The organism is Planktothrix sp. PCC 11201 (assembly GCF_900009135.1).
Taxonomy (GTDB): Bacteria; Cyanobacteriota; Cyanobacteriia; order Cyanobacteriales; family Microcoleaceae; genus Planktothrix.
The window spans coordinates 289,559-347,229 of sequence record NZ_LT797710.1 but is presented as its reverse complement, the minus strand read 5'-3'; the positions used below and the strand labels follow the sequence as shown (position 1 = coordinate 347,229).

Annotated in this window: 51 protein-coding genes, 2 tRNA genes and 2 pseudogenes; 28 read left to right on the top strand and 27 right to left on the bottom strand. The window is 39.5% G+C overall.

The window, feature by feature from the left end:
• Positions 1–118: 118 nt before the first annotated feature.
• Positions 119–625: an Hsp20/alpha crystallin family protein gene (locus PL11201_RS20880; protein ID WP_079680783.1), complete on the bottom strand. Its 507-nt coding sequence runs from the start codon at positions 623–625 to the stop codon at positions 119–121.
• Between the two features lie 339 nt (positions 626–964).
• On the opposite strand from PL11201_RS20880, the gene clpP reads away from it, so the two are divergent.
• The 4 genes from clpP to PL11201_RS20860 all read left to right on the top strand — a co-directional run bounded on the left by clpP (position 965) and on the right by PL11201_RS20860 (position 5,048).
• Positions 965–1,675: an ATP-dependent Clp endopeptidase proteolytic subunit ClpP gene (gene clpP, locus PL11201_RS20875; protein ID WP_079680782.1), complete on the top strand. Its 711-nt coding sequence runs from the start codon at positions 965–967 to the stop codon at positions 1,673–1,675.
• Positions 1,676–1,687: 12 nt separating this feature from the next.
• Complete coding sequence (gene clpX / locus PL11201_RS20870; protein ID WP_079680781.1) at positions 1,688–3,037, top strand: ATP-dependent protease ATP-binding subunit ClpX; 1,350 nt, start codon at positions 1,688–1,690, stop codon at positions 3,035–3,037.
• A 96-nt stretch (positions 3,038–3,133) separates the two neighbouring features.
• Positions 3,134–4,483, top strand: coding sequence for a GH39 family glycosyl hydrolase (locus PL11201_RS20865; protein WP_079680780.1), 1,350 nt, complete (start codon positions 3,134–3,136; stop codon positions 4,481–4,483).
• 106 nt (positions 4,484–4,589) lie between these two features.
• Entirely contained in the window at positions 4,590–5,048 is a 459-nt protein-coding gene (locus PL11201_RS20860) for a Spy/CpxP family protein refolding chaperone (RefSeq protein WP_079680779.1), read from the top strand.
• A gap of 168 nt (positions 5,049–5,216) precedes the next feature.
• Here PL11201_RS20860 and PL11201_RS20855 read toward each other — a convergent pair whose 3' ends face one another.
• From PL11201_RS20855 to PL11201_RS20840, 4 genes are all read right to left on the bottom strand, one after another.
• Complete coding sequence (locus PL11201_RS20855) at positions 5,217–6,182, bottom strand: glycosyltransferase family 10 domain-containing protein (RefSeq protein ID WP_079680778.1); 966 nt, start codon at positions 6,180–6,182, stop codon at positions 5,217–5,219.
• Positions 6,183–6,210: 28 nt separating this feature from the next.
• Positions 6,211–8,217, bottom strand: a complete 2,007-nt coding sequence (locus PL11201_RS20850; protein ID WP_079680777.1) for an ABC transporter ATP-binding protein — start codon at positions 8,215–8,217, stop codon at positions 6,211–6,213.
• 86 nt (positions 8,218–8,303) lie between these two features.
• Entirely contained in the window at positions 8,304–9,470 is a 1,167-nt protein-coding gene (locus PL11201_RS20845) for a glycosyltransferase family 4 protein (RefSeq protein ID WP_079681053.1), read from the bottom strand.
• 141 nt (positions 9,471–9,611) lie between these two features.
• The gene (locus PL11201_RS20840) at positions 9,612–10,994 is read right to left on the bottom strand and encodes a glycosyltransferase (protein WP_079680776.1); all 1,383 of its coding nucleotides are present in this window, start codon (positions 10,992–10,994) and stop codon (positions 9,612–9,614) included.
• Between the two features lie 76 nt (positions 10,995–11,070).
• Between PL11201_RS20840 and PL11201_RS20835 the strand changes: the two genes are divergently transcribed.
• A complete protein-coding gene (locus tag PL11201_RS20835) occupies positions 11,071–12,768 on the top strand; it encodes a glycosyltransferase family 39 protein (protein WP_079680775.1) in 1,698 nt (565 codons plus the stop codon).
• 60 nt (positions 12,769–12,828) lie between these two features.
• The gene (locus PL11201_RS20830) at positions 12,829–14,046 is read left to right on the top strand and encodes an acyltransferase family protein (protein ID WP_079680774.1); all 1,218 of its coding nucleotides are present in this window, start codon (positions 12,829–12,831) and stop codon (positions 14,044–14,046) included.
• Positions 14,047–14,061: 15 nt separating this feature from the next.
• On the opposite strand, the gene PL11201_RS20825 is transcribed toward PL11201_RS20830, so the two are convergent.
• Both PL11201_RS20825 and PL11201_RS20820 read right to left on the bottom strand, forming a co-directional pair.
• Positions 14,062–15,267: a glycosyltransferase gene (locus PL11201_RS20825; RefSeq protein WP_079681052.1), complete on the bottom strand. Its 1,206-nt coding sequence runs from the start codon at positions 15,265–15,267 to the stop codon at positions 14,062–14,064.
• Between the two features lie 29 nt (positions 15,268–15,296).
• Positions 15,297–15,506 carry a hypothetical protein gene (locus PL11201_RS20820; RefSeq protein WP_079680773.1) on the bottom strand — a complete coding sequence of 70 codons (210 nt, stop codon included), beginning with the start codon at positions 15,504–15,506 and terminating at the stop codon, positions 15,297–15,299.
• 130 nt (positions 15,507–15,636) lie between these two features.
• On the opposite strand from PL11201_RS20820, the gene gloB reads away from it, so the two are divergent.
• A complete protein-coding gene (gene gloB / locus PL11201_RS20815; RefSeq protein ID WP_079680772.1) occupies positions 15,637–16,410 on the top strand; it encodes a hydroxyacylglutathione hydrolase in 774 nt (257 codons plus the stop codon).
• A 7-nt stretch (positions 16,411–16,417) separates the two neighbouring features.
• Here the strand turns inward: gloB and PL11201_RS20810 are convergent, their stop codons facing one another.
• Together PL11201_RS20810 and PL11201_RS20805 are read right to left on the bottom strand one after the other, a co-directional pair.
• On the bottom strand, positions 16,418–16,819 hold the full coding sequence (locus PL11201_RS20810; RefSeq protein WP_079680771.1) for a type II toxin-antitoxin system tRNA(fMet)-specific endonuclease VapC: 402 nt from the start codon (positions 16,817–16,819) through the stop codon (positions 16,418–16,420).
• The gene (locus PL11201_RS20805; protein ID WP_079680770.1) at positions 16,816–17,055 is read right to left on the bottom strand and encodes a hypothetical protein; all 240 of its coding nucleotides are present in this window, start codon (positions 17,053–17,055) and stop codon (positions 16,816–16,818) included. The genes PL11201_RS20810 and PL11201_RS20805 overlap by 4 nt, the downstream gene beginning before the upstream one ends.
• Before the next feature lie 156 nt (positions 17,056–17,211).
• On the opposite strand from PL11201_RS20805, the gene rplI reads away from it, so the two are divergent.
• Positions 17,212–17,670 carry a 50S ribosomal protein L9 gene (gene rplI, locus PL11201_RS20800; protein ID WP_079680769.1) on the top strand — a complete coding sequence of 153 codons (459 nt, stop codon included), beginning with the start codon at positions 17,212–17,214 and terminating at the stop codon, positions 17,668–17,670.
• A 52-nt stretch (positions 17,671–17,722) separates the two neighbouring features.
• Here the strand turns inward: rplI and PL11201_RS20795 are convergent, their stop codons facing one another.
• The gene (locus tag PL11201_RS20795; protein ID WP_079680768.1) at positions 17,723–18,934 is read right to left on the bottom strand and encodes a hypothetical protein; all 1,212 of its coding nucleotides are present in this window, start codon (positions 18,932–18,934) and stop codon (positions 17,723–17,725) included.
• A gap of 109 nt (positions 18,935–19,043) precedes the next feature.
• Between PL11201_RS20795 and PL11201_RS20790 the strand changes: the two genes are divergently transcribed.
• Positions 19,044–20,066 carry a hypothetical protein gene (locus PL11201_RS20790; RefSeq protein ID WP_144017839.1) on the top strand — a complete coding sequence of 341 codons (1,023 nt, stop codon included), beginning with the start codon at positions 19,044–19,046 and terminating at the stop codon, positions 20,064–20,066.
• 92 nt (positions 20,067–20,158) lie between these two features.
• Here PL11201_RS20790 and PL11201_RS20785 read toward each other — a convergent pair whose 3' ends face one another.
• Both PL11201_RS20785 and PL11201_RS20780 read right to left on the bottom strand, forming a co-directional pair.
• The gene (locus PL11201_RS20785; protein WP_079680766.1) at positions 20,159–20,587 is read right to left on the bottom strand and encodes a type II toxin-antitoxin system VapC family toxin; all 429 of its coding nucleotides are present in this window, start codon (positions 20,585–20,587) and stop codon (positions 20,159–20,161) included.
• A complete protein-coding gene (locus tag PL11201_RS20780; protein WP_079681051.1) occupies positions 20,580–20,843 on the bottom strand; it encodes a hypothetical protein in 264 nt (87 codons plus the stop codon). Before PL11201_RS20780 ends, PL11201_RS20785 begins: the two co-directional genes overlap by 8 nt.
• Before the next feature lie 82 nt (positions 20,844–20,925).
• Here PL11201_RS20780 and dnaB point away from each other — a divergent pair, with 82 nt between their 5' ends.
• On the top strand, positions 20,926–23,820 hold the full coding sequence (gene dnaB, locus PL11201_RS20775; protein ID WP_079680765.1) for a replicative DNA helicase: 2,895 nt from the start codon (positions 20,926–20,928) through the stop codon (positions 23,818–23,820).
• A 91-nt stretch (positions 23,821–23,911) separates the two neighbouring features.
• Here the strand turns inward: dnaB and PL11201_RS20770 are convergent, their stop codons facing one another.
• From PL11201_RS20770 to PL11201_RS20760, 3 genes and pseudogenes are all read right to left on the bottom strand, one after another.
• Complete coding sequence (locus tag PL11201_RS20770) at positions 23,912–24,475, bottom strand: FKBP-type peptidyl-prolyl cis-trans isomerase (protein ID WP_079680764.1); 564 nt, start codon at positions 24,473–24,475, stop codon at positions 23,912–23,914.
• A gap of 90 nt (positions 24,476–24,565) precedes the next feature.
• On the bottom strand, positions 24,566–24,892 hold the full coding sequence (locus tag PL11201_RS20765) for a phasin family protein (protein WP_079680763.1): 327 nt from the start codon (positions 24,890–24,892) through the stop codon (positions 24,566–24,568).
• Between the two features lie 168 nt (positions 24,893–25,060).
• Positions 25,061–25,174 (bottom strand): annotated as a pseudogene (locus PL11201_RS20760) (transposase); the annotation flags it as partial.
• 69 nt (positions 25,175–25,243) lie between these two features.
• Between PL11201_RS20760 and PL11201_RS20755 the strand changes: the two are divergent.
• Positions 25,244–26,515, top strand: a complete 1,272-nt coding sequence (locus tag PL11201_RS20755; RefSeq protein ID WP_079680762.1) for an RNA-guided endonuclease InsQ/TnpB family protein — start codon at positions 25,244–25,246, stop codon at positions 26,513–26,515.
• A gap of 9 nt (positions 26,516–26,524) precedes the next feature.
• Positions 26,525–26,881, top strand: a complete 357-nt coding sequence (locus PL11201_RS20750) for a zinc ribbon domain-containing protein (RefSeq protein ID WP_079680761.1) — start codon at positions 26,525–26,527, stop codon at positions 26,879–26,881.
• 285 nt (positions 26,882–27,166) lie between these two features.
• Here PL11201_RS20750 and PL11201_RS20745 read toward each other — a convergent pair whose 3' ends face one another.
• Positions 27,167–27,700 (bottom strand): hypothetical protein, encoded by a 534-nt coding sequence (locus tag PL11201_RS20745; RefSeq protein ID WP_079680760.1) that lies wholly within the window; start codon positions 27,698–27,700, stop codon positions 27,167–27,169.
• Positions 27,701–28,443: 743 nt separating this feature from the next.
• On the opposite strand from PL11201_RS20745, the gene hemC reads away from it, so the two are divergent.
• The 5 genes from hemC to PL11201_RS20720 all read left to right on the top strand — a co-directional run bounded on the left by hemC (position 28,444) and on the right by PL11201_RS20720 (position 32,969).
• Positions 28,444–29,406, top strand: coding sequence for a hydroxymethylbilane synthase (gene hemC / locus PL11201_RS20740; RefSeq protein WP_079680759.1), 963 nt, complete (start codon positions 28,444–28,446; stop codon positions 29,404–29,406).
• A gap of 124 nt (positions 29,407–29,530) precedes the next feature.
• Complete coding sequence (locus tag PL11201_RS20735; RefSeq protein ID WP_079680758.1) at positions 29,531–30,178, top strand: glycoside hydrolase family 108 protein; 648 nt, start codon at positions 29,531–29,533, stop codon at positions 30,176–30,178.
• Positions 30,179–30,184: 6 nt separating this feature from the next.
• Positions 30,185–31,252 carry a glycosyltransferase family 4 protein gene (locus PL11201_RS20730; protein ID WP_079680757.1) on the top strand — a complete coding sequence of 356 codons (1,068 nt, stop codon included), beginning with the start codon at positions 30,185–30,187 and terminating at the stop codon, positions 31,250–31,252.
• A 49-nt stretch (positions 31,253–31,301) separates the two neighbouring features.
• Positions 31,302–32,201 (top strand): S66 peptidase family protein, encoded by a 900-nt coding sequence (locus PL11201_RS20725; RefSeq protein ID WP_079680756.1) that lies wholly within the window; start codon positions 31,302–31,304, stop codon positions 32,199–32,201.
• Positions 32,202–32,447: 246 nt separating this feature from the next.
• Positions 32,448–32,969: a phycobiliprotein lyase gene (locus PL11201_RS20720; RefSeq protein WP_079680755.1), complete on the top strand. Its 522-nt coding sequence runs from the start codon at positions 32,448–32,450 to the stop codon at positions 32,967–32,969.
• A gap of 135 nt (positions 32,970–33,104) precedes the next feature.
• Here the strand turns inward: PL11201_RS20720 and PL11201_RS20715 are convergent, their stop codons facing one another.
• Positions 33,105–36,284, bottom strand: a complete 3,180-nt coding sequence (locus tag PL11201_RS20715) for an alpha-mannosidase (RefSeq protein ID WP_079680754.1) — start codon at positions 36,282–36,284, stop codon at positions 33,105–33,107.
• A 49-nt stretch (positions 36,285–36,333) separates the two neighbouring features.
• Here PL11201_RS20715 and PL11201_RS20710 point away from each other — a divergent pair, with 49 nt between their 5' ends.
• The 5 genes from PL11201_RS20710 (at position 36,334) to PL11201_RS20695 (ending at position 40,920) form a co-directional block, all read left to right on the top strand.
• The gene (locus PL11201_RS20710) at positions 36,334–37,740 is read left to right on the top strand and encodes a hypothetical protein (protein ID WP_079680753.1); all 1,407 of its coding nucleotides are present in this window, start codon (positions 36,334–36,336) and stop codon (positions 37,738–37,740) included.
• Entirely contained in the window at positions 37,733–38,170 is a 438-nt protein-coding gene (locus tag PL11201_RS20705; RefSeq protein WP_079680752.1) for a hypothetical protein, read from the top strand. The genes PL11201_RS20710 and PL11201_RS20705 overlap by 8 nt, the downstream gene beginning before the upstream one ends.
• Positions 38,171–38,401: 231 nt before the next feature.
• The gene (locus PL11201_RS20700; RefSeq protein ID WP_071782591.1) at positions 38,402–38,518 is read left to right on the top strand and encodes a photosystem II reaction center protein I; all 117 of its coding nucleotides are present in this window, start codon (positions 38,402–38,404) and stop codon (positions 38,516–38,518) included.
• A 52-nt stretch (positions 38,519–38,570) separates the two neighbouring features.
• On the top strand, positions 38,571–38,750 hold the full coding sequence (locus PL11201_RS26230; RefSeq protein WP_144017838.1) for a hypothetical protein: 180 nt from the start codon (positions 38,571–38,573) through the stop codon (positions 38,748–38,750).
• Positions 38,728–40,920 (top strand): DUF3769 domain-containing protein, encoded by a 2,193-nt coding sequence (locus PL11201_RS20695; protein WP_079680751.1) that lies wholly within the window; start codon positions 38,728–38,730, stop codon positions 40,918–40,920. Before PL11201_RS26230 ends, PL11201_RS20695 begins: the two co-directional genes overlap by 23 nt.
• An 89-nt stretch (positions 40,921–41,009) precedes the next feature.
• Here PL11201_RS20695 and PL11201_RS20690 read toward each other — a convergent pair whose 3' ends face one another.
• The 4 genes from PL11201_RS20690 to PL11201_RS20675 all read right to left on the bottom strand — a co-directional run bounded on the left by PL11201_RS20690 (position 41,010) and on the right by PL11201_RS20675 (position 44,698).
• Complete coding sequence (locus PL11201_RS20690; protein WP_079680750.1) at positions 41,010–41,432, bottom strand: putative toxin-antitoxin system toxin component, PIN family; 423 nt, start codon at positions 41,430–41,432, stop codon at positions 41,010–41,012.
• Positions 41,429–41,713 (bottom strand): hypothetical protein, encoded by a 285-nt coding sequence (locus tag PL11201_RS20685; RefSeq protein ID WP_079680749.1) that lies wholly within the window; start codon positions 41,711–41,713, stop codon positions 41,429–41,431. The genes PL11201_RS20690 and PL11201_RS20685 overlap by 4 nt, the downstream gene beginning before the upstream one ends.
• A 97-nt stretch (positions 41,714–41,810) precedes the next feature.
• Positions 41,811–42,986 (bottom strand): M20 family metallopeptidase, encoded by a 1,176-nt coding sequence (locus PL11201_RS20680; RefSeq protein WP_079680748.1) that lies wholly within the window; start codon positions 42,984–42,986, stop codon positions 41,811–41,813.
• A 248-nt stretch (positions 42,987–43,234) separates the two neighbouring features.
• Positions 43,235–44,698 (bottom strand): glycoside hydrolase family 13 protein, encoded by a 1,464-nt coding sequence (locus PL11201_RS20675; RefSeq protein WP_079680747.1) that lies wholly within the window; start codon positions 44,696–44,698, stop codon positions 43,235–43,237.
• A 242-nt stretch (positions 44,699–44,940) separates the two neighbouring features.
• Between PL11201_RS20675 and PL11201_RS20670 the strand changes: the two genes are divergently transcribed.
• Complete coding sequence (locus PL11201_RS20670) at positions 44,941–46,914, top strand: S8 family serine peptidase (protein WP_079680746.1); 1,974 nt, start codon at positions 44,941–44,943, stop codon at positions 46,912–46,914.
• A gap of 8 nt (positions 46,915–46,922) precedes the next feature.
• On the opposite strand, the gene PL11201_RS20665 is transcribed toward PL11201_RS20670, so the two are convergent.
• A complete protein-coding gene (locus PL11201_RS20665) occupies positions 46,923–49,421 on the bottom strand; it encodes an NACHT domain-containing protein (RefSeq protein WP_079680745.1) in 2,499 nt (832 codons plus the stop codon).
• Positions 49,422–49,721: 300 nt separating this feature from the next.
• Between PL11201_RS20665 and PL11201_RS20660 the strand changes: the two genes are divergently transcribed.
• From PL11201_RS20660 to PL11201_RS20640, 5 genes are all read left to right on the top strand, one after another.
• Positions 49,722–51,011: a glucose-1-phosphate adenylyltransferase gene (locus PL11201_RS20660; RefSeq protein ID WP_079680744.1), complete on the top strand. Its 1,290-nt coding sequence runs from the start codon at positions 49,722–49,724 to the stop codon at positions 51,009–51,011.
• A 203-nt stretch (positions 51,012–51,214) separates the two neighbouring features.
• A complete protein-coding gene (locus PL11201_RS20655) occupies positions 51,215–51,652 on the top strand; it encodes a CBS domain-containing protein (protein ID WP_339394372.1) in 438 nt (145 codons plus the stop codon).
• A 69-nt stretch (positions 51,653–51,721) separates the two neighbouring features.
• A tRNA-Tyr gene (locus PL11201_RS20650) sits at positions 51,722–51,803 on the top strand.
• A gap of 68 nt (positions 51,804–51,871) precedes the next feature.
• Positions 51,872–51,943 (top strand) — tRNA-Thr (locus PL11201_RS20645).
• Positions 51,944–52,009: 66 nt separating this feature from the next.
• Positions 52,010–52,552, top strand: a complete 543-nt coding sequence (locus tag PL11201_RS20640) for a Uma2 family endonuclease (protein ID WP_079680743.1) — start codon at positions 52,010–52,012, stop codon at positions 52,550–52,552.
• A gap of 86 nt (positions 52,553–52,638) precedes the next feature.
• Here the strand turns inward: PL11201_RS20640 and PL11201_RS20635 are convergent, their stop codons facing one another.
• The 5 genes and pseudogenes from PL11201_RS20635 to mltG all read right to left on the bottom strand — a co-directional run bounded on the left by PL11201_RS20635 (position 52,639) and on the right by mltG (position 57,547).
• Positions 52,639–54,135, bottom strand: coding sequence for a hypothetical protein (locus tag PL11201_RS20635; RefSeq protein WP_234996791.1), 1,497 nt, complete (start codon positions 54,133–54,135; stop codon positions 52,639–52,641).
• Between the two features lie 229 nt (positions 54,136–54,364).
• A pseudogene (locus PL11201_RS20630) lies at positions 54,365–54,538 on the bottom strand (IS701 family transposase); the annotation flags it as partial.
• Between the two features lie 81 nt (positions 54,539–54,619).
• Positions 54,620–55,132, bottom strand: a complete 513-nt coding sequence (locus tag PL11201_RS20625; RefSeq protein WP_079680742.1) for a YqeG family HAD IIIA-type phosphatase — start codon at positions 55,130–55,132, stop codon at positions 54,620–54,622.
• A gap of 79 nt (positions 55,133–55,211) precedes the next feature.
• Entirely contained in the window at positions 55,212–56,459 is a 1,248-nt protein-coding gene (locus PL11201_RS20620) for a hypothetical protein (protein WP_234996790.1), read from the bottom strand.
• Between the two features lie 14 nt (positions 56,460–56,473).
• Positions 56,474–57,547 (bottom strand): endolytic transglycosylase MltG, encoded by a 1,074-nt coding sequence (gene mltG / locus PL11201_RS20615; protein WP_079681049.1) that lies wholly within the window; start codon positions 57,545–57,547, stop codon positions 56,474–56,476.
• Positions 57,548–57,671 lie beyond the last annotated feature (124 nt).

Sequence of the window (57,671 nt, the reverse complement as noted above, 5' to 3'; positions counted from 1 at the left end):
ACTTTAACAAAAAGATAACTTTTGACTAACGGTAGTAAGAGCAAATGGCAGTAGCAGAGGTTTATGTGGATAGGTTACCCCCTTGGTCACTAACTGGTAACCCTTTAAATACAAAAATTTACGAATTTTTAGAGTTAACTTCCCAGGCTTCGGATAGAGGCTGCAAATCGGACGCACACCGGACAATAATTCCCTGGGTTCGAGGGGAAATGGTTTTTTCTTTAGGCAATTTCAGCAGTAATAGATTTTGATCTAATTCTGCCGTTACGGTTTCAGGATGGACACAATGGGGTAGGGGAATCAAACATTGAAATTGTTGGGAGGGATAGGTAAAATCACAGTACCCTAGCACCTGTACCTGTTCAATTTTTTCCCCAGATAAAAACACGGTTTCTGAGGTCACACGAATTTCCAGATTCTCTGGTTTTAGACTAGGAATGGAGACTTTTAAAACAATATGATTCGAGGTTTCTTGCATTTGCACATCCCGAATCGGTGTGATCCCCTCCTGAGCCACCCATAGGGTTAAGGGGGGATCATTAGAGATGGATTGATCTTTAATAACTTGCATCCGTTGATACAAATTGTTCAGAAATTTCCAAGGGTTCAAATTCTCGAAAATCATAGCTTAATTTTGCTTGAGTTAGCTTAAAAGTTGGACATAAAGCCCTGGGTTTATATCTAGTATTCTTATAACCTAGCAAACAAATTTGAAGAATTTTTGAAGTTAGATATAGGTTTCTCAAGATTGGTGGGAATAGGTTAGAGGGAATAGGGAATTACGAATTACGAATTACGAATTACGAATTGAGAATAGGGACTAATGTATTTTTGATCACATCAATTTGCCGTTCCTCTCGAATTCTTTTATAATCTTGGGTTGGGGTTGGGAGTTTGGGGTTTTGAACTGTCCTATCGTTACGTTTCCTCCCCGGTTCTGATTCCACTGTTCTATGAGGTGTTTATGATGTTTTCCCAGTCTTTCGGATACCGAATCGATAACTATTCCCATTTTGAGGTCACAAGCGATAGCCGGATTGAAACCTGGTCTCCGAGTAATATTGTACCGATTGTGATTGAGCAGTCAGGCATGGGGGAACGGGCCTTTGACCTCTACTCCCGTCTGTTGAGAGAACGGATTATTTTCCTGGGAACTCCGATTGATGATGATGTGGCTAATGCCCTGAGTGCCCAACTGTTGTTCCTAGAAGCCGAAGACCCGGAAAAGGATATCCAAATCTACATTAATTCTCCGGGGGGGTCTGTGACCGCAGGCATGGCGATTCTGGACACCATGCAGCAAATTCGCCCGGATGTTGTCACCATCTGTTATGGAATGGCCGCTAGTATGGGGGCTTTTTTATTGGCCGCCGGCACCCCGGGAAAACGGATGTCTTTACCCAGTTCCCGAATTATGATTCACCAACCCCTCGGCGGCGCCCAGGGACAGGCCGTTGATATTGAAATCCAAGCCAAAGAAATCCTCTATCATAAACGGGTACTGAATGAGTTATTGGCGGAACACACTGGTCAACCCATCGAACGAATTGAGGAAGATACCGAACGCGACTTCTATATGTCCGCAGAAGACGCCAAAGAATATGGTCTAATAGATAAGGTGATCGACCGCACCCAAAATCTTCCGATTCCCGGAGAGTCCGTTCCCGTAACTTAAGATGAGGTAAATATGTCCAAGTACGACTCCCATCTGAAATGTTCTTTCTGTGGTAAGTCCCAGGAGCAAGTTCGCAAATTGATTGCAGGCCCAGGTGTCTATATCTGTGATGAATGTGTGGAACTGTGTAATGAAATTTTAGATGAGGAGTTATTCGACAGTAGTTCGGCCACGACTCCCCCCACTTCCCCTCGTCCCCAGCTTCCCCAACCCCCACAACGGCGACAACGGACTGGACGAGTGGGTTTAAATCAAATTCCTAAACCTAGAGAAATTAAATCCTATCTGGACTTGCACGTTATTGGCCAAGATGAGGCGAAAAAGGTGCTCTCGGTCGCAGTTTATAACCATTACAAACGGTTAGGGTTTCTCCAAACAAAAACCACCGGACGACCCGCCGAAGATAGTAATGTTGAGTTACAAAAATCTAATATTCTGTTGATTGGCCCGACTGGATGCGGGAAAACCCTCTTGGCGGAAACCTTAGCTAAAATGTTAGAGGTTCCCTTTGCGGTGGCTGACGCCACGACCCTCACGGAAGCCGGTTATGTCGGGGAGGATGTGGAAAATATTCTGCTGCGGTTATTACAGGTTGCTGATTTTGATGTGGAAGAAGCCCAACGGGGCATTGTTTATATTGATGAAATTGATAAAATTGCCCGCAAAAGTGAAAATCCCTCCATTACCCGGGATGTATCGGGGGAAGGGGTACAACAGGCTTTATTAAAAATGTTAGAGGGAACCGTTGCTAATGTTCCCCCCCAGGGCGGACGCAAACATCCCTATCAAGATTGTATTCAAATTGATACTAGTAATATTCTGTTTGTCTGTGGGGGGGCCTTTGTGGGCTTAGATAAATTGGTGGAGCAGAGGACGGGCAAAAAGTCCATGGGATTTGTCCAACAGGGAGACAGTCAACCGAAAGATAAACGCACCGTTGATGCCCTCAAACACATGGAACCCGATGATTTGGTCAAATTTGGTCTAATTCCTGAATTGATCGGTCGGATTCCGATGATAGCGGTCTTAGAACCCTTAGATGAAGCGACCTTAGTGGCTATTTTAACGGAACCTCGCAATGCTTTGGTCAAACAATATCAAAAACTATTGCGGATGGATAATGTTCAGTTAGAATTTGATGAAGATGCGATTCAAGCGATCGCTCAAGAAGCCTATCGTCGCAAAACCGGAGCCCGAGCATTACGGGGAATTGTAGAGGAATTAATGTTAGATGTCATGTATGAAATTCCCTCGCGTAAGGATGTCAAACGCTGTCGGGTCACGCGAGAAATGGTAGAAAAACGCTCCACAGCAGAATTACTATTACATCCATCTTCCTTACCCAAACCCGAATCAGCATAATCATTTGTAGGGGCGGGTTCTGTTAGATATTTGGTAATTACTTAAATCTGGGTGAACCCGCCCGTACATTATCGTTAACAAATTTATTATGATATTATGACATTAAATCTATTAAATTCGGTGCATCTAAGATTCAAAGAATCTCAATTCAAACTGAAAAAATTTATCCCTATTTTTGTCGGTTTAATTACCTTATTCAGTATTTTAGGGGTCGGACAATTTCAAGTTTTAGGACAACAACAAAACGATATTACGATTGATTTTGCCGCTCAAAGAACTGGCTTGAGTTCCGTCAGTGGCTTTTTGTATGGGAAAAATGCCACGCAACCTCCCGATACTATGATTAAACCCCTAGAACCTAAACTGTGGCGGACATCCCAACTGGACTTGTATCCGCGAGTGATTGGACTTGGGGCTCAATTTCAACTGATTTTAAGTGATACCTGGGGCTATGGCTCCCCCAGGGGATGGCCCTATGATAATTATGCCAAATGGGAAGAACACGTCCGACAAATCGCCCGCCAGCATAAAGATAAAGTCATATTATGGGATATTTGGAACGAACCCGACTTAAAAGATCCCTTTTGGAAAGGCACCCGAGAACAGTTTTTTGAAACCTATAAACGAGCCTATCAAGTATTACGTCAAGAATTAGGCCCAAATGTGATAATTGGTGGCCCGAGTCTTGCCCAATATGATCAAAACTTTTTCACCGCATTTTTAAATTATTCTAAAGCTAATAATTTAGAAGTTAATTTTTTATCTTGGCATGAACTCAATGATCAAGATATTACCTCAATTACGGCTAGGATTAATAATGCCCGTCGGAGTTTCCAACAAAATCCCAACTACCAAAGTTTAAAAATTCAGAAAATTTATGTCAACGAAATTATCGGCCCTACGGCTCAATATCGTCCGGCGGAAAATTTAGGCTTTTTGTATTACACCGAATTAGGACGGCCCGATGGTGCGGTTAGAGCCTGTTGGGATCCAATTAATAAAGGAAGTGGAACTAATAATTGCTTTAATAATAGTTTAGATGGTTTAGTTACCCCCGATCAATCCTTACCCAGAGCCGTGTGGTGGGTTTATAAAGCCTACACAGATGGGTTTAATTCCCGGGTTGCCAGTCAGTCTAGTAACCCTAAAATTGTTGCCTTAGCCAGTCGTGCCAATCGGGAAGGAAAGGCTCAAATTCTATTCGGTTATTTTGAACAAGCCTTTTCTACACCAACGGCGGGAGTCACCTTAATTCTGAAAAATTTACCGAATTCCACGGGAAATTCCACCGTCAAAGTCCAAAAGATTCCTGATTCTGGAGAACAAGTGATCAAGGAATTAGCTACAGTCCGACAGGAGAATATTACCGTAAATAATCAACAGTTAGTCCGGTTAACTATTCCTAATATCCAACTGCATGAAGCTTATCTTTTAACTATTGGCTAAGGTTTAGTTAGTAATCTCTAGCTGGAGATTGAACTTTTTTGCCGGAAGTTGGTCAATACCGAAAGAACCTATTACAATCAAAGATAACTGTTTCTGAGGTAAATTTATGCGGCTAACTTACCGGGCTATTGTAGCAATATTTGGACTGTCTATGGCGGCTCTGTTCACGAGTTCAACTCCAGTTATGGCGGAATCAATTGCCCAAGCTGCACCGAATCAACCCCAAATGAATGACCGTTCAGATAAAATGTTCAGTTCACTGAATTTAACCCCGGAACAACAACAGAAAATTCAAGGAATTCGCCAGGAATATCAGGGACAAATCCGCCAACAACAACAACAAATGCGTCAACTTCAGCAAGAATTAAATGAGTTAATGGCTAAAAATGCACCGGAAAGCGAACTTCGCCTAAAACATAATCAGTTTATGGCATTAAAACAACAGATGGGAGACATTCAGTTTAATATAATGTTAAAAACCCGAGAAATTTTAACCGCAGAACAACGCACTCAACTGGCTAATTTGATGCAAGAACGCCATCAAAGCCCTCGTCGTGATCGCTAATTTTTTTAGCCTTCCGATAAAATAAAATATACTGATCAAAGCTTAGAGAATGTTTTAGGCAAAATTTTGCAGGAAATTCAATTATTTCTAGGCTTTGAACCTCAGTAATTTTAAAGGTAAACCCTGATTTTAAAATTAAGCAATGCGTGGAGAAGATTTTTTACTCAGTTAGCTGCACTTTTCCACATATTCAGATAACCAATTCACCAAATTCAGTTTATGTAAAACAAGCTGTCGAGCTTCTGCGATCGCCTCTTTAGCTTGATGCCAAGCATCTGGTGTAGCAATAATTTCCTTAATATAAGCAATCCCTTTTTCATCTAAACTGGGTATTCTTAGGAAACTGCCTGGAGGTAAAACTTTATCGGCTGCCGTTCCACCGTAGTAAATGGGAAGACACCAAGCTAATAAAGCATCCCACATTTTTTCGCTTAAATACCAATCATTATCAGCGAAGTTTTCAATTGTTAAATTATAATAATAGGGGGCCATACCATACCATTTATTAGCTAAATAACCGGATGACTTAGACCAATCTGGCATATTACGACCATAGTAATCAATCTCTGACCCACTCGATTGAATTAAACGCAAAAATTCTAATCGTTTGAGATGATTTTCTGAACGAGATACCCCAGATGTAATCCAACTACAAAGTTTGATTTTTTCAGGGGGGGGTAACTCATTAAAATCACGAAATGTATTTAGATGATACCAAATTGCGGGCATATATTCAGAAATCGGAGCCACGTCATCGGCTGCCGAAACATATCCACAATATTCTTGCGCCCATTGATAACAAGTACGATTATAATTATTCAGATACTCTAAGGGAGGTTCACGCCAGATAAAAATGCGACGTTCCTTGGGAACTCCTCTAAATTTTTGCTCTAAATTTTGTTGGTATTCTTCTAATTTTTCAGAGTAGTTAATATTTTTAAATATCAATTTATTATGTTTACGAGGTGGAAGTTGAGCAAAGTTATAGAGAAGGAGAAAGTCAGGATCAGGGTGTTTAGCCATGACTTGAATATTATTCCAAACTCCAAAACTATTAGGGCTTTGATGCCAACTCCAATCGCATTGTTCAACGCCTGGATAGGACGTGATCATCCCAATAATTTTTCGAGCCATCTTTTGATTCTCCAATTTAATTTATGACTTAATAGTTTTTCAGTCTTAGCTTAACGCATTTTTCAATAAATTCCAAATTTTCTAGGATACTCGTTGCTGATTTGTAAGACTCCATAATTAGTTCCTCTTTTTCCTCTGGAGTATCGACCATTTCATCAAGTAATAATCGTAAAAATCCAATCATCGGATTGAGACGAGATCGGACTTCATAGGAACTTTTAATTAAAGCTGCATCGCGACTCACTTCATCGGCAAACTGCAAGGAATAAAGTTTTGCATACTGACCGCCTTTTGCTAATAATTCATTGTGGGTTCCCACTTCTACCACTTGTCCTTGGTCTAATACAGCAATTTGATGTGCTTTTTGAATCGTAGAAAGGCGGTGAGCAATGACTAAAGTGGTGCGGTTGTGGCTAAGTTGATCAATAGCCTCTTGAACTAACCGTTCTGATACGGTGTCCAAGGCACTGGTAGCCTCATCTAAAATTAAAATTTCTGGGTTTTGTAATAATGCTCTAGCAATCGAAAGTCGCTGACGCTGACCTCCTGATAATAAAACACCGCGATCACCAATTTGAGTATCAAAGCCTTGAGGTAATGTAATAATAAATTCATAAGCATTAGCACGTTTAGCGGCATTAAAAATTTCTTCATCCGTTGCATTAGGTTTGGCATAAGCGATATTATTTCGAACCGAGGTATTAAATAAAAAGGTGTCTTGACTGACAATTCCCATTGCTCGTCGGAGACTTTTAAAATCAAATTCTCGTAAATCATGATCATCAATTTTAATGGCTCCAGCCACGGGATCAAAAAATCGGGTTAATAAATCAGCTAAGGTTGATTTTCCGGCTCCTGAACCCCCAACCAAGGCTAAAGTCGTTCCACGAGGAAGGTGCAGATCAATATCTTTTAACACTAATTTATCATTACCCGGATAACCAAAAGAAAGATGATCAAAATGAATTTCTTGTTGTAACCCCGGATAAGGGAGGGAACCATTATTCATGAAAGGTTTATTGTCTCGGCGCAAGAATTCCTGGATTATTAGTACCGATGGCATATTTTGAGCTAAATTACTCCGTAAGTTATTTAAGGTAGAAATTAAGGGCAGGGTGCGGAATAATAAAAATAGATATGTTAGCAAAATAGTTGTTAAAGATTGAATTTCTTCAGAGGCTAAAAATCTTCGACCCAAAACTACCAGCAATAAAATCACTATCATATTAACTACTTCATTGATCGGGGCGATCGCCGATGAATTCATGAGAGATTGAAATTCCGCCTTTTCTCTTTTTTGACTTAATATTTTAAGGCTTTCATATTCTGCTTGTTCATGCCCCATCGCTTTAACCTGGCGCATTCCATTCAAGATTTCCATTAATTGAACAGAATAATTTCTCGAAGATTTTGATAATGCCGAACCATATTTTTTAGATCTACTAATAATGGACTGATTGATTCCAGTCACTACAGCTAAAACTAAAGTTGTTGCTAAAGTCAGTTGCCAAGAAATAGATACTAATAAGGTTAAGAATGTAAAAACCGTGATTCCCGTTGTAAACAGTCCTATATACAAACTAATCGCGCTTGAAGTTCGGCGTGTTTCTTCTCCTAAACGGTTAATTAAATCTCCAACTTTCGTTTTAGAGTAAAAATCTATATCAATGTCTAATAATAACTGAATCCCGGCTTCTCGAATATCACAGGTTAATCTTCGGCTCAAAGATGCTGCAATCAGGGTATTAAGATAGGTGGTAAGATTTTTTAAAACCAGGGTGAAAATAATAGCACCTGTCATTAATCCTAAGCGGTAAGATTCAGGAATATTGCCAAAGGGAGAAAGCAGTTTTTGAATAATTGGAGGTGCGCTTTGGAGTTCAATGGATTGTCCCAATAAATTTAAAATAACGGGTACAATTAAAGTTGTACCCACCCCACTAAAGATCGCGCCGGAAAATCCTAAAACAACGGTCAGAATCATTTTTACAGGATACCGTTTGGCATACTGAAAGAGAAATCGAGTTGCAGACATTTTGGAACTTGTATAATGAATATCAGAATAATATTGTGAGCCCGATCAGAGGCAATCGCTCAAAGTCCGTTGGTTCACCTTACTGTTTAGGATAACAGTAAAGGCTCCATTACCTCAGTCAGAATCGCTGCCATGGTCTTGACACTATAGTGTTCAATACATCGCTTTCTAGCTTCCTGACCTTTCTGATTAGCCCTTTCTAAATCATCAAATATAACAGGTAAAATTTGGGCAATTTGTTCAGGAGAACCCGGATCGACTAAATAACCCGCTTCACCCAAAATTTCTGGAATATCTCCGACCCGGGTAGATAAAATGGGTTTAGCCATTGCCATACCATCGGTTAACTTCAAAGGAAATTGAGCTTGGGCTGTCAGTGTATTTCGTTGAGGAACTATCACCACATGAGCCGCCGCCACAATTTCTGGCATGGCTTCGACAGGAGAGCGAGGGAGTTGAATAATCCAGCGACCCCATTTTTGCATCAGTTTTTGGTCATAATCATCATAGGGACTATCTCCCACCAGAACAAGCCGTAAATCAGGGGTATTCAACTGTTCAAGGGCGACGAGTACATCTTCTACACCTTTATGGGGTCGGGGCGCACCAGGAAACATTAAAATCCGATATCCATCTAAGCCATAACGTTCCCGACTAGTTTGCGGATCATATCGTTGAGGGTCAAATAGTTGGGTGTCTTTGCCATTGGGAAGATAAACTCCACCGAATCTTTGTTGCAAAAACTGAGTGTCAACCGTAACAGCATTTGCTCGGGTCACCAAAGGCTCCATCCATTTAAGATACTGGGGGTGATCGGAATATCTTAACTGACCGTTGGGTTTAAATAAATCTCGGTAAAACTGTTTAAGGGAGGGACGATACTGCCACTGGTCACCCCCATGCCAACTGAGTTCCCAGTCATCAATATCCAGGATCACAGGTTTTTGGTGAAAAAACCTTTTCAACAGGGCTATGCCAAAACTGGTAGGTTTGAGTTTAACGGCATAGATAATATCCCCATTAATTTTGTCTAAAAGCTGTTTGACATTGCCAAATAATTGAGGATAAATTCCCCCTGGTACTGACTCAACGTGCAATTTGGGAGGAGGGGCGGGGTAAATTTGATCACCTGGAAATAAAAATCCGAGAATTTCTACATCATAATTTAATGTTTGTAGAGCTTGAGCAATGACATAGGCACGATCAAGACCACCTTTGGATAGGGTTGGCGATAAGATAGAAATTCTTGGCATTTTGGCTTCGAGGTTAAGAGCAATAGTTGACACTTTCAGGTTTAAAGACACTAATATCCCGGTGACACAATTCAATTAATTGAATTGTCGCTGCGACTGCCATATATCATTAAACGATATGCCCACACTCGGGAATAGACTTTACAAAGTTGCTTTCCTGAATGATAGGGGATCAACACTTAGCTGATTCAGAATCTCTTGATACAAACCAGCCATTTCATCGGCAACATTTTGCATGGTTCTCACTGGTAAGATATTCTGATGGAATTGACGAATTAAATCGCGATGAGTCGCTAAATAGGCAATGGCTTCTGTCCAAGCCGAGACTTCCGTGGGTGTAGAGACAAGCCATCCATCAACACCGTGACGAACCAATTCTGCAATGCCCCCCAAATGGGAACCGATAACGGGTGTACCTACCGCATAGGCTTCGAGAACCACCAGTGGGCCTGTTTCTAACCATTGGGAAGGTACAGCTAGTATATCAAACCCAGCTAAATGTTGAGGAACTTCTTCCCTGGAAAGCTTTTGAGCAACTCGAATTCGAGAATCTTGTTCAGCTATAGCTAAGACTCGTTCCCGATTGTTTTTACCAGCCTCCCCATGCAACATTCCATGAATGGTCAGTTCCACGGGAATATCTGGATCTAAGCGGTGGATGGCTTCTACTAGAATTTGGATACCTTTCGTTTCTTGCCATCGTCCTAAAAATCCAATTTTGAGCGGAGATTGCTGCTGAAATTGTTTTTTTTCTGCACTGGAATAGCTCACACCCTGACGACATAATACTAATTTTTCGGGAGGAACACCATTGAGCAAAAAGGCATCATAAAGCCATTGACATACCGCCACGATTCTATCTGCTAAATTAGCCATTTCTAGGAGAGACTGTCGATGAATTTTAACGCTCAGAGGAATGGCTATTGTTCTGCCTAACTGTCGGATTCTGACATCGGGGGCAGAAGTGAGTTTGGCGGCAAGGGGCAGACCTATTGAGGCGGGGAGTTGACTGATTCCTTGGATGATGGGAGCGGGGACTCGTTTAGGAACACCATAACAGCGTCCACAACGCACAGGATCAATATAACCATCACAAGGATATTGTTCTTGGTGCATCATGGTTCCTCTGAGACACACTGCTTCTGGCATATGAATGGTGACGATGGTAGGTAGTCCCAATTGACGAGCCAGACGAAGATGATGCAAACCACAGCCATATCGCCAGGAATGTTGATGATAAATATCTACGCTTTGGCTAGATAACCAATCAGCGAACTGAGAAAAACCCAAAGGTGGAAGTTGTTGTTTTTCTTGAGAAAGGTTAGGACAAGGAGCTACGGGATAGCGATAAACATTAACTCCTTTATACTGATAGTTTCTTTCCTGGGTCTGCAAAAGATCGGACACAGCCACCTGAGTTTCAATACCATGGGGTTGTAGCCCTTGAATTAAGCCATCAAGGTAAACTTCAACTCCTCCAGAGGAATCAGGAAAATACCAACTTGTTGTGGAAATTAGTTTCATATTCTATAACTGGTTCATAGCTGCTCAAAACTCTTAATACAATAACGACTCTCTATTTTCGATTTCAGAATTATTTATGACTCAAAAGTTATCAATTTCCAGTTTACCTAAATTTTTATCATTAGAATTTCTCCTCCTGAGTGCAATTTTTCTAGGGATTTTCTTACGAATTCTTAATTTAGGAACCCGTGAATTTTGGTATGACGAGGTATTATCCCTCCTATTATCGACAGGACAAAAAAGTGCCTATGTTACTCCCCAAGATATTCCGGTAGTTTTAGCCCATTATACTCAACTTCTCAATTTGCCCACAGAGTCTCATCCCAGTGATATTCTGAAAACCCTAGTAAGTCTGCTGCGGGGAATTGTTGGTGGAGAACCTCATCCTCCTCTATTTTACCTCAGTCAGCATTTCTGGTTACGATTGTTTGGCAATAGCGAAATGGCGCAACGGAGTCTCAATACTTTACTGAGTCTATTCAGTATTTTTTGTAGCTATGGTTTAGGACGCAGATTATTAGGATATCGAGGCGGTTTATTATTCGCCGCCTTATTAGCAACCAATCCCTTCTTTTTATTTCACTCCTTAAATGTACGAATGTATGCCCCTCTAGTTCTCTGGACAATTTTAAGTGCTTGGGCTTTAATTCAGTTAATCGGTGTTGATAAAATTCAACCTCAAAGCTCTCAAATTGAAATAAAATCTTCTCTAAGTTTTAAACAAAAACTGTTTTGGACAGGAGTATTAATTCTGTCGGTAGCGGCGGGATGTTTAACGTTTTATTTATTTATTTATTGGTTAATTACTTTAGCCGTTTTGGTATTATATTTAGATCGGCGTCACTGGTGGCAACAAGCCTTACGCATCGGAACTGGGGTATTAATTACTGTTCCTTGGGTGTTATGGGGAACTCGTCAACAATTAAAAAATGCTGACTTAGGAAGGTTTAGCACTCCCCCCGGTTTTTTTGCGACAATGCTTCAGCATTTACAAGATTTTGCCTATCTTTTAGGTGTACAATTATTAGTAGGAGATTGGATTACCAGTATTCCAGTTTTTATTGCAGTTCTGGCTGGTATTTTCTGGATTATTGTTTTTATAGTTGGCAGTATTCGGCTTTGGAAATTGGGAGAACATCAACGGTTAGGAGTCGGATTAATTTTAGGAATATTCCCCCTGTTATTGGCTTTAATAGCAGATATTATCGGTAAAAAATTTACCATTGGGTTTGGCTGGGGCAGAAGTTTAATGATTATTCTTCCGGGTTGTCTATTGTTGATTACCCTATTCATTCAACGCCTAACAAAAGGACAATTATATCGTCTAACCGCAACGGGTTTAATTTTCATCTATTTAAGTATTGGTATCGCCGACTATAGTTTAAGAAATCGACAAATGTTTCATCAAATTTCTGATATTATTTCCACTCAACCGACCACTCCCACATTAATTGTCATGAATTCTAAAGCCTGGGGTCATGTTAACCGTTTAGCCTATTATATATCCCCTGAATATCCTGTATTTTTACTCGCGCAAGAATCAAATAAACTGGCTCCAGCTTTACAAAAATCTTTAACCGCTAAACCTTCAACCTATGGTAGAATTATATTGTTAGAAGCGGCTGAACCTGTTTGGTCTGAACCCACAACAGAAGCAGAACGAGAGAAAATTCAAGAAATTTTAAAACCTGAATATCAACTTAAAAAAAATCAGTTGCTGCAAGGGACAATGGATTTAGATGAATTTACTGTTAATGTTTATCAACGGTATTAATTTTGGGGATTAATTATTAATCGTGTAAAATAAGTAAATTAACTTTTGTCAGACATTTTTATGACAACAACTGCTCTCCCAAAACCCTATACTCGCATGAGTGAATTGTTACCTAGCCTAAAAGCGATCGCAATTCTCTGGATCGTAGTCTATCACATTTGGGCTTATACAAAAGGATATCTAAAATTTTCAGAAATCACGGATATTTTGACTGGAAATGGTGTTAAAGGGTTGGTGGAAGGATTTCTTAATTTATTCTGTTCCATGGGAGAACACGGAGTCCATATTTTCTTAATTGCTAGTGGGTTTGGACTCGCAACATCTTGGTGGAAAAGTTATCAAAAAACACCCGGTAATAATAACATTATAGCATTAATTCCCTTTTGGAAACGGCGATTATTACGGATTTTTCCCCTATATTGGATGGCTCATATTTTTGCCTTATTAATATACTTAATTAATCCCCAATGGGTTCCTTTTGGTCAAGAAATTTGGAGTCAAGGCGGGTTAACAATTGTGGCAGCTTTTTTCTCTAGTTTAACTACTTTGAGAAATTTTATGATGCCCTTTTATACCTTCTTAAATGGGGCTTGGTGGTATGTGGGATTAATCGTTCAACTTTATTTAATTTTTCCCTTTTTAATTCGTTGGGGGAAACGCTGGGGATGGCAAAATCTATTAATTAATTCTGTGGTTATTTCTTTATTATATCGAGGATTGATTGTGCTGCTTCCAGTTAGTGATACGATCACAGATCGATTATTGCGGGGGGCATTTTTTCCCTCTCGTTTATTTGAATTTGTCTTAGGTATTGTTTTAGCGATCGCATTATTAGAACAAAATTCTGGATCAGATAAATTATTAAACTGGAGTCAAAACTTACTATTTCAACGGCGATGGCTGGGGTTTTTAATAATATTTTGGGCTTTAGGATTAGCCTGTGATTGGGGATCGGAATCAGGATTAATGGCTTGGAGAATTCCGGCTGATTTATTCCTAGGAATTGGAGAATTTTTTGCCCTATTTCAAATTATCAATTATTTACCTAGTCTGAAACCTTGGTTAAATCCTGTTGGCGACACATCCTATGGTATTTATCTAATTCACATGAACTTAGAAACAGGTTTATGGATCGGAATGGGTTTTATTTCCTTTTATTGGTTGCGTTTATTTGTGGTAGTCGCGATCGCCTGTTTCTTAGGAGGACTATTTGATCTTGCTGGGAATTGGATCATTAAACAGGGGTTAAAAAATAATTCTTTTTCTTCTCCTAAATAACCCCAAAACCAATAATTACTTAACTTCCGTTACTCGCCAACTCAATTTTAAATTTAGCCAGAAATTCCAAAAAGTGACAATAGCGATCGCAATTATTTTTGCTAAATAGGCATTCATTCCAAACACATTAAATAGGAGATTCACCAATAGCACATTTAAAATTAACCCCGATAAACAAATTAAGTTAAACTTCAAAAATCGTTTAAATCGTTTTCCTGTGCCTTTTTGATGGCTAGAAATATCTCCAAATGTCCAAAGATCATTCCAGATAAAATTATTAATAATCGCTACTTCTGCCGAGAATATAGCACTACGGGTTAAAGCCAAACCAACAACGGTATAGAGGAGATAAAACACTCCCATATCCACAAAAACCCCACTAAAACCCACAACTCCAAACCGCAAAAACCGCGTTACCGGCCATCGAGCTAAACGCAATTTAACTAAATGTTGTAAATATTCAATATATTGTTTCCAAGTCACTTTGCTTTCCCCTTCTAAGCGTTCTTGGAATACATAACCCACTTCTCCTACCCAACGAATTTGACCCCGACCTAACACTTCAATTAAAATTTTATAACCAATGGGATCAAGAGTTCTTCCAGCAATTGCTTCCCTTTTAACCATAAAATAGCCACTCATTGGATCAGACACTCTACCAATAACACCGGGTAAAATAATTAATCCTAAAACCTGCGCCCCTCTCGATAAAAAGCGCCGAATCACACTCCAATCACTAACGCCACCGCCCTCAACATGGCGACTGCCAACGGCTAAATCTGCACCCCGTTCTATTTCTCCTAAAAGTTGCAATAAACTCTCTGGAGGATGTTGTAAATCCGCATCAATTACCCCTAAAATTTCCCCTCTCGCCGCTTGCCAACCCCTAATCACCGCCGTTGATAATCCCCGTTCTTCCTGACGTCGCATCACCCGCAATTGGGGAAATTCTGGGATTAACTCCGCCGCGACTTTCCAAGTCAAATCGGGGCTATCGTCATCAACAATAATTAACTCATATTCATTGGGAATTGCTTCCTCTAATAACTGAGTTAATTGTTGGACGATGGGTCTAACATTTTCACTTTCTTTATAAGTGGGAATGATCAAGGATAATCTAACAGCAAACTCGCTAATTTCCGTGGGAATAGTGGCTTGGGTAGGAATCTGTAATATCCCGGTTGGAACCGGAATTAAATGATTGACTTCGGGAAAATTCATATCGGGTTTGACCTCATTATTTTTACTGTTCACATATCATTAAATTTAACACGACCTGTCTGAACATAATCAAAGACTCGATTAATCTGGTTGCGTTCAGATTCGGTAATATCTTTATCAGATAAAATAGCAGACATTAATCTCAAATAATCAGCATGACCTAGTTGACCCGAATTGACAATCCGATCCGTCACTTGACTAATTGAGATTTTAGAGCGAGTGGGAAGTGTCCACAGCATTTTAACCGTAACCTCTCTAATTTAATTATTGACTAATTTTGCGATAAAATTTGCTAAACTAGCGAATTGCACCCACCAAAGTCTCAACTATTATAAACCCTGATCAACTAATCCCAGGAGATTGCTTTTAATGCAAATTCAACTAATTCCAGTCCTCTCTGATAACTATATCTTTTTACTGCATGATCCTGATCGGAAAATTGCCGCCGTTGTTGACCCCGCAGAAGCCTATCCTGTTTTACAACATTTACAGACATTAGATGCCGAATTAGTTGCAATTTTTAACACTCACCATCATAGCGATCATGTTGGGGGAAATACTCAACTGATTAAAGAATATCCCGATCTTACGGTTTATGGAGGTGAGGGCGATCGAGGTAGAATCCCCGGTCAAATGGTATTTTTAAAACCGGGTGATCAAGTTGAATTCGGCGATCAAATCGGGCAGGTTTTATTTGTTCCCGGTCATACAAAAGCCCATATTGCCTATTATTTCCCACCCATAAATCCCGATCAACCCGGGGATTTATTCTGTGGGGATACCCTATTTGCCGGGGGGTGTGGCCGTTTATTTGAAGGGACTCCCCAACAAATGTTGACATCTTTAAATCAATTTCGCAACCTCCCCGAAACTACTCGGGTTTGGTGTGCTCATGAATATACTCTTAATAACTTAAAATTTGCCTTAACGGTTGATGCTGATAATCAAGATTTACAGGATCGTTTTCAAGAAGTTACCGTAGCCCGCAGTCAAAATCAAGCCACAATTCCCTCAAATATTGGCTTAGAAAAACGCACTAATCCTTTTTTGCGTTGGGATATTCCCACTCTGCAAACGGCGACCAATAGCGATGATCCGATCCAAACCTTTGCCCGTTTGCGGGGAATGAAGGATCAATTTTAAGCGTAAATTAAAGTTCCCAATCTTCGATTTGCAAGTTGGGAACTCGGCTAAATTCTGTGGTATTGTGGGTCACTAGAACTAAATTGTTAGCTAAAGCGATCGCTGCAATTTGCAGATCATAGGGGCCAATCGGTGTTCCTAAAGCTGACAATTGGGCGCGAATTTGTCCAGCGATTGCGGCGGATTTTTCACTGAAATGTAAAATAGCAAATTGTTGAAAAAAACGTTTTAATATTGCTAAATTGCTCTCTATTTGGCTACTTCGATATGCACCATAATAAAGTTCAAACTGTACAACAGTACACAAATAAATCTCCCCTGGCTGTTGCAAAGCTAATCGGTGAGTTACGGCTAGATTACTATTATTCAGGAGTTTAATACAAACATTAGTATCGAGTAAGTAACTCAAAACAAATTCTCCCTAATTTCATATTGTCCTTGATTTTCTCGGACTAATGGTTCACCCACCCAGCCACCAATTACCTCCTCAAAAAACCCAGGTTGCCAATTTCCATGTTTCGGGGTTTCACTCTTAGCTTGAAAGATCACAATAGCTTCTAAATCTCTATCTTTAAATTCTGCTGGCATTTGTACCCGTAATATTCCATCCTCACCAATGTGTCCTTTGAACTGAATACTCTGCATTGCAGCCTCCGGGGTGAATCATGACCCAACTTAGTCTGTATTGTACTACGCGATTACGAATACCCTCAATAGGGACAAGTTGATTATGGACTTGCGATCGCACCCTAATCTTGTTAATATAGAGTGTTTGGGTTAAAAAAAATATAGGAACTGATCATGGCGAAGCGTACTCAAGTTGTTCTGACCAAAGATGTGATTAAACTGGGAAAAAATGGGGATCTCGTAGAAGTCGCCCCGGGTTATGCCCGTAACTATTTGCTCCCTCAGAGTATAGCAGTTCGGGCTACCCCCGGCATTCTCAGACAGGTAGAACGACGTCGGGAAGAAGAACGTCAACGGCAACTAGAACTGAAACAGCAAGCGGAAGCTCAGAAAAAAGCCCTGGAAGCGGTGGGTGTGTTCAAAATTGCCAAACAAGTTGGGGAAGAAAACGCAATTTTTGGAACCGTTACCGAAAAAGAATTAGCAGAATTGATTCAACAAGCAACGGGTCAAGAAGTTGATCGTCGGGAAATTACTCTCCCCAGTATCAGTAAATTAGGAACCTATAAAGCCAATATTAAGTTACATTCTGACGTGACGGCTGATGTAGAAGTTGAAGTGGTTTCTTTGTAAATTTCATCAATTTCAAAGGTTTTTTCCCTAAGCCCGAACTTGAGTTCAGGGCTTATTTTTGTTCTTGGGCTTTGAAATAATAATAAAGATTAGCAACCGTTAAATCAGGGACTTCTTGCCAGTTAGTCAGGGCAATTCCTTGAAAATTTATGGCGATCGCTCTTTGAGAAATATAGGATTCATACTCAAAGCGTAATTCCGGTTTAATTAAAAATTTGAGTTGATCTTTCAAAGCCACAAAATGGGATTGAGCTTTTAACTCTTGATAAAGTTCAAATGGCGATCGTTTTTGTAAAGCGTTAGATTCTTGCGATTGATTTAAACTAACAATATCAGTTACATCTAAATTGGCTAGTTTTTCTTGATCCTCAACCGATAAATTTTGTATAACTTTTAGATTATTCTTCCAGAAATCAATTAAAAGCATATCATGATTGATAATAGAGTTAATTCTGGGGAATATAAAGTCAATTTCTGCTTCCGATTGACAGGATTCTGTTAAGTATAGACAATCTTTGATAATTTTTTCTCTGAGGTGATTTAACTGAAAAATACAAGCCTCAAAATTATTTTGTAAAATATCAATTAAAGCCAAGGTTTGTTCAATCGCCCAAGCACATTCTAATCGCTTTAATTTTCCCGAAATCGAAGGACAAGAAATCAGTTCTTTATTGTTATAAATAGCTAAACAATTTTGTAAATCATTCCAAATAAAGTTTAATTTATCATTTCTATCTGTAGGATTTTTTATTATTAAAGCCGATGGCAGTCGATTATTATGCACGGATTGAAAGATGCCATAAGCATTTACAAACTGAACGCGGTGTATTTCTTGTTGGATTTCTTGACCCACTTGATTGATCGTTTTTAAAATTTCATCGCCTTGACTATTAATAATTAATTTTAAATCTGTGATCCCTTTTTCAAGTTCTAACTGAACTCGATCTAATTTTTGATCTAATTTGCGAGTTTGCTGCAAATTTTGTGCGGACAGTATTCCCAGTAAAGCAACACCAACTCCTAGGGTTGCTGTTGCCGACTCTAATATACTAGCTTTTTCCTGTAAGCTATCTACGCCCTTTTTCAGATAATCTAAGTCTCGATTAAGATTGTCAGATTCTACCTTACCTTGATAGGTTCTGACCCCAATTTTTGCGATAATTAATACCGTTCCGAGATAAGGAACAGCAGATGCAAAAGGAGTTGCTACATCTAAGGCAAAACCGACAGACTTTAACAAAGGCGCTAAATCTTGAGATTCCATAACTAAGTTAACCTGAGTGTCAGAAGTTAGTATAATTAATTATATCAGTGATATCTGTTCAAAGCTGTCTCTGATGGGAAAAAAAATATTGATCCAGGAATTAAATGTGATGAATGAATCTCTCAAAGCCTTTCTTGCTCTGAATCAAGCGGTTACACTAATCCATTCTAATGACAATCAATCCTTAGAGTTAAAACAGTCAGCAACCGATTTAAGCCAATCAATTCAACTCTGTACGGATGAAATGAGACGGTCTGCTGTTAAATTAGAACAATTACTAAAAAATTGTTATCGGGATTTAGATCAAGCTGAGGAAGTCTGGAATAGTAAAGCTGGAATTTTATCTATCCCTAAAGATGAAATTTGGGAACAGATCGCACAAATTAGTAATGTAGATATACGCATTCGTAATTTAAGAAAAAAATGCAAAACAGAAGTGATTAAAGAACTTAAAGAGTCATGGACGAATCGAGTTACAGAACTCAAAAGACAGTGGTTTACTGAAAAAAATACTGGTAAACCCAAACAAGAGGCAGGCTTATCAGATAAAGATGGTTTAATTAAGGATTTAGAACGAGAATTAGTTGATCAAAACCGTCAAATTATTCTGGCAATTCATCATAATTTAGAACTACTGGGTCAAGAATTTTCTATATTTAAAATTAATAAGTTAGACTCTCATGTTAGTTGTTTACCAAGCAAATACAAGAATAGTTTATTGTTTCAAATAAACTGCAATCATTATAGATTAAATTTATTTTTTAATTCTAAAGTGTCTATTTCTAATTCTTTGGCGAATTTAATAAAACCAAGTTGGGATTCTTTTTACAAAGATAGTTTTTTAGTTATTAAAAGAGATCGATTAGATGACTTTTCAAATACAGTTCTTTTATTTATAGAAAGTAGCTTTTTGCCACGGTTAGACGAGTGTTTCGATTTAGCTATATCAACTTTAATGTTTCATTTTACATTTTATGATGATTTATTAGAAAAACAAAATAGATATGAGCAAGAAATGCCTCAAAAATGGCAAGCTGAAAAACAATCTTTAGATCAACTTCGTTCACAAATTGATAAAGTTCAGACAGAAATTGATACGATTTTAAATTCTATTTCTACAAGTGAAAAATAACCGATAATTCCTAAATGTTGAAAATGAGTTTAGGGTCATATCGTGGATTGTGGCTCTGTCGATATTTGGTTTATTGATTACGAAATTATGGATTAGTTAGGCTGCATTAATCTGATAAATCCAGCTTGTATAAAATGACGATCTGATGTAAAAGCTGTTGTGATTTTTTCTTGCTGCATCACGGCAAAACTAATGCAGTCAGTTAACCCCCAATCTTTATCAGAATGTTGGTTATAAATTGCTAAACCTGCATCGAATAAACTTTGATTAACAGGAATAACTTTGATGGCTTGAGATTGTCTAATTGCTTTGAGTGTTGCATAAGTTTTTTGACGAATATTAATGCTAGATAAAGCATCAGCTACCTCTAATAAAATAAATTCTGTTGTCACTAAAAAAGTTTTATTTTGACGGAGCCTAGCCATTACTTCTTGTGCTTGTTCATGAAGATCATCCGTAGTATTAATTAATGCGATCCAAGCTGCACTATCCACAAAAACTTGATTAAATTTACTACTCATCTTGTTTTTGTTTTCCATACAAATAGTGATCATGCTGATGAGCTAAATCTCTGATACCCGTATCTACAGCATTTTCATTTAACGCCAACTCTAACGTATCCCAACCCGTTTCATACTCCTCCGAAGAAATATCAACTAATTGCTCCTGTTTTTCTGATTCCAAAAAAGTAATAATCACAGGATAGTTGTCAGGATAAGATATTGGTTGAATGGGATAAATTACCCCATTTCTGACAATTCCTTTAATAGATTGCATAAGCATTGTGTAAGATCAATAACTATTCTATAATAGAGTTTAACATAAAATGGTCTAATCGGCTTATTAACTAACTCATGCGATGAATGAACCTCAATTTTCCAATATTAGCGATCGCCTTCCCCCGCAAAATATAGAAGCAGAGGAAGCCATTTTAGGGGGCATTCTCCTTGATCCAGAAGCCATTAGTCGGGTAGCAGAATTATTACAACCAGAATCCTTTGTCCTCAAATCCCATCAAATTATTTATCGGGCAACTTTAACCCTACATTTTCAAGGAAAACCCACGGATTTAATGACTGTGGCTACTTGGTTAGCGGATCAAAATTTACTCGAACAAGTGGGGGGACAATTAAAATTAACTCAACTGGTAGATCGGACTGTTTCGGCGGTTAATATTGATCAATATGGCTTATTAATTTTAGATAAAAAAATCCGTCGTAGTCTGATTACCGGGGGACATAATATTATTGAATTAGCTTATGATACCAGCCAAGATTTAGAAACCGTTCTCGATAAAGCCGAACAACAAGTCTTTAATATTTCCCAAGTTCGACCCCAACAGGATTTAGTATCGATTGGAGAAACTTTAATTGATACCTTCCAAGAAATTGAAGACCGCAATGAAGGGATTTCTTTACCTGGTATTCCCTGCGGATTTTATGATTTAGATGCGATGACGGGAGGTTTTCAACGGTCTGATTTAATTATTATTGCGGGTCGGCCGTCCATGGGTAAATGTTTAAGTTTTGATAGTAAAATTGTTTTATCGGATGGGAGTGTTGTCACAATTGAAGATATTTATAATCGTCAAAAGGCTCAAGTTTTAACATTAGGAAATAATTGGAAATTTCAAATTACTGAACCTTCTGACTTTATTGATGATGGAATTAAACCCGTATTTAGAGTCACCACAAAACTAGGGCGTTTTGTAGAATCAACCCTCACCCATCCCTTTTTAACCATTCAAGGATGGCGACCGTTAGCAGAACTTCAACCTGGAGATAAAATTGCTGTTCCTCGTCAATTTAATAGTTTTGGAAATGAAAAATTACCTGAATATCAAGTTAAAATTTTAGGTTATTTACTAGGAGATGGAGGGTTGAAAAATAAAAATATTGTTTTAACCCATAATCATTACCAATGGTTAGAACAATTTGGACTATCAGCACCAGAATCTCATCAAAAAACCATTCCTGAAATTATCTTTAAATTAGAGCGATCGCAAATCGCCTTATTTCTAAATCGTCTATTTGCAACAGATGGTTGGGCAACAATATTAGCCAGTGGTCAATGTCAATTGGGTTATGCCAGTGTTAGTGAAGAATTAGCCCGACAAGTTCAACACTTATTATTACGATTTGGTGTTATTGCAACTTTGAAAAAGCGTTCTATTAAATATAAACAAACCAGACGAACAGCTTGGCAACTGGATATTACTGATGCTTTATCTATTAAAACCTTTATCTCAGAAATTGGGATTTTTAGTAAAGAAGAAACCCTTATAAAAATAGAAAAAGCGTTAATGAATAAACGCTATCAAACCAATCGAGATTTGATTCCCATAGAAATTTGGCAAGAAATCGCCACGGTTAAAGGCGATGAATCTTGGCAAAATTTAGCAAAAAGAGCCGGGATTCCGGGCTATAGTAATATTCATGTTGGTAAACGGCAATTATCACGGGAAAGGCTCTGGACTTTAGCTACTACTTTAGATCATTTACCCTTACAACAGTTAGCAACCAGTGAGATTTATTGGGATGAAATTGTCTCAATTGAATTTATGGGGGAAAAACAGGTTTATGACTTAACTATTCCTGAAACCCATAATTTTGTTGCAAATGATATCTGTGTTCATAATACCAGTTTTGCGGTCGGTTTAGGACATAATATTGCGAAGGGTCAAAAACTCCCCATTGCCGTGTTTAGTTTAGAAATGTCGAAAGGGCAATTAGTCCAAAGACTATTATCCAGTGAAGCAAAAATAGAAAGTAACCGTATTCGTTCCGGTAGAATTAGTCAATCGGAATGGGAACCTTTAACCATGGCAATTAGTTCCTTAGCAGAATTACCTATTTTTATTGATGATACCCCCAATATTACCGTCACCGAAATGCGTTCTAAAGCCCGAAGATTGCAAGCCGAAAATGGGGGGGTATTAGGCTTAATCTTAATCGATTATTTACAATTAATGGAAGGTGCTAGTGATAATCGAGTGCAGGAATTATCGAGAATTACCCGGTCATTAAAAGGATTAGCCAGAGAATTAAGTGTACCTGTAATTGCCCTATCCCAGTTAAGTCGTAGCGTTGAATCTCGAACCAATAAACGGCCGATGTTATCGGATTTAAGAGAATCTGGTTGTTTAACAGGTGATAGTCTAGTCACATTAGCAGATACTGGATTACAAGTACCTATTAAAGAATTAATCGGTAAATCTGGTTTTCCAGTTTGGGCATTAAATGAAAAAACAATGAAGCTAGAAATAGGAATTGTGAGTAATGCCTTTTCTACGGGTATAAAACCTGTATTTAGCTTAACAACTCGACTAGGAAGAAAAATTAGAGCCACAGCTAACCATAAATTCCTAACAATTCAGGGTTGGAAAAGACTGGATGAGTTCAATGGAGACTATCCTATTGCCTTACCTGGTTCTACGATAGAAAATAGTGATATTAACTGGGATGAAATAGTTTCAATTATACCTGATGGAGAAGAAGAAGTATTTGATTTAACAGTTCCTGGCTTGCATAATTTTGTAGCAAATAATATTATTGTTCACAATTCAATTGAACAAGATGCGGATTTAGTGATGATGATCTATCGAGATGACTATTATAATCCCGATACCCCAGACCGAGGAATTACCGAAATTATTATGGCTAAACATCGGAACGGCCCCACAGGAACCATTAAACTATTATTTGATCCTCAATTTACTAAATTCAGAAATCTAGCCAATCCTCGTTCGGGCTAAATTCATACACAGAAACCGGGTTTCTTCATATATATAATAACTAGAAACCCGGTTTATTGGAGCTTGTCTATAACTTTTAAGGATGAAATAATCAACCTGCTTTTAACAGTTCCACATCAAAAATTAATGTTGCATTCGGAGGAATGACACCCCCGGCACCGCGAGAACCATACCCTAATTCCGGTGGGATAATTAACTTGCGACGTCCGCCCACTTTCATACTCATAACGCCTTCATCCCAACCTTTAATTACTTGACCCATACCAATATTGAATTGAAAGGGTTGTCCGCGATCGCGAGAACTATCAAATTTTGCCCCATCGGTTAAAGTTCCCGTATAGTGAACCGTAACTTTTTGACCCTTGGTAGGAGAGTCACCGCTACCTACAGTTAAATCCACATACTGTAAACCGGAGTCCGTTGTAATTACTGTTTCTTCTGAATTTGTCATGTTTTGAGCAATAATAGTTTGAGCATTGGTAACAAGATCGGGTGCGAATAAAGGACTACTAGAAGTTGCTACCGTTTGTTGCACTGCAATCGGAGTATTTTGATTAACCGCTTGTGCCTGTTGTATTGATGTTGTAATTTGAGCTACAACTAACACGACCGTACAAACAATAATCACCCCTAAGCTAATTAGAATTTCTCGCAAAATTCATCCTCCTGCATCTAATGATGTACCTTTAGGATTGTTGTTTTAGGGAAAACCCAAGATTCAAGTTTGACATTATTTGGGAACTTTTTAACGCCAAAGACGATTTTCCAAGTCTCTGACCTGACGTTCCAGGCGGTCGAGGCGTCCGCGTAACTCATCAAGTTCCGACTGACGGGGAACCCCCACATCCTGCATTAAATTGCGGAATTGGCGCTGCATCAGGTCTTCTAAGCTAGTTTGATCGAGTTTGAGACCCTGCATCATGTCATCGACAAACTTTTTGGCTTGGTCTGTATTCATCGTCCCGTCTTTGACCCACTGATCGGTGGCTTCCTGTAATTTTTCCGCGACTAAGGAAGTTGTCCCGATCCCAATCATCAACAGTTGTCGGAGTAAATTATTTTGATTATCCATTGTTTCTAACCTGATTAGGCTGCTAAAGTGCAAATATAAAGCTAAGCTTTATGTTTAAACTGACTCACATTTTCTATCTTAACGTCGTGAGAGGACTCCCGCCACAGCGTTAGCTTGGCGGTGAGATGAATCACGACCAAAGAAAACATGAGCGATAGCGAATCCGATTTAATTTTCTGGAGTTGATTGTTGCTCAACATATTTTTTTAACTGTTCAACTGTAATACCACCACAACTAGCAACAAAATAAGAGCCTGTCCAAAAACAAGGTTTATTGTAGAAATACCTTGATGCCAACAAATTTGAGCGTTAAGTGTTATCTTATCAGAAGATGATTAAAATGTAGCAACAATGCTAAACGTTCTCAAGGTAAGATTATATCCAAATAAAGAACAAGAAGTAGCCTTAGCTAAAAACTTTGGCTGCTGTCGTTTTGTTTGGAATTATTACCTTGAGAAGACTAACAATCAGTATCAGGAAACAGGAAAAGGGTTGAATTATTGCGAGATGGCCAAAGATTTAACCCAACTTAAAAAGCTGCCTGATTACTTATTCCTACAAGAAGCTACTGCTGCTACATTACAGCAATCGTTAAAGAATTTAGAATCGGCTTTCAAGAACTTCTTTCAGAAAAGAGCCAAATTTCCTAAATTCAAAAGTAAGCATAAAAAACAATCAATTCGTTACCCAGAAAGTTGTTCAATCAAAGGAAACGGCGTAAAACTTCCCAAGTTAGGGATTATTAAAGCTAGAATCCCAAAAACAATTAGCAGTAAAATAAAATCTGTTACCGTTTCCAAAACAAGTACAGATAAATATTTTGCTGCTATTCTGTTTAAAACCGATGATTTAACCCTTGATAAAAACGGGAAAATCTCAGGGATTGATTTAGGGTTAACGAGTTTAGTAACAGTGTTTAATGGTGAAACTTACAGAAAAGTTGATCCAATTAAACCCACTAGAAAATACGCCAAGCGATTAAAAAGGAGGCAACAATTATTATCTCGAAAGACCAAAGGTTCTAATAACCGTAAAAAGCAAGTTAAAAGGGTTGCTAAGGTTCATGAAAAAATAGCAAATACTAGACAAGACTTTCTCCATAAAATCTCCAGAGAGTTAGTTGACGAGAACCAAGTCATTGTAGTGGAAAACCTTTGTATTAAAGGATTGGCTCGTACCAAATTGGCAAAATCCGTGTTGGATGCTGGATTTGGGATGTTGGTAAATTTCCTGGGCTACAAACTCGAAAGAGAAGGTGGAAAGTTAATTGAAGTTGACAGATTTTTCCCGAGCACAAAACTCTGTAATTGCTGCAAGTTTAAAAACAATTCATTAAATTTGAGTATTCGTGAATGGGTTTGTCCGAATTGCCAAATCTACCACGATAGAGATGAAAATGCAGCAAAAAACATCAGGGAAGAAGGCATGAGAATACTGTCAACAAATACTGTGGGACACACAGGAATCGAAGCTTGTGGAGAGGATGTAAGACTCGTTGGTGCTTGCACTAAAAAGCATTCTTCTGTGAAACAAGAATCCCCCGTCGAGCGCGTGAGCTTGACGGGGGAGTGTCAATTTGTGGTATTTTTCCCCAATTCGCCGATTCGATTTTTCTGGGTTTAAATCTTCAAAATGTCCCATTGTCCCCGTTGTCACCAACTTATTGACCCCCAGGCGCTGAGTTGTCCCCATTGTCAATATCAGCTTAAAGCCTTTGGACACCCCGGTATTCCCCTCTATCATTCGACGGGGAAGGAATATCTCTGTGAAACCTGTCTCTATCATGAAGATGATACCTGTAACTTTCCCCAACGTCCTTTGGCAAAGGAATGTACCCTTTATCAAAATCGTTCTGAACTGTTAATTTCTGATCCGATTAAATCTCAGCGAAGTATATCTGTTGCGTTCAGAAGTTGGCTTCAACGGAATATTATTTGGGTCGTTGTTTTAGGGTTATTAATTATTAGTTTTATTCTCACTATTTTATAACTCTTTTTGCATTAATTTTAAGCTCCTAATTTTTTATTACTGTAAATTTTCGCTAACAATCTAAACCCTGTAGGGGCGAGGCGCGCCTCGCCCCTACGTTGACGGTAAAATTTTACAGGGATGAATGTGATCGCATCTCCCAAATTTAAACCATTAAATCTTCAATGTCATCCTGAGGATAACGAAGTGAAGCCAGGGATCTCAAGGGTTATTTGCTGATAGCAGAAATCTCTATGAGATGCTTCACTACGCTGCGCTTTGTTCAGCATGACAAGGGGAAATCTATTAGGCTAATTTAGGAATAGGGATTCTTTTATCGGGATCGCAAATATTCCGAACTTCAGAAACAGGAATCAATAATCCTTCCTCTCCATTATTCATTGTTTTCAATTGAAATTGATGTTTTCGTGTTAATGCTAAAAGTTTTGAACGTTTGACTAATAGAATTTCTGAATCAGGAACAATAAATGCAAAATAATCAGCATTCGATTTATCACCCCAACCTGGATCACCTCGATGGTTTGTAATTTGAAAGAATAAATTCCCGTATTTTAGTGCTGAAGGCTGTTTTTTAACTTCAACTGAAATCGAACATTGATCAGGATCATAATATAATAGTATATCAATTTCTTGTTTTTGATAATCTGGACGATTAGAAACATCAACGATTAACGGATAATCTTGTCTTTTGAGTTGGTACTGATAGACATCTTCTGATTTAACTTGAGTAAAACCTAAGCAAATAAAAAATATAATCATTTGCCATTCTCCTTGTTTACCGATTGCAAGATTTTGAGAAAATTGGTCTAATTGAGACATAGAAGCTCCCGTCCAACATTGTTGGATTAATTTTTTTTTGCAACATGAATCATGAACGTTGAAATTAATTTCAGGCTACAGGCTGAAACCTTTAAACAGGTTGGAGTTAGCCGAATATTGCGATTTGCTTTTTCATCCCTGTAACAATTCAAAAATAGAATTTGGGAATGAACAAGCAAACCGCTTGACATTTGCCTAAAATTCAGATACGTTATTATCTGTTCTGTTTTTTGATAACTATCCAACAACATCCTAGAATCTGCACGAAATATAGGATGTTGGCTGTTTTTTTGTCATCGTTGTTCACTATAGCTTAAGTCTTTAATTTTCGCTAGTGTTTTTTCTATGCGATTTTGTTCTTGCGTAATTGTCTTTTGAATTTGCGTGAATAGCCTTGGTTTAGGGCGTTTAACTCTGTCAAGTGTCCAGTGTCAAGTTGGTTTAACATTTACGAGATGTTGAAGATATAACCTGAAAAATATTAGGTGGCAAGTTAACTTGACAAACAATATGAACGAATAAAAATTACGCAATTAATCAAATTCTGAATTATTGGGAGTTTACAAGACACCTGATGCCAAATTTCCACATTGTGTAACACGCATTGTAGTGTAATGTCACTTGACAATAATATAAAATAATAAAACTGATACCCCCCCCGTCACACACCTTAACAACCTTGACGTCCCTCCTTGCGGTAGGCTAGATCCAGTGACTTTATTAGCTTGTATTATCTCCTTAGTATGTCTGTATCTGCCCCGACTCGTACCGTCCGCATTGCATCGCGCAAAAGCCAACTCGCCCTAGTCCAAACCCATTGGGTACAGGGAGAACTTCAGAAACACTTCCCCGACATCACCTTTGAAGTGCAAACCATGTCCACCCAAGGGGATAACATCCTGGATGTCGCCCTGGCTAAAATTGGCGATAAGGGACTATTTACCAAAGAATTAGAAGTAGGAATGCTTGAGCGCAGCAGCGATATTGCAGTGCACTCCCTCAAGGACTTACCGACTCGACTTCCTGAAGGATTAATGTTAGGCTGTGTGAGCGAACGCGAAGATCCCGCCGATGCTTTAGTGGTTCATGAAAACCACAAAGATAAACAACTCGAAACCCTGCCACCGGGTGCTATTATTGGGACTTCTTCCCTGCGACGCCTCGCCCAACTTAGATATCATTATCCCCATTTAGAATTCAAAGATATTCGCGGCAACCTGAATACCCGGCTGCAAAAATTGGATAATGGAGAATATGATGCGATTATTCTGGCCGTTGCTGGGTTAATTCGTTTGGATATGAGTGATCGCATTCATCAAGTCATCGCCCCAGAAATTTCTCTCCACGCCGTCGGACAAGGCGCATTAGGAATAGAATGTCGAGAAGGAGATAGCGATATTCTGGATATTATTAAAGTCCTTGAACACACGCCCACCGCCCAAAGATGCTATGCTGAACGGGCATTTTTGCGCGAGTTAGAAGGGGGTTGTCAAGTTCCCATTGGGGTAAATACTGCTATTGAGGGCGACCAACTCACCTTAGTGGGAATGGTGGCTAGTCTTGATGGCAAGCGGTTAATTAAAGATACCGTAATTGGAAATACCACCGATGCGGAAGATTTAGGAATTCAACTCGCCCATAAACTCAAAGAACAAGGCGCCCAAGAAATTTTAAACGAAATCTTTGCTGAAATTCAGCGTAGTTAATTATTCTCCTTTTTGGGTGTTAATAGTTCTAAGAGGATTAAGCAGATTAACACAGATGAAAATCTGTGAAATCCGTGAAATCCTCTTAAATCCGTGATCCCATTACCTAACCCTAAATAAAATTATGTCTGAATATCCTGAAGCCTTTAAAACTGCTTTAAAATTCACCTTAAAATGGGAAGCTGGTGTCGGCGATACTAGAGATTTAGCAGGTACAGTTAATTATGGGATTTCTCAACCCACCTATGATACCTATTTACGGGTAAAAAACTTACCCTCTAAGTCGGTATTACAAATTACCCCAACCGAAGTAGAACAGGTTTATTATGAACAATATTGGAAACCCTGTTTAGCAGATTTCATGGTGTTACCCTTAGCCGTAGCCCATTTTGATACCGCCGTTAATTTTAGTGTCAAAGGCAGTTTAGAATTTCTCCAAGAAGCCATTGGCGGGTTAACAATTGATGGAAATTTTGGGGCTAAATCAAAAACCGCATTAGAAAAAGCCAATAATTTACAAACCGCCCAACGCTATTGTCAAAATCGAATTGACTATCGGTATCAACGGGTAAAAGCTAACCCCAGTCAAGAAGTTTTCTTGGCTGGATGGTTACGACGAGATCAGGATTTATTGCGCTATGTAAATGAATTAGGCGGATTAACAACACCCCAACCAACCGCAAAACCCGTCAGTCAAACGGAAATATTGAGTAAAGTAGAACAGGCTATTCAGTTATTACAAGAAGCTGTGGATTTACTCAAAAAACAATAACTATATATGAACAAACCTTTAAAATTATTATTCGTATCAACTTCCGTTTGGCCATTAGGGTCGGGGTTGGCAGGAGGTGTGGAATTAACGATATTAAATCTGGCAAAGATTTTGCGAAAACGGGGTCATAAAATTACAATTGTTGCCCCGGAAACCTCTAAATTAGAATCATTTTCAATAGTAGAAATTTCAGGAGAATTACAAACCTCAGCCCAAACCCAAAGTCGTCAAGATCCGGTAATTTTATCCAATAATTCCGTATTAGCTAATATGTGGAATTATACCATAAAAGTAGCGGATCAGTATGATATAATTATGAATTTTGCTTATGATTGGTTGCCTTTATTTCTGACTCCTTTTTTTCCAGGTAAATTAATCCATTTAATTACTATGGGATCTTTAACCGATATCATGGATAGGGCTGTTCAAGACGTGATCCAACAATGTCCTAATTCTATCGCATTTTATAGCCATAGTCAAGCCGAAACCTTTGGTTTAAAAGCGGGTTATTTTTGTTTAAGTAGTGCTATTGAATTATCTCAATATTGTTTTTGCAGTCAACCCCAAAATCAATTGGCTTGGGTCGGTAGAATTTCCCCAGAAAAAGGTTTAGAAGATGCGGTGGCTGCTTCAGTTAAAACCGGAATTCCCTTAATGATTATGGGTAAAATTCAAGACCCCGTTTATTGGCAAACTATTCTGAATAATTATATCGATGCTCCCATAGAATATTTAGGCTTTTTATCAACCGAAAAACTTCAAGAGAAACTGGGTCAATGTCGGGCTTTACTCATGACCCATCGCTGGATAGAAGCCTTTGGAAATGTGGCTATTGAAGCCTTAGCCTGTGGTGTTCCGGTGATCTCCTATCGTCGAGGGGGGCCAACAGAAATTATTCGAGATGGAGTTACAGGTTGGTTAGTGGAACCGGATAATATTAATCAGTTAGTTCATGCTATCCAAAATATAGATAAAATTGACCGTTCTGTGTGTCGTCAACAGGCGGAAACCGAATATTCTTTAAATAGGTTAGGCGATCGCATAGAACAATGGTTGTTGCAAATTCTTTCGTAGTAAGCCCTTCAGGGCTTTCATATTATTTTATATCAAAAAACAATCAATTATGAGCAATTTTCAAGGATTAAAACCCGGAGATAAATTAAGAGTAATTACCCCCAGTGGGGCACTAAGAGAATGGGAAAGGTTTGAAGCTGGGGTTGAAATTTGGCGATCGCACGGTTATAATATTCAATTAACATCGGGTTTTGATCAAGTTACAGGTTATTTAGCTGGAACCGATGAAAACCGCCGACAACAGCTAATAGAAGCCTTAAACGACCCCAATTGTCGCGGTATTTTATGCGCTAGGGGCGGGTTTGGATCAACTCGATTATTAGAAGGTTGGAAATGGGAAAATATCACCCCAATTTCCCCAAATCCTAAATTTTTAATCGGATTTTCTGATATCACCGGACTATTATGGGCGTTTGCCAATCACCCCCAAATTATCGGGATTCATGGCCCCGTTATTACCACCTTAGCCACTGAACCCGACTGGTCAATTCAACGTTTATTTAAAGGAATAGAAACGGGATTTTTTGATACTTTACAAGGAGAAGGTTGGGGAAAAAACAAGGTTTCTGGTCGATTATTTCCCGCGAATTTAACCGTAGCAACCCATTTATTAGGAACAACCTACCAACCGGATTTAACCGATACTATTCTTGCTTTTGAAGATGTGAATGAAGAACCCTATCGTTTGGATCGAATGTTAACCTATTGGCGCATGGTCGGAGGGTTTAAAGGCGTTAAAGGAATTGCCTTGGGACGATTTAGTAATTGTGATGTTAAAGGGAATAATCATAGTTTTACCCTAGAAGAAGTATTCCGCGATCGCTTAGGAGATTTAGGTATTCCCATTGTCTCTAATTTACCTTTTGGTCATCAAGGATCTAATCCTATTTTACCCGTTGGTAGGGTGGTTAATCTGGATGGAGAAAAAGGAACATTGAGTTGGAGTTAGAGCTAAGTCTAATTTAACCACAAAGACACAAAGAAGTTATTGTAAACATTATAAATCCCTGTAGGGGTTGGGTCTTCCAACCCTCTTTGCACCTGGGTTGAAAGACCCAACTCCTACGATAAAATGTTACAAACTCTCCTGATAATTTTTAATAGACTGTGCTAAAATAAAAACGACTTGAATCAAATTTCTGTATTCACTAAAACTCAGTGAAATCAGTGTTTCCCTTCTTTTGGTTGATTAAAGATGAATATTATTGAATTTTTTGAATTAAGTGCTGGGAAATGGTTTTCTCAACGCACTTTACACAATTTAAAATCAGGACAATTACAGGCGGGTAAGTCTAATCTGATTATTGAGAGTTTACCCCAAACCGATGCTAAAGTTGTTCAGCTTTGTCAACAACATGATATTGATCCAACGACTATTTCTGGGGGGTTTCGCTCCACTTGGGATGGCACAACAGAAGGCAACTCCAATCAACAAAAAGGCTCGGCTATTTTAGTTCCAATTATTAATCCTGACCATCCCCAAACCGGTCAATTACTCCAAGCCCAAGGCACTAACCCCAATCAATCTCTATCGGGACGCTATAATCTGGGAGAGGATGAAGTGTTAACCGTAATCACAGAAACTCCTAACTTGTATGTAGAAGAACGGTTATGGTATTTAATGCCCAATCTGAGATTAAGAACCAGCATTGTTAAAAATAATATGGGGTTAACTCAGGCTTCTTTTTGTTCAGAAATTCGCATGGGAGTCAAATAATATTAAGGCGAGTTCGTTTAACCTAAAATTCGTAAACTCGCCCCACTCAACAACAAAGGTGTTTACAACTTCTTCGTGTCTTTGTGGTTAAACTAATCTTAACCCCGATCAAGATAACAACACCAACTATTATTTCTAATTCTTCCTAGAAGCTAGAGCAAAACTAACTATTTTCCAAGGAGAGATAAAAGCAGTTGTTTCCTGGGGTTGTTCTAATAGATTGACCGAATAATCTATAGTTAATCCCAGATTATTCTGTAATTCTAACATAGTTGATTCTCCCTCACATTCATAACATCTTAAAATCCAGTGTTGGGAGTTAGTTTCTGACTGTTTAAATGCCATTAAAATTAAATGATCAGACCCTAACTCTAGGAAACTCTGGCCACCGAATGATTCTAAATTAGTGGTTGAAGGTCGGGGGGGATAGACTTTAACCTGTAAAGGACGATTGAATTCGTAACCTTTTTGGACGGTTTTTGCTTGTTTCCAATCTCCTCCATGGGGATAAATGGTATAACTAAATTGATGCCATCCTAAATCCGCTTCTGGGTCAGGCCAGGTTGAACCTCTTAATAATGTTAATCGCAGTTGATCGGGTTGAGCATCATAACCATATTTGCTATCATTTAATAGGCTAATTCCATAATCAGGTGTACTAATATCTGCCCAATGAATTGCCGGAACTTCCCATTTCGCTTTTTCTTGATCGGTTTGGGGGTTAGTAGGTCGTTGAATCACTCCACAGGGTATTTCATAACTGGCAAAATCCGCCGTAATTGTTAGGGGAAAAGCGACCTTAATTAAAGTATGACGTTCTTGCCAATTAACAGTGGTTTCTATTTTTAACAGGGGTGAATCTTGTTCTAAAATATAATCTTGGCAAAACTCTGATTGATTTAACCGTTTAACAATTCTCAATCGCCAAACTATCGGCCCCGATTCTATCCATTCAATTGATTGTAATTGCGGTAAATCTAAAGGATATTGTTGATAATTGGGGTTAATATTCCACCCATCCCAATATTGTCCCGAATCTTCAAAGGCTTGTAGTTGATTTCCCTGTCCTGGTTTGAGGATGTTTCTTTGATGAATTAAGTCGAAAACCTGTTCTAAATTTCCAGTTTCCCTATCTACAATTACCCGCAAAATATCGTTTTCAAAGCTAATATTTTTAGGTTCTAACTGATAATATTTGACAACCTCGTTTTTTTCTGCTATACTTTCAGTAGAATTGGGAATAGGTGTGCCAATATAAGGGTATTTCTGCGAGATTTCAAGGGTTTCAGCCTGTTTGCGCCCCAACCAATACACCTGATATCCCAGACCCGGAACATTTTTTGCCAGGAATAGCAGTTGCGGGTTTTCCGACCCTGACCCCCGTAGTTGGGCGGTTTGGGGCATTCCCTGGTGATCATAAATTTGCCAAGGGCTATCGGAATTAGGAATAGGCACAGCCACGACTTCTGAGCGCGACCAGTTCAGGGAATTAAAGATAAAAATGGGTTGGGCGTCGAGTTGGGAGGGGAAGTTAACAGGAATAGAAGCAACAAGGGCATCGAAGGACTGGTGGAGAATTTCCTGGGCGGTTTTGATGGCGGTTTCCCAGTCTTGATTTGCCTGTTCGTAGACCGCAGCAATGGCAGATCCGGGCAGGATATCGTGAAATTGGTTTAATAAAATCTGCTTCCAAGCGGTTTCTATTTCCCCTTGGGGATAAATAGAACCGGAGTAAAGGGTGGCGATGGTGGCAAATAGTTCTGCTTCATATAATAAGGTTTCCCCCCGACGATTAAACCGTTTTTGATCGGCGTGGGTCGTATAGCAACCCCGATGGAATTCTAAGTATAATTCATCCTGCCAGATCGGAAGTTTTGAGGGGGCATTATTTAGGACTTCTGTTAAATATTCTGTCACCTTTTGAAACCTAAACTCTGGAAAAATAGCAGATTGATTCCAGCGTCGAGTTATTTCTAACATATCACGGGTCGGCCCGCCTCCATGATCACCCACTCCGGGCAACCATAAACTGTGATTTAATCCCGTTTGGGTTTTCCATTCCCGAGCATATTTAAATATTTTCACCGGGTCAACCCGCTCTCCAATTAAAGCGGTCATGAAACTAACAATTTTTGTGCCATCTAACCCTTGCCATTCAAACAACCCGTAGGGAAATTTAGTTGTATCATTCCAGCGTAGTTTTTGGGTAATAAAATAATCAATACCGCCCTGTTGGAATATTTGGGGTAATTGCCAACAGAAACCAAAGGTATCGGGTAGCCAAGCGACGGTGGAAAGTTGACCAATTTTTTCTAAAACATATCGCTGTCCGTATAAGACCTGACGGACGATAGATTCTCCATTAATAATATTCAATTCCGGTTCTACCCAGAGTCCGGCGGCAATTTCCCAGATGCCTTTTTGAATATTATCTTGAATTTGACTAAATAAATCGGGACGATGTTTTTCTATCCATTCATAGAGAATAGGGGAGGAATGACAGAAGATTAATTCAGGAAAGTCTGTTTGTAATTGCAAAACTGACTCAAAGGTTTTCTGCGCGACTATCCAAGTTTCTGTTATCGGCCATAGCCAAGCCAAATCTAAATGGGCGTGACCGAGTAAGGAAATTTGATAGGAGTCTAATTTAGGAATAACTGATTTTAATATCCGACGAACTTGGATGAGGCTATTTTCAAATTCACTAAGATATTCGGGGAGGATATAGCCAGAAATGATATCTAAAGTTTTCCCTAGGGAAATTAAGTCGGTTTCTAGGTCGGTTTGCTGATTTTCCCCGGCTAAAAATAGTCCTAAAATTTCTAACTCGTCAGCTAAGAAACTCGGATCAATTTTCGAGGTGTCCGAAACTTCATACCAACAGAAAGAACTAACCACTGCTCCGGCGTCGTGACCCGGACTAATTAAAAATAACTCTATTTCAAATTCATCTCCTGGCTGTACCGCCGAACTTAATAAAATTCTGGTATAACTATCAAACAAATCTCCAGCTTGTACAAATTGATGATTAATATAGATTTGAGCATCCTGAGCCCACCAACTTAAGACTAATCTTAAAGTTAAACCCGTTAACGGATAACCTTGTAAGGGAACTATAATTTTTTGTCTTAATTTCAAAACCTGTTTTCCCGCCACCCAAGGAATATGTCCTTTTTCATTGATTTCAACTGGGTTGGAAGACTCCCCAGGGTTGATAACTTGCCAATGGGGTTGGATATTAATTTGAGTCAACAGACGTAACCGTTGAGCAACTTCTGAAATCTGTAATTGGAGGGTAGGGGTAGAAAAAGACATTTACTGTTATAGTGAATAGGGGAGAATATCGCTCATACTTAATATAACCATGTCTGTTGCTGACTCCGTGCCATATAAAAGTCGATTCTTTAATTTTATCTCTGAGGCGACGCAGAAATTTACCGACCAGAGCAGTCGCACTTGGCGCTATTTTAAGTTCGCCACTGAGATCGCCCTGCAAACAGCACTATATCCAGTTTATTTTATCCTGCAAACCGTTCGAGTCACTACCCAAAAATTAGGCACGGCGATTAAACAGCATTTACCCCAACTCAATTCTGAGGTCAAGTCCCAACCTCCTAATGTTGATGCTCCTATTATTCATATTCTAAATACCGTTACCACCGAAACCGCATCTCTATTGGAAAATTCGATAGCCTCCCAACCCGCAGCAGGAGAAATTCAAGGCGTAGCTAGTCAAATTGATTCCCAAACCTTAGTCTTAGTTCAAAAAGATAATCAAATTTTAGATAGTCTCACCGTTGAACAACAACATCAACTTCAACAACGAATTAGTTTAGAAGTCGCAAACTATCACTATTGTTATCGAAATTCATCACAACATCCCAAACCCTTTCAACCCCAGTTACAACCTTTTAGTCATCCTATTCATGTTGTATCTCCGATTCGGGGGTTTTGGCAAGTATTATGTTGGGTACAAACCAGTCCCGTCGCCGTTAAAATTAATTGTTTTGGAGAATCTAATTTTGTTGAGTCGGTTTCTTTCCCCCAGCCTTCCCCTACTTTTATTCATACCCTAGATTCGGCGATCGCGCAAGTCGAGGATTATTCGATTATTCCCCTCTCCCAAGCGACCCATAGCTTAGTCAAACAAAGTCAAACCCTAGGAAAAACCGTAATTCAAACTTGGCAATATCCCCATTTATCTGTCAAATCAGCATCTTCCTTAGAACCGGGTTTTGATCAATATTTCTATAAGGTTCAGTCCCTAATTCTGGCAGCAATTGATTATTTTTTCCAAGACCATCAGCATACTATTAATTCTGAGCCTATCTCCGAAGAATATTCCGGGGTAATTTCCGCTTCAAAATCTTCCTCCCCAGAAGACCCCTGGTTAACTATTGATACTCGAACAAATAATATCTTATCCAAACTCAAGAAACCTAAAACCCAGAATAACCCTATCGAAAACCATAGGATTTTTCAAAAAGTTCAATCTTCCTTAAACCCCTTTTCAACACAAACAACCCCCGAAAAGATCGGTTTAATTTCTGAAGTTCCCCAAAATACCTTGACAAAAACGCCCAACCGTGTTAACAACCCCAAAAAAAACGCGACTGCTCCATCTTCCCCCGACTGGCTAGAAGCCCAGGTGACATCAACCGGATATATTAAACATCCCCTAGAGAAGATTTTAGGATGGTTAGATCAAATTATGGTTAAAGTTGAGGAGGCGATCGCTAAAACTTGGTATTGGTTAACTCATTATGAGTAATGGGGAATGGGGAATGGGGAATGGGGAATGGGGAATGGGGAATGGGGAATGGGGAATGGGGAATGGGGAATGGGGAATGGGGAATGGGGAATGGGGAATGGGGAATGGGGAATGGGGAATGGGGAATGGGGAATGGGGAATGGGGAATGGGGAATGGGGAATGGGGAATGGGGAATGGGGAATGGGGAATGGGGAATGGGGAATGGGGAATGGGGAATGGGGAATGGGGAATGGGGAATGGGGAATGGGGAATGGGGAATGGGGAATGGGGAATGGGGAATGGGGAATGGGGAATGGGGAATGGGGAATGGGGAATGGGGAATGGGGAATGGGGAATGGGGAATGGGGAATGGGGAATGGGGAATGGGGAATGGGGAATGGGGAATGGGGAATGGGGAATGGGGAATGGGGAATGGGGAATGGGGAATAGTAAGAACACTGTACCGTAATTGTTCCAACCGTTCTAGCTAGTCCTAGAACCAAAAAATACTTTATAGGCGCGCACAGACTATCCATTATAATAATAACACAAAATCAATCCCTGTCAAGGGGGTAGAAAAAGAATCCTTAAAGCAAAGGATATTTTGGGATATGATGGTAAAGTTGTGCCTCCGGCATAACAGCTATAAATAAACTCTTGCAGCCTCGGAGAAATTCACAAATGCTGACCCTAAAAATCGTTGTTAATATCGTAGTTCTGTTCTTCTTTAGCTTATTCGTGTTTGGTTTCCTGTCCAATGACCCAGCGCGGAACCCCAAACGCAGAGACTTAGAGTAGAGAAACATGGAAATTGTCCAAACAGAAGTTAGGGCTTGAAAATCAGAACCAGATGCCAACAACCTCTGTGAACAAAATCCCTGATATAATAGAAGATGGGAGTGTCATTAGTAATCATCCCTACAGGCTGATAGCTAATGACATTGTTTTAGCCCGTTCCCTAAAGGGGTTGAGTTTTGGCTATTCTGTGGAATTCCGTTACAGCAAGTATGCCTTACCCGCCACCACCTGAACCACCCCCAATTATTCGTCATCTTCCCCAGCCACAGACCACTGAAACGGGGATAATTGGATTAGAACCAAAAATATCTTCCAGGGCAAAAACCCAAAGCACCATCACCTATCCTTTACCTGAATATCAGATTCAGGCACCCAGTGGCTCCCTATCCGCAGAACTACTGGGATCGACCGTCACCAGAGAAACCGCCCAACCCTTAACCGAGAATCAGTATCGGTTTGATGCCGCCTTTTCCTTTACCAATAGCGATAACTTCTGTCATACACCCTGTAACACAATAGTTGTCACCCCCCCTAAAACTCCAACCCAAGAATCCACAGTTATTCCAGTACCCACCCCCGCAGATATTGTCGAAATCACTGCTGATCGGCAAGAATATGATCAACAGCGGCAAATCGTCACCGCCCAAGGGAACGTGATAGTGCGGTTTCGCCAGTCCTTAATAGATGCGGATCAAGCCCAAGTCAACCTGAGTACCCGTCAAGTGGTGGCTCAAGGGAATGTGGCCCTGACCCGAGGAAATCAGGTGATTCGGGGCGATCGCATGGACTATAACTTCGTGCAAAGTACCGGGTCAGTTTACCAAGCCAACGGCGTTGTTTATACCCCCTCCACCGACACCGATTTAACCGTGGTTGATCCCCTAAATCCAGGTGTTACCCCCCTACTAAATGCCCCGATCAGCGACCGAATTACCGCCGCCCAACCCCTAGCAAAAGTCAAAGCCGATGGGGGATTAAACGCCGGAGTCTCTGTCGGAGGGGGGGAAACCTTTGGGGTACAAGGCAGTGTAAATCGCCTGAGATTTGCCGCCGAACGAATTGATCTGTTTGGGGATGGGGGATGGGAAGCCCAACAGGTGCGACTTACCAACGATCCCTTTTCCCCCCCGGAACTAGAATTAAGGGCCGATACCGCCCGATTTACTCGAGTTTCACCCCTACGCGATGAACTGATTACCACCAAATCCCGACTGGTGCTGGATCAATCCTTTAACGTCCCTCTCTTTCGAGAACGTACCGTCATTGATCGAAGCCAAAAAGAACCCCTGCCCTTTTCCTTTGGTTATGATCTCAAGGATTTTGGAGGATATTATATTCAGGGAAATCTGCCCTCTGTTCCCCTTGGCCCGTTGAGCCTGCAAGTGGCACCTCGATTGTTACTCCAACGGGCTTTTCAAGAGAATGTCACCCCCTTCGATCCTAAAACCTTGGGGTTGGAAGCAAAGATTTCGGGATCAATTACCCCCACTACGGAATTGAGGGGGTTTTTATCCATAAATACCTTGGAAAATTTCCCCGATCTGAATGAAAAAGCCCTCCGAGGTAGTATCCGAGTCCGCCAACAATTGGGGTCTGGGTTTGCACTCAATGGAGAATATAGTTATCGTAACCGTTTGTTTAATGGAACTTTGGGGTATCGTACGGTTTGGAGTAGTTTGGGGGCGGTGCTGACTTCTCCTAAGATTGCTTTAAACGACCAGGGGGCTACCTTTAGCTTTCAAACCTCCTATCAATCGGTAAATGCCGATAGTGATCGCCCGGAATTACTCAAACCCAATCGTCTCAATAATCGAGTCACTTTAGATCGTTATGAGGCGTTAGGAACTTTAATTTATCCAGTTTTATTATGGCGGGGAGAAGGCTTACCAGCAACGGCTACGGAAGGTTTACGGTATACCCCTCGACCCGTGATTCCCTTCGTACAATTAGCATTAATTACCAGAGGAGTCACCACCCAATATAGTCAAGATTATTCCCAATCCTATCTCAGCACTTCGGTAGGGGTGCAGGGACAATTGGGTCATTTTTCTAAAGACTTTTTAGACTATACGGGGTTTAGTCTTTTTTATACCCAAGTGATATTGGATGGACAATCGCCCTTTTTGTTTGATCGTTTAGTCGATCAACGGGTATTAAGTATGGGATTAGTGCAGCAACTTTATGGGGGGTTAAGGGCTGGGATTGAATCGGCGGTTAATTTAGATAATGGTTTATCATTAAATAATGAATTAACCTTAGAATATAGTCGCCGTACCTATGGGGTGATTCTCAGGATTAATCCGGTGCGTCGGATAGGAAGTATCAATCTCAGAATTAGTGATTTTAACTGGATTGGAACTCCAGACCCCTATTTTGGTTCTACTCCTAAAACGGAAAATTAGGGTGTGAAGTTTATATTAACAAAATTCGTTATATCAATTTAAACTTTTTTATCTGCTATAATCATCTGAAAAGTTGCGAAAGTTTTTCTCTAAATCCCTGGAAAGTAAATATTTAAAAAATCTATAGCTGTTAAAATAGGGATATTTTCATAGTTTTCTAAGGTTAATAAATCCCGATCTCCTGTAATAATATAATCTGCTTGAGATGCGATCGCAGTTGCTAAAATAATCCCATCATTCGGATCTCTTAATTCAGGAAAATATCGTTTTGGAATAGAATAAATTTCTACCGAATTTCGGATTCCATCCATTAAATTATGAACTTCAAACCCCCAAGATTGGAGTTTAAGTTTAAATTTCTTTTGACTTAATGTTATTGCTAACTCCGTTAATAATTCTTCAGAAGCGCATACATTAATCTCTCCAATCTCGCCTAATTTCAAAATTTGATCAGGTCTGCCATCCCATAACCAACCGGAGATAAAAATATTGGTATCTAATACAACTTTCATAATTCTGATTTTCCTTCTAAATTCATTTGATGTCTCACTTCTTTGACGATTGCACAAATTTCTTCCATTGTCATTGGATTGGGATCGGGTTCAGATTCGTCTCTACGCCGTCTGAATTCTTCCCAATCAAATCCGGGTTTAACTTTTTTAAAAAGTAAGCCTTCTTCCGTAATTGCTACTTTATATTGATCCCCTGGTGTCAGTTGGGTTTGTAATTCTGCGGGAATGTCTAAGTTGCCTTCGGCGTTCACAGTAACAGTTAGGGTGACAGTTGTTTCCATATTGCTGACTTCCTAATTTTTCTAATTCTATTTTAGCTAATTTTTTACGGGATTAACAGGTATTTTTAGTATTGATTAATTCTTCTGGTGTTGCTAATTATTTCTGACAAAATTTATAGGCAGAATAGGCTAGAGTTACCACCCCCGTAATAATTGCCGATTCATCAATTTCAAACTTAGGATGATGTAAGGGATAATTATGTTTATTTTTGTGTCCGACACCCAACCGAAACATCATTCCGGGTGCATAATCTAAATAGACAGAAAAATCCTCTGCTCCTAAAGAGGGTTCGGGTAAATTTACCACCGCACCAGACCCAAAAGCATCTCTAACACTTTCTTCGACAATTTGAGTTAACATCGGATCATTCTGCACCGAGGGAACACCCCGACGATAATTTAACTCATAATTTGCCCCATACATTTGGCAGATATTAGCAACAATTTGTTCTATCCAATTGGGTAAAGCTTCGTAGGTTTCGGGATGAAGTGATCGCACCGTTCCTAATAGTTTAACCTGATCCGCAATAATATTAGGAGCCCGTCCACCCATAATTTGACCAATGGATAAAACCACAGGTCTTAAAGGGTTTTGGGTGCGACTAATCGCCTGTTGTAACATGGTAATGACCTGAGCCGCGATCCAAATCGCATCCTTAGCTTCATGGGGTCGCGCCCCGTGACCCGACTCTCCGATAATCGTTAATTCCAAATCATCCGCCGCCGCCGTTAACGCACCCGATCGCAGTCCCACACATCCGGCGGGAATACTAGGGAAAACATGAACGCCCAAAATCGCCGCCACGTCCTCCATGACGTTATCATGCACCATCCAGGTTGCCCCTTTAGCAATTTCTTCCGCAGGTTGGAAAAGAAACCTCACTTTCCCGGGAAACTCCTGGCCCAACTGAGATAACACCATCGCTGTGCCTAACCCTAGGGTGGTGTGCAGGTCGTGTCCGCAAGCGTGCATGACCCCCATCTGTCGAGAAGCATACTCTAACCCGGTTAATTCGGTCATCGGCAGGGCATCCATATCGGTGCGAATGGCAAACCAACGGGGGTTGGTGGTATTTCCCTTGAATTCTCCCACGACTCCCGTTGTCCCCACGCCTTCTTGCACCTTAATCCCACAGGAGGACAACACCCCGGCAACATAGGCAGAGGTTTGATATTCTTGACCACTCAGTTCTGGATGGGCATGAATATGGCGACGAATCTCAATTAAACGAGGTGATAACGTTGTAGCAATATCTTTGATTTTTTCTAGCATAGAGGGCGACTTCTGGGTCATAATCTGATGAAACTATTAATAATTAGATTAAGTTAGATTCTTTATTATAGAGTAAAAAATAGGGAATAGGGAATGGGCAATGGGCAATAGTGAAGATATAGAATCTTGAATAAATGAAGTTCCCATCGGAAATTAGAATGATTATTGATCTTATTAGAAAAATCAATCACCATTGTTTATTGCTGATTTCCTAATTGCCCATTATCTCTTTATCTTTGCCTAGAAAACTAACAATTTGCTAAAATTATTCCTTGACGGGGAGGAAGATAGACCACTAATTCTGTGGTGTGATTTTCTGTTTTCCAACTGAATTTCCCTTCTCCATAAATTAACTGATTAGGACAAGTCTTTAAGTTAGTAACCGTAACATTAATTTCGGCTGATTCTGTTCCCGAATTCACCATCACAATTAATTCCTCATTCTCCAAACATCGAGCAAATCCATAAATCATATCCTCAGCATATAATACCTGATAAGAACCCGTTCTTAAAGCCGGATATTGGTGACGAATAGCAATCAGTTTTTTGTGATAGTCTAAAATATCTTGATGCCAAAAATCTTGCATCGGAAAACTGCGGCGAGAGTCAGGATCAAGGTGTCCTTCCAACCCGACTTCATCCCCATAATAAATACTAGGCGCACCTGGAAAGGTAAATAACAATAAGGTTGCCAACTCAACACTGGCTTTATCTCCGCCAGCAATAGTAATTAATCGGGCTGTATCATGACTATCGAGTAAATTCAATTGTGTTAGTTGAATTTCCCAAGGATATAACTCTAATAAATCTTGTATTTTTTGCCCATATTCCTTAGCAGATAGAGCCGGATAAGGAAAATAGGAAGGACTTTCGACTAACTCCATTTGAACGCGATCGCCTGCGGTAAAAGCAATGGTCGGAGCCGTAAATAAATAATTCATCACCCCATCAAATTGCGTCCCATCTAACCATTCTCGGGAATCTTCCCACACTTCCCCAACAATATAAGCCTCTGGATTAACAGCCTTAACTCTATCTCGAAATTCCTGCCAAAAACCAGGAGTTTTGACTTCAAAAGGCACATCTAAACGCCAACCATCAATGCCAAAATCAATCCAATATTCAGCAATTTCCATGATATATTCCCTGACTTGAGGGTTGTCATGATTAAATTGAGGTAAAGCCCGATTTCCAATCCAACCGACATAATTAGCAGGTTTACTGCCATCATAAGCAGATAAGGGCCAGCCTTCAATTTTAAACCAATCTAACCAAGGAGAATGGGGGCCATTTTCTAAAATATCATGGAACTGGAAAAAGCCGCGACTTGCATGGTTAAATACCCCATCTAAAACAATTTTAATTTGGCGTTGATGGGCTGCATCTAATAACTCTTGAAAAGCCGTATTTCCCCCGAGTATGGGGTCAATTTGGTAATAATCATGGGTATGGTAACGATGATTAGAAGCCGATTGAAAAATGGGGGTAAAATAAATCGCATTAATTCCTAAATCCTGTAAATAATCTAATTGTTCAATCACGCCCCATAAATTGCCTCCTTTATATCCCTGTAAACTCGGTGGTAAATCCCATGGTTCCCAGCGATCAGATTTTAACAATTTTTTGCGCGGAATGGCGGCTTGAGCAAAGCGATCGGGAAAAATTTGATAAAATACCGAGTGTTTAACCCAATCTGGAGTTTGTATTTGCATAGATAAATTTTAATCACATATAGTTAAGTATAACTGCTAAGATTAAGCAAAATTTTACAAAGTTATTCGATTTAGCTGAACCACAGTGAGCTTAGAAATTAGCTCTTTAATTTTAGGCGATCGCTAACCTCTCCAGCAAGTCAATCACTCTAATCAGATATTAAAGTTTTATTAAGTAGCCATGAATATCTTATTTACCAATGATAAATTAGAAACAACTTATTGGATGTACACCCAGAGGAATGAATGACCCAAATAGTAATGTACCACCCATTGTTTACGCGGAAGCCTCAGTTCATTCACAAGGGGGGGTTTCCCTATTCCGATCTTCAGAACTAATTACCCGCGAGAATATTACTCAATTTTATTCTCATCCTCAACAGGTTAATTTAGCAATTCAACGTCTAAAAGCTGAAGGGTTTGAAGTTTTAGAAACGGGACGAGTCACTCTTAGTATTGCAGGTTCTGCTGATTTGTATGAGCGTGTTTTCAACACGAAAATTATTGCTAAAGAAAAAACGGTTATAAAAGGAGGAGGATTAGAAAGTATCGGCACATTTTTAGATACTCCCGATACTGATATTGTCGGTTTTATTGATCCGTCTTCTAGTCCTTTATCGGATTTAATTGAAGGAATTGCCTTAAGTGAACCTGTTTATTATGCCGATGTTGGCTTACCTTCAGAATCTCCTCCAAATCCTTCCTATTGGCATTTAATTCCCCAGGATATTGCCCAGAAACTGAATGCAGTAACGGCTCATAAACAGGGAATTAAAGGTCAAGACATTAACGTTGTCATGGTAGATTCAGGATGGTATCGTCATCCTTTTTTTGCCCGGAATGGATATCAAGGTAAAGTCATTTTAGGGGCAGGATGTATTAACCCCGAAGTCGATGAAAATGGACATGGCACCGGAGAATCTGCCAATCTATTTTCTGTGGCTCCTGAAATCAATTTTACGATGATAAAATGGAACTTCAAAAATTCAATTGCTGCCTTTAAAAAAGCGGTTTCCTTGCGTCCTGATGTGGTTTCTTGTAGTTGGGGAAGTAGCAAACAATATCTGCCTTTAGCCGCCTATGATATTGCCTTAACTGCTAATATTGCCGATGCAGTTTATCAGGGAATTATTGTTGTTTTTTCCGCTGGAAATGGACATTGGGGATTTCCCTCTCAACACCCGGATGTGATTGCAGCTGGGGGCGTTTATTTGGGTTCTAATGGCAACTTAGAAGCGAGTAATTATGCCAGTGGTTTTAGCAGCAATATCTATTCGGAGCGAATTGTTCCTGATATTTGTGGGTTAGTGGGAAAAAAACCCAGGGCGGCTTATATTGTCTTACCAGTTCCCCCTGGAAGCACGTTAGATGCCGTTTTTGGTTTACCCGGAGTTAAACATCCTGATGCGGATGAAACGTCCTCAGAAGATGGTTGGGCAGCCTTTAGTGGAACATCCGCCGCCGCACCCCAACTCGCAGGAATATGTGCGTTGATGAAGCAAGTTAACCCGCAATTATCCCCCCAACAAGCTAAGGAAATTCTGCAACAAACCGCCATTGATGTAATTGCAGGAAATTGCAATTCTGCGACGGGAGGACATTTAGCTAAACCCGGATTTGATTGGGCAACGGGAAGCGGTTTAGTTAATGGGTTTGAGGCGGTAAAAACAGCCCAACGTTTAGCCAAACATTCCCATTCACCTAAACAACAACCAAACAAGCAACGTAATTTTTCATCTCAAAAAACACCCATTACTTTAACAGAGGTTACTATGGATTCTAAACTCCGAAAGCACTATGAGAAAATTTTGTGTGCCTTAGATAATGCTCTGCAAAATGTAGATCCAGAAATTAAGGGTGAGTATGAGTTAGTGATTAGTGCTGCCAATTTTGTCCCGCGATCGCCCATTTCAAAAGCAGCTTATCAGTTGATGACGACCCTGAATAGTGAAAATGCTGATCTCAAAGCTAAAATTTTTGCTGCACAAGGATTATTAAAGCTAGGTCGTTATCAAGAAGAAGCGATTGCATTTCTTGCACTAGCAATCACTGATGAATCCAATATACCAGCTATCGTGGATATTAAAGATCGCTCAGAGTTGTTAGCTAATGCTATGGAAGCGTTAGGAGAAGCAAGTTCACACGCGCAGGAAAATAGTAATTTATTAGATGATGCTCCATTTGATTGTTCTGAGTGTAAAAAGAATTGTTGTTAGTTAACCTTCTAATTCTGGTAATTGATAGGATCGCAGACTAGGATTCTTTGAGAGAATTCTTCTAATATTATCTTAGGTACTATATCCTGTTTCTTTTGGCAACAATCCTGTACAGCTTGTAAGAATCCTTTAATACTTTCTGGCGCACCCGGTTGAGCATCCGCTTGTGCCAGAAATTCAGTCCATAATTTCTCATTATCCTTATAAAGATCAACTAAATACAAACCTGCTAAAAATTCTGCTAAGGGATCAAGAGAAAAACGAATTTGATCTTCACTGGGTTTGATGGTTTCAACAATATGGAGAGAGTTTTCTAAATACTTCAGGTAAGTTTTTGCTTGCTCCTCGCTCCAGTGTTCACCTAATACTTTTAATAGGGTATCAAGTGGAACAGTAATCGGTCGATAAGTCTGTTTTAGACATTGCCATGCTATGACTTTAGCAACCTGATGAACAGTCAGATTATCTAAATGATTTTCTAGTCCCTTTTCAATCAGTTGACAATTGATTTGATTTAAGTAAGATAACATCAAATCAGGAATATTATCAGGTAAATTTTTAGTGGTCTGATTAGATTCATTCGCAATCAATTGATCCGCATAGAGTTTAGCCAATAACACGGTAATATCTCGTTCACCGACAAGCTTTGAAAGTTGGATACAGGCTTGAAAAAGTTCTTGATCCGTTTTAAATAAATCTTGTTTTCCTTTCTTGTTGACATAATCTTGTAAAAATTCTGCCAGTTTACTACTGTGAACCCGCATCATTTGAATAATAGTTCTATTCACACCTCCTAAAGATTCGTCACTTCGTGAAGTAACAATCAAAGCATTCGCCAAAAAACTGGGTAATTCGGGTTTGATTTTATTGCGAGTTGCTGGACGCATTTCTGAATACCCATCAACAATCACCAGCAGCCGTCTTTCCCTCAATAAATTTACCAGTAATTCTTCAGAAATCGGTTTGACTGCCTCAATTAAATCTCTCAGTTGCCCATGAATCGCTTCCATTAAAACCTGTTGTTGATTCCCCGCCTCATCACTGAGTTCTTGATCAATGAAAATCGGTAATATTCGATGGTTGGGACAAAGACGTTGCTCTGGATCATCTGCCATTGCCCACTTTGCTAACTGACAAGCTAAAGTTGTTTTTCCTGAACCGCCTTCTCCCCAAATCAGTAAAGTTTCTCTCGATTCACTAAACTTATGTTGTAAATCTTTGGGGGTAAGTTCAGGAATTGAATCACCATTCAAAATTACAGGAATAGTAGGGACATAAATGTTTCTCTGTTTAACCGTCTGCTTATTTTCAAACTGACGGCGCGCTGTTTCCAGATTAGTTTTCACCCAATCATCTAGTACCCTGGGATGATATTGTAAGTCAAACAATAATGTTCTTAATGTGGCGGTCTTAAAATTTATACCAAAAACTTCCAAGGATAAATCAGTTTTTTGTAAAAAGCTATTCAGCCATAACAGAGATAATGGTTTGACACGAAGTAATAAAAAAAGCAGAAAAAGCCAAAAGCTGAATAAAAATATAGGGATAAGCAGGTTTTTGTTGTCAGTCAGCTTCTTCCAGAAAGACTTTTCAGACTCTTGAAGTTCTTTATTAATTGCTTCTTTTGCATTGTTTAAAGAGTGTAAAACTTGGGAAATATTATTATCATTACCTTCTTTCTCTTTGGGGAGTTGATTGATGGCTGATTCTAAACCCTTAATCCAATCTTTTTTAATGTTATCATTTTTAGCATTTTTATGAACTGTTTTTAATAGTTCATCAGCTACTATTTTTAAAGAATTAAGAGCAGATTCTTGTGTTTGATCGCTTTGATTTTTATCTTTTATAAACTTCGTTAAAACTTTCATTGATAATTCAACATCGTGACCACTGAATCCAAGTGCTTGTGCGACACCTATTCGAGTTTTCCAAGGTTGATTTTCATCGTTAGCGATTGTTTCAAGCTCAGTTTTAATCTTATCATTTTCAAAATTTTTACGATTTTTTATAGCTTCTCTTAAAGGATAGGTTGCTTTCTCATAAATGCGATATTCTTTATCATTCAAGAGATTAATTATTTCTTTTATTTGTTCATCATTTAGACTTAAATTTTCGGTGCTAATCTCATCACCCAAATAAGGTAACAACCATTTTCTGAAGTAGGGTGTACTTTGAGGATTTACTAATTGCTTAATTAATCGACCAATAGTTTTTTGATCTAGTTTTACCTTTTCAACTAATTTTTCAGCCGCAGAAAGACGAGTATCATCATTTTCTTCTTGATTTTCGATAATTGTCATTAACTGCTGAACTGCATCTAGATCATCATCGGGATTTTTATTCATCAAGTTGTCACTCAGCCTTTGAATTCTCGGATCAACCCGAATAGCTTCTTGCTTAACATTCTGTTGCGCTAACCCTGCACTCGACAACAATAAAGGTAAAGAAACCCCGACCACAGCCACTTTAATCGCCTGAGAAACCTTATGCCAATATAGGTGCATCATAAATCCTCTATCTTTAATCAAAATTGATCGTGTTTATTCTCGTATAACCTGAAGTTAACAAAACAATCCCCGATAAATCCGGTAAAAAAATATAAAGAATTATCAACTTCTAAACCGCTAGAAAATTTTCAACCCTTAAAATTCAATAACCGTTTAACAATTCTTTGGCCATTTCCCTTCCTCTTAACTTAACCCAAACCCAAACTTAAGGTTGGTTTTGGCTCTCCCCCCTTGTCAAGAGTACCGTACAGTCGGACACTGGACTTGGGAAGACTATTGGCAGTTGAGAGGTAATTTTTTGTGAAACGAGTTTTAGCAATCATTCTCGGTGGCGGTGCGGGAAGCCGCCTGTATCCTTTAACCAAAATGCGGGCCAAACCTGCGGTGCCCATCGCCGGGAAATATCGGTTAATCGACATCCCCATTAGTAACTGTATTAACTCAGAAATTCTCAAAATCTACGTTTTAACCCAGTTTAACTCAGCATCCTTAAACCGTCATATTGCCCGCGCCTACAACTTCTCTGGTTTTGATGATAGCTTTGCAGAAGTCCTAGCCGCCCAACAGACCACCCAAAACCCGAATTGGTTCCAGGGTACGGCGGATGCGGTGCGTCAGTATTTGTGGCTGCTGAAGGAATGGGACGTTGACCAATTTCTGATTTTATCCGGTGACCATCTCTACCGCATGGACTATCGGGAATTTGTCCAACGTCATTTAGACACCAAGGCGGATATTACCCTTTCCGTATTGCCCATTGACGAAAAACGGGCCTCGGATTTTGGGCTAATGAAACTCGATGACTCTGGACGGGTGATTAGTTTCAGTGAGAAACCCAAGGGAGACGCCCTCCAACAAATGCGGGTGGATACCTCCAGGTTAGGTTTATCTACTGAACAAGCTAAAGAAAATCCTTATATTGCTTCCATGGGGATTTATGTCTTTAACAAAGACACCTTGATTAAGTTATTAGATGAAAATCCCCAGGAAACTGATTTCGGGAAAGAAGTAATTCCCAACGCATCGGGGAATTTAAACGTTCAAGCCTTTTTGTTTAAAGACTATTGGGAAGATATTGGAACCATTGAAGCGTTTTATCATGCCAATTTGGGTTTAACCCAACAACCCCACCCCAACTTTAGCTTCTATGACGAAAAAGCTCCCATTTATAGCCGTTCTCGTCACTTACCCCCCACGAAAATCCTAGATTGCCGGATTACTGAATCCATTATTGCTGAGGGTTGTATCCTGAAAGAATGTCGGATTGACCATTCGGTTTTAGGGTTACGTTCCCGGGTGGAAGCGGGCTGTGTAATTGAAGATACCCTACTGATGGGTTCAGACTTTTATCAACCCTTCTCAGAACGTTCTTCAGGTTTACAAGAAGGTGAAATTCCTCTAGGAATCGGTTCTGATACCGTGATTCGTAAGGCGATTGTTGATAAAAATGCTCGTATTGGTCGCCATGTCAAAATTATCAACAAAGAGGATATCCAAGAAGCGGAACGGGAAGACTTGGGATTTTATATCCGCAGTGGTATTATTGTGATCCTGAAAAATGCGGTCATTACTGACTATACCGTTATTTAATGTTGGTGTGAAAACAAAACCCAATCCATTTATTTAGAGGACTTCCTGCTATCAGGAAGTCTTTTATTGTGTAGCAATGGATTATTTAATCGCCCAAGAGGTGGTTAAACTGCGAATTGAGATGGGAACTATTTCCCATCAAGCTACCTTACCAGAAGTGATTAAGTTATGCCTGGAAAGAAACTGGATATTCTCGGATTTCGGTGCAGGGAGAATCCAAGGATCAAATTGTCGGGATTGTTCATTTGAAACGAGCGTTACAATTTGCCCATGCCCACGGAGAGGAACAGGACAGCATTTCTGTCACAGAAGCCATGATTCCTCCGGTTTATGCCCCTGAAACTAAACGAGTTGGGGATTTACTCAAGGAAATACTGCAACAGCGCTTACACCCGGCAATTGTGGTGGATGAATATGGGGGTAAGGTTGGGTTAGTGACCCTGGAGGATATTTTAGAGGAGTTAGTCTGGGAAATTTACGATGAGAGCGATTTTCCCCGCCGCGCACCCAATCGTTCAACAAGCTCACTACAGGCCGTCCTCGCACCAGTTCCTCCCGTCCAACCCGCACAACGGAAAAAAACCATAAAACCCATAAACTCCCTGAACGCCAGGGTTTTTAGCCCCTTTCACCCTAGGTAAAAAAAATTTTTTGCCAAACCCCTAGACATTTTCTGAGATTGTGCTACTATATAAAATTGTTGAATAAATGGGTCGATGCCCGAGCGGTTAATGGGGGCGGACTGTAAATCCGCTGGCTACGCCTACGCTGGTTCAAATCCAGCTCGGCCCACCTCTAAAACTCAAAAAATTAAAGACTGGAAGCTATCATTTGTTAGTTTTTTGTTCTTGATTTTTTTTGCCCGTGTAGCTCAGTGGTAGAGCACTTCCTTGGTAAGGAAGAGGTCACGAGTTCAATCCTCGTCACGGGCTTTATTTTTTTTGATTATACTAGGATAGAAGTTGTTCAACTCCCCAAGATTAGGAGATGATTTGACAATGAAGACATTATTAAAATGGTCTGTGGAAGATTATCATAACATGATTGATGCTGGGATTTTGTGCGATCGCAACGTCGAACTTTTAGCAGGTGAAATTATTAAAATGAGTCCCGAAAGTCCCTCTCATTATTATACGGTTGAGGAAGGTACACAATACTTACAAACCTTGTTAGCAAGTAAGGCTCATGTTCGTTTTAATGGGCCGATTACCCTTTCTGACTCTGAACCTGAACCCGATATTGCTATCGTCCGACTACCTAAGTCAATTTATAAAGATCATCATCCCTATGCTGAGAATATTTTTTGGATTATTGAAGTAGCTAAAAGCAGTTTAAAAAAAGATTTAGAATTAAAATTATCAATTTACGCTCAAGCTAGAATTGAGGAATATTGGGTTTTAGATTTAGCCCAAAAGCAATTAATAGTATTTAGAGATCCTGAAAATAACATCTATTTGAGTCAACAAATTATTGATCAAGGTAATATTAACCCTTTAGCTTTTCCTGATATTGAGATATCTGTTGAAAGACTGGTGAGTTAAAAACGGGATCACCGATGAACTCAACACCAAAAAATATGATTTTGTCCCTCATTTCTAGGTTATACCTAGAAATGAGGGTGATCCAATTACTTCCCTAAATTTTTAGGTTTTTTCAAATAAGATTTAGCCCAAGCATAACGATTAGGATCTTTTTTCAGTAGATACTCTACAACTTGTAGGCGCTTATTTTCATCCTTGGCATTTTTGACAATTTGCTTGATTTCCGCATCCTGATCTTTAGGTAAAGCACCCCGTTTAATGGCTTCTTCAAACCAATGATCACCTTCGGGAAATTCACCTCGCTCATAACAAATTGCACCCATTAAAGTATAAGGATGATGACTCTTGGGTTGATAATCAATTGCTTTTCGCGCACAAGTTTCCGCCTGATCTAGTTTATGAATATCGCGGAAAGCACCACCTCTTGTGGTTAATAAAGCTGATTTTAGCTTATTTTCTTTAATAGCATTAAAATCTAGGTTTTTTGTTAGTTCTAGTGCTCTTTGTGGTTCTTTTGCTTTGCGCCAATGACTACTCGCATTAGGCAATTTCCATTGATTTCCTGTTCGTTGGTACTCTTGTTCATAGAAAGTTGCTTCAATTGTATGGTAAGCAATAAAAATTTTATTGCTATAATTCCTATTATAGATATTATAGGTATTATAAAAAAGATAATTACTATAATATGAATTATAGAAAAGCTTATTTTCTATCAACCAAGCTACCTCGATTTCCTCCAGTCGATTTCCTATTTCTAGTTTTTGTAAAATTGGGTACAAGCCACCAGAAACTACTTGATTTTGATAGTCTGAAACGTCATATTTAGACTTGAGAGTTGCAAAGTGTTTTTCTTGAGCCAAAACAATAATATTTTCACGCCCATTTTGTTTCAGCCAATCAATATCAGCCTGACTTAACTCGTCGCCTATGGTAATAGTAGATTTTAAATGATCACTATATTTTTCAACAGCGATCGCAATTGTATCAATGAGTTTACGTTTTTTGAGAAAGTTAATATCCTGGTCAACTAGCTTCATATTACCATCAATTTTTTTAAGAACCTTATACAAATGACTAGAGGGTGAATTATCCTGAAAACTGATTGCTTCATATTTGATTTTTAGTTGATTAAACTGTTCTTCTTGTTCCTTTTCTAAAACAATATTTAAGGTTTCATTGAGTTTATTATCTTCTAAAAACTTTTTATCTACAGAGGTTAAAGTATCGTTTTTATCAAGAGTTTTTAGAATTTGATATAGGGGACTATAAATCGATGAGTCTAAGTATGTTGTTGCTTTATACTTTGATTTAAGTTGTGAAAATTCAGCTTGTTTTATCGCTTGTTTTTCCTCAATAATTGCTAAGGTTTCCAACAAGTCTTGTTGTTTGATAAAATCAATATCTTTCTGGGTAAAGTCCGTTTCAGATTCTAATTTTTTGAGAATCGAATACAATGGTGATTTTTCAGGGAAATAACCTTGAAATTGATCGGCTTTATACTGGCTTTTTAGATGTTTAAATTCTTTTGTTTCTAATAGTTGATTATCTAGTAACCAATTCCATTCTATTTCATTAATATCCATCCCTAAATCTGCTTTTCTCAAGATCAAATACAAAAGACTAGAGATGGATGAGTTTTCATAATCAGTTGCTTGATACTTGGATTTCAGGACTGCAAAATGTTCCACAGAAAATTGCGACTGGTTGTTGATCATAAAGTCTAAATCAATTCTATGTCAGCCTACTACACAACCTCCTCCTAGAATTTCGTAAACGACCGAGGCTATTTTTTCCCAGGGACTTAAACAAAAATTAAGCCCAAATCAAGCCTAAACTTGCTTTGTAGGCTGCAAATACATCCCTATTATCCTGGAGCCACCCCACAAATCGAAAGGAAATCGCTGTGCGAAAGGCTTCAAGGGCATCAGCAAATGTGTTTAAGGGTTTGTTCGCCCATCGACGTCTTAATCCTTCGGTTAAACTATGTCAGAGAATAGCTGCCGGGGTTGTCTCTTTCATTCGTTATTCTTTAACATTATGTGCTTGCTATATAATCATTAGTGCCAATTAGTGCAGAGATGCCCCTAACATCTTAGATATCAATACCTCAAAATTACGCACAGAATTAACCGAGGGCATGATTTCTGGATCAACCATCGGTTCCACCAAAATCGTAAACATTCCCAAACGGTTTCCCGCCAACACATCGGTAAATAAGCGATCGCCCACCATTGCCACCTGTTCTATCGGTAAATTCATGGCTTCCACCGCCCGCTTAAGTTTCCGCCGGGAGGGTTTACCCGCGCCGCTAATATAAGGCAAGTTCAAGGTTTCAGCAATACTACCAATGCGAGTTTGACTAATGTTGTTACTCACCAACCATAGACTCAAATCAGGTTTGAAGGTATCGATCCAACCTTTGAGATCCTCAGAAACCGACTTTTCTGTAATCGGAACTAAGGTTTCATCCACATCCAGTACCATTCCCTGAATCTGATGCCGTTGCAATAACTCCGGTGTCAAGTGCAAAATGCAATCCCCAAGGACTAAATCAGGCTGTAAGAGTTTCCCCCAAGACATAATAACCGTAGAATTTTAGCTCTTTAATTTTAGCGGAAAAGGGAGCAATATAGAGAAACTTTTTCCTGAAATTGTTGGATCACCAAGCAATAGGGGGCAAAGAAATCAGAATACTGCGATCAGAAATTTCCACTTCCGAGCGATTTCTTCCCCACTGTTCCAATCCCACCACAATTGTACTAGAAAGAATTGCATCCTCAGTCAGACGGCGATCAATTTTGCCTTCGGCAATTAACCGTTCAAAAATTGCTTTAAAGGGAATATAAACATCCTGAAATGGTAAATCTTTTAAAGGCAAATTACAATTCGAGGACTGATCAACAGTAAATTTCAAATCCTGGGGTGTCACGTTCCATAATTTGCCATTAACATGAAGTTGAGCCAAAGAATATTCGGCTACTTTCGGTTCATGAAATAACTCAGGTAAGGTGGATATTTTGCCTTGATTAATTACATAATCCATTAAATTAACAGATACTCCAAACCCTCGACGGCTTTTTAAACTATAAAAAGTCATATCCGTGTGTACCCTAATTTTCCGGTATAAATCTTGAGTTTTATCTGCAAAACACACCTTAGCCCGCAATTTCAAACGGACACCTTGCACCCAAGCATATAAAGGTGTCATCACTCGATTTCGGTGATCTAACCCGCCATAAGTCCCGGCATAGGTTTTGAGGTTTTCTTGCAGTCCAATATAAAAACTACCATAACCAAAGGGAATTTGGGGCAAGCTGGAACTGTCATTGATCAAATAAGCTGAGGGACTCCCTCCGTTGTTTCTCCAGTAAAAAAAGTAAGGACAGCGACCCTTGACCGGGGGAGTACCGACAGGTTCAGAAGGGTGAGGTTCCATTAAAATTCGATCATTCGGGGCGTTGGGGTTTTCAGCCTCGTTGGGAATACAACTTAATTTTCCCGTTGGCCCCACTTTATCCTTGTAACTAAAGGAGCCATAGGCTAGGGTATAAAACCCAGAACGATTCGGAATTGACCCGTAACATTTTCCCCCAACTCCGTCGGGACAACTCTCGAAGTACACAGGACTACCTGGATAATAGCCAGCCACTCGGCGAATTTTTAGCCCTGCGTCCCAACCCCAAGGGATCAGAGAAGTTGGGGAAGTTGTCCCCTGAGAATCAATCCCCGAATTCCCCGAATAAGGCAACAAAATTGGAGAATTAGGAGCCATTGATGAAGGACTCGATAGTCCGAACAAAATAGCTAAATACACAGCTTTTGTTTTTGCTAAAAAACTGGGTTTTAGACTATAAAAATAATCACTAAAGCGCACGTTCTCTGGTTGTAGATGTAGATATAGGTTCAAAAAGCAATTATTTTCTATTGAGAAGAAAGATTGCGTTCAACTTCCGCAATCGCAGCTTGATGTTCCGCTTCTGTGCGACTAAAAATATGGGTTCCATCGTATCGCGCCATAAAATACAGATAATCGGTTTTTTCCGGGGTTAAAGTAGCTTTTAAACTGGCTAAACCCGGACTAGCGATCGCCGTTGGGGGTAAACCCACATTAATATAGGTATTATAGGGAGAAGGCGTTTCAACTTGTTTAAAGGTTAGGGGTTGTTCAACAGTTTGACGAATCCCCAAAGCATATTCTACTGTTGGATCAGATGCTAGTTGAATTCCTTTTTGTAAACGGTTATGAAATACCCCAGAAATGCGATTTCTTTCTTCAGGAACAACCGCTTCTTTTTCCACAATACTCGCTAGGATTACCCATTCATTTAAACTCAAATTATGTTGAGATTGGGCCTGTTGATAAACGGGTAACGCCTGTTCTTTAAACCGATTTAACATCTGACGAATAACCGCCTGGGGCGTAACTTCCGTTGCTTCGAGTTGATAGGTGTCGGGAAATAGAAAGCCTTCTAATAAAGGCAAATTGGGCGGAAGCCAAGGATAATCCTGATGGGGAATTTGACGACTCGCCGCCAGAAATTTCTCCGCCGAAAAAAATCCCTGTTGCTCAAAATATTCGGCCATCTGTTGAATTGACCATCCTTCAGGAATGGTGAAACTTAGAGTCATCACTTCTCCATTCCAGATGGTAGCAGCTACCTGACTCAGTGACTGGGTAGGAGCCAGGGAATAGCTTCCCGCCTTAAAATCCCCTTGAGGATTTTGGAAGATTAACCACCTCGCCCACAGTCTCCAAGCCAAATCAGAACGAATTAATCCCGCCGCCTTCAAATCTTCTCCAATTTGCTGACTGGAAGTTCCCGGTGGAATCAGGATTTTGACGCTGTTCCCTTTGCTACCAGAGGAGTTAACCTGTTCCTGACCCTGGGGAGCGGCGCTGGCCCAACTCCACCAAGCCCAACCCTGCCATCCAAAGAATCCCCAAATAATCGGCAGAATTAGAAGGTAAAAAAATCCCTTAGAAAACCGTTTCATGGTTTGTTTATCTTGAGGTTTTTTCTGCTTTGTGTTTGCAATTCCCAAGCTACTTCCCCCTAATTAAAATTTCAATAAAAACAGAAAACCCGTTCACCTAAATCATCATAAAAGATGTTATCAG

Coding starts and splice junctions, on each gene's coding strand:
- PL11201_RS20880 (WP_079680783.1), bottom strand. CDS start 625: ATGATTTTCGAGAATTTGAACCCTTGGAAATTTCTGAACAATTTGTAT.
- clpP (WP_079680782.1), top strand. CDS start 965: ATGATGTTTTCCCAGTCTTTCGGATACCGAATCGATAACTATTCCCAT.
- clpX (WP_079680781.1), top strand. CDS start 1,688: ATGTCCAAGTACGACTCCCATCTGAAATGTTCTTTCTGTGGTAAGTCC.
- PL11201_RS20865 (WP_079680780.1), top strand. CDS start 3,134: ATGACATTAAATCTATTAAATTCGGTGCATCTAAGATTCAAAGAATCT.
- PL11201_RS20860 (WP_079680779.1), top strand. CDS start 4,590: ATGCGGCTAACTTACCGGGCTATTGTAGCAATATTTGGACTGTCTATG.
- PL11201_RS20855 (WP_079680778.1), bottom strand. CDS start 6,182: ATGGCTCGAAAAATTATTGGGATGATCACGTCCTATCCAGGCGTTGAA.
- PL11201_RS20850 (WP_079680777.1), bottom strand. CDS start 8,217: ATGTCTGCAACTCGATTTCTCTTTCAGTATGCCAAACGGTATCCTGTA.
- PL11201_RS20845 (WP_079681053.1), bottom strand. CDS start 9,470: ATGCCAAGAATTTCTATCTTATCGCCAACCCTATCCAAAGGTGGTCTT.
- PL11201_RS20840 (WP_079680776.1), bottom strand. CDS start 10,994: ATGAAACTAATTTCCACAACAAGTTGGTATTTTCCTGATTCCTCTGGA.
- PL11201_RS20835 (WP_079680775.1), top strand. CDS start 11,071: ATGACTCAAAAGTTATCAATTTCCAGTTTACCTAAATTTTTATCATTA.
- PL11201_RS20830 (WP_079680774.1), top strand. CDS start 12,829: ATGACAACAACTGCTCTCCCAAAACCCTATACTCGCATGAGTGAATTG.
- PL11201_RS20825 (WP_079681052.1), bottom strand. CDS start 15,267: ATGAATTTTCCCGAAGTCAATCATTTAATTCCGGTTCCAACCGGGATA.
- PL11201_RS20820 (WP_079680773.1), bottom strand. CDS start 15,506: ATGCTGTGGACACTTCCCACTCGCTCTAAAATCTCAATTAGTCAAGTG.
- gloB (WP_079680772.1), top strand. CDS start 15,637: ATGCAAATTCAACTAATTCCAGTCCTCTCTGATAACTATATCTTTTTA.
- PL11201_RS20805 (WP_079680770.1), bottom strand. CDS start 17,055: ATGCAGAGTATTCAGTTCAAAGGACACATTGGTGAGGATGGAATATTA.
- rplI (WP_079680769.1), top strand. CDS start 17,212: ATGGCGAAGCGTACTCAAGTTGTTCTGACCAAAGATGTGATTAAACTG.
- PL11201_RS20795 (WP_079680768.1), bottom strand. CDS start 18,934: ATGGAATCTCAAGATTTAGCGCCTTTGTTAAAGTCTGTCGGTTTTGCC.
- PL11201_RS20790 (WP_144017839.1), top strand. CDS start 19,044: ATGAATGAATCTCTCAAAGCCTTTCTTGCTCTGAATCAAGCGGTTACA.
- PL11201_RS20785 (WP_079680766.1), bottom strand. CDS start 20,587: ATGAGTAGTAAATTTAATCAAGTTTTTGTGGATAGTGCAGCTTGGATC.
- PL11201_RS20780 (WP_079681051.1), bottom strand. CDS start 20,843: ATGCAATCTATTAAAGGAATTGTCAGAAATGGGGTAATTTATCCCATT.
- dnaB (WP_079680765.1), top strand. CDS start 20,926: ATGAATGAACCTCAATTTTCCAATATTAGCGATCGCCTTCCCCCGCAA.
- PL11201_RS20765 (WP_079680763.1), bottom strand. CDS start 24,892: ATGGATAATCAAAATAATTTACTCCGACAACTGTTGATGATTGGGATC.
- PL11201_RS20755 (WP_079680762.1), top strand. CDS start 25,244: ATGCTAAACGTTCTCAAGGTAAGATTATATCCAAATAAAGAACAAGAA.
- PL11201_RS20750 (WP_079680761.1), top strand. CDS start 26,525: ATGTCCCATTGTCCCCGTTGTCACCAACTTATTGACCCCCAGGCGCTG.
- PL11201_RS20745 (WP_079680760.1), bottom strand. CDS start 27,700: ATGTCTCAATTAGACCAATTTTCTCAAAATCTTGCAATCGGTAAACAA.
- hemC (WP_079680759.1), top strand. CDS start 28,444: ATGTCTGTATCTGCCCCGACTCGTACCGTCCGCATTGCATCGCGCAAA.
- PL11201_RS20735 (WP_079680758.1), top strand. CDS start 29,531: ATGTCTGAATATCCTGAAGCCTTTAAAACTGCTTTAAAATTCACCTTA.
- PL11201_RS20730 (WP_079680757.1), top strand. CDS start 30,185: ATGAACAAACCTTTAAAATTATTATTCGTATCAACTTCCGTTTGGCCA.
- PL11201_RS20725 (WP_079680756.1), top strand. CDS start 31,302: ATGAGCAATTTTCAAGGATTAAAACCCGGAGATAAATTAAGAGTAATT.
- PL11201_RS20720 (WP_079680755.1), top strand. CDS start 32,448: ATGAATATTATTGAATTTTTTGAATTAAGTGCTGGGAAATGGTTTTCT.
- PL11201_RS20715 (WP_079680754.1), bottom strand. CDS start 36,284: ATGTCTTTTTCTACCCCTACCCTCCAATTACAGATTTCAGAAGTTGCT.
- PL11201_RS20710 (WP_079680753.1), top strand. CDS start 36,334: ATGTCTGTTGCTGACTCCGTGCCATATAAAAGTCGATTCTTTAATTTT.
- PL11201_RS20705 (WP_079680752.1), top strand. CDS start 37,733: ATGAGTAATGGGGAATGGGGAATGGGGAATGGGGAATGGGGAATGGGG.
- PL11201_RS20700 (WP_071782591.1), top strand. CDS start 38,402: ATGCTGACCCTAAAAATCGTTGTTAATATCGTAGTTCTGTTCTTCTTT.
- PL11201_RS26230 (WP_144017838.1), top strand. CDS start 38,571: ATGCCAACAACCTCTGTGAACAAAATCCCTGATATAATAGAAGATGGG.
- PL11201_RS20695 (WP_079680751.1), top strand. CDS start 38,728: ATGCCTTACCCGCCACCACCTGAACCACCCCCAATTATTCGTCATCTT.
- PL11201_RS20690 (WP_079680750.1), bottom strand. CDS start 41,432: ATGAAAGTTGTATTAGATACCAATATTTTTATCTCCGGTTGGTTATGG.
- PL11201_RS20685 (WP_079680749.1), bottom strand. CDS start 41,713: ATGGAAACAACTGTCACCCTAACTGTTACTGTGAACGCCGAAGGCAAC.
- PL11201_RS20680 (WP_079680748.1), bottom strand. CDS start 42,986: ATGCTAGAAAAAATCAAAGATATTGCTACAACGTTATCACCTCGTTTA.
- PL11201_RS20675 (WP_079680747.1), bottom strand. CDS start 44,698: ATGCAAATACAAACTCCAGATTGGGTTAAACACTCGGTATTTTATCAA.
- PL11201_RS20670 (WP_079680746.1), top strand. CDS start 44,941: ATGAATGACCCAAATAGTAATGTACCACCCATTGTTTACGCGGAAGCC.
- PL11201_RS20665 (WP_079680745.1), bottom strand. CDS start 49,421: ATGATGCACCTATATTGGCATAAGGTTTCTCAGGCGATTAAAGTGGCT.
- PL11201_RS20640 (WP_079680743.1), top strand. CDS start 52,010: ATGAAGACATTATTAAAATGGTCTGTGGAAGATTATCATAACATGATT.
- PL11201_RS20635 (WP_234996791.1), bottom strand. CDS start 54,135: ATGGATATTAATGAAATAGAATGGAATTGGTTACTAGATAATCAACTA.
- PL11201_RS20625 (WP_079680742.1), bottom strand. CDS start 55,132: ATGTCTTGGGGGAAACTCTTACAGCCTGATTTAGTCCTTGGGGATTGC.
- mltG (WP_079681049.1), bottom strand. CDS start 57,547: ATGAAACGGTTTTCTAAGGGATTTTTTTACCTTCTAATTCTGCCGATT.